This window comes from Methylomonas rapida (assembly GCF_024360925.2).
Classification (GTDB): domain Bacteria; phylum Pseudomonadota; class Gammaproteobacteria; order Methylococcales; family Methylomonadaceae; genus Methylomonas; species Methylomonas rapida.
Genome location: NZ_CP113517.1, coordinates 4,277,249 through 4,334,919 on the forward strand (window position 1 = coordinate 4,277,249; position 57,671 = coordinate 4,334,919).

Below are 57,671 nucleotides of genomic sequence, written 5' to 3' on the forward strand. Positions count from 1 at the left end.
CCAACGCTGCTGCGACAAAATCCGCAGATAAACGCGCACGTAACGAGGCCACGACATCAACATCGTCTTCGACCATGCCGGGAATTTGCGCACCAGGCGCGTACAACCGGAAAAACTCGTTTTGCAGATCGTGGATTAACCGAAAACCGGCAAGCGAAAAGTATTCAACCAATAGGTTTTCGATGCGGCAGGCATCGTCGTAACAGCGCTGTTCCACGCCATCTTCGTCACGCACAATAATGCCCCAGGCAAACAAACGGGCAACGATTTCCTGAAAGCGTTGCAGCTTCAGGTTTTCCGGCTGCAATCGGTCAAGCAGGTTTTGAGTCAGTGTCATGGTTCAGTTGGATTTGATAGTCACTACCGCTGTAGTAAGGGGTTTGCAGTTGGCTGGGCAATTGCGTTGCAGTGAGACTTTCATCGCGGGCAGCACGCACTGCTTCCACCATCTGCATGTTTTGTAATAAATCGGTGACGGTTTCAACCGGCAGACTGGACAAGCGAATAGGCCGTTGACGCAAACGTAATTCACTACGTATAAAATCCACCACATCCTGATTGGACAAGGTAAAAGCAGCCGCTTCAGCGCGTTGTATGGCCGCATTCAATCGCGCATCGCGACTGATTTTAGGCAATGCAGTCACCGTTAAGGCCTTGCGGCGCTGCGAAGCACTGCGTAATTTAAAAGTAGAAGGGTCCAATAAGCGCACTTCGCTGGCAGCAATCGAAGCCCCCAATGCCTTCAAAAACTGCGTTTGTTCATTGCCTTCCAGAGCCGCCACTTGGGCAATCGCCCGACTGAAACCTTGTCGACGTTGTCCGCCTTGCAGCATCAAGGCTTGTTGCACAATACTGGCGGCACGGCGCATGTAGATATTCATGGCCTTGATCAGTTCAGGATGTTTGCCGGTACAGGCGACTTCTACCCGGTCTTCAATTCGATCCAGTAGCCAATCGAAAATACTGTTATCACCGCGTTCGGCATCGGCCCAACTCGCAATATCCTGTAACTGATTTTCAAAGGCCTGGAATTTGCTGCTGTCCAAATTACGCAAGCGGCTTAAGTTATCGAGGATGGCCTGACGATGGCGATCCACGTTGTCGGCAGTTAGTTGCTTTTTGAACTCTTTTTCAAAGCGATCCAGAAACTCGATGAATTCGTCCCAGGGTGTATTGGATGCTTCGCTCATCAAACGACGCACCAACTCCTGAAAATAATCCACACCTTCCGATAAGTCGCTGATGATTTTTTCCGCGTAGTCGTAGGCGTCGATCAAATCATAAGCGTCGATATTTTTACGGGCGGCTTCCAGCGCATTGCGGCAACTGCGGACATTGCGTTGACGACTACGAGCGCGCATACGATCCAGCGACCACAACGCTTCGGCAAAGAGTTTGCCCGCGCGACTGAAGCGATAAGCCGTAACCAATCCAGAACGGTCACCAAAGGTTTCCAACCAGCCATCTTTTAATAAGGTACGAATCAGCACCGTGATTAGCTGCTGATCGTCAGCGCAATCTAACGCAGATAGCTCGTCACCATCCTGAATACAGTCAACCGCCAAATCATTCATCAAGCCTTGCACAGAAGCACTCAGCAAATCCTTTAAAGCATCGCGCGTCAGGTTTTGCGAATAATCCGCACTAGGGCCGTGCAAGCGCTCGTACAGTACACGCAAACAGGCGACCACCAACTCTCGGCGTTTGCCGGTTAGGGGGCGAAAAAAGTGTTGCCGTTCAGACTCAAAGAACACTGGGATTTATAAAAGACTGAGGGAAAGCGCCAATTCTATAGCGGGTCGTAGTGAAGAGAAAAATATTATGCTGAGTTAATGCAGAATTCTTACAATCATTCAAGATCATCTCAGCCGTACATCGTTTTTATACAGAGAGAGCTGCCACTGAATAGAGTTTGAGCTGGCTATTGAAGGCTCAGAAATCCAGAACCGCAAACGTTGGGCAAGCAGATTTTCGTTAATTTAATAACTCGGATAATGGGTTTTGCCGGATCAAGATTCGAGTCTGGATTTAACCAGTTCAACTGAATGGTCAATTTGGTTTTTAACCTTCTCAATCATCTGCAATTCTTCTTGATTCGAAATCATCCCCTTTAATTCCACCACGACATTAGGCAAAGCCGATTCGATCCGCTCAATCATTTCAGCCATCAATTTATCAACAAATTTGGGTTTGACGGCAACATACTCGACAAATCGTTGCCAATGGCGAGCCATTAACCATTTGGGCCTATTCTCCCCACCGATCTTAAAGGCCAATTTTTGGCTTAGGTGGGGATAAACCGCTGTGCAAACCAAATCATAGAACGGCGCCAATTGTGTCCGCTTGCCTTGGGTCATTAACGATAGGTTTTTGGCATGGCCATCCATGTTGCCGACCAGCACATTGAAGATCACCCATTCGATCAGTCGCTTTTTATCGAGCGCCGGTTGGCTACTACGCGCCAATACCGTTTCGAAACAGGTTTTGAGTGAAGGTCCGCCTTCGGCCTCGTATTTTTTGCCGGATGGGATACCTAAAATCTGGCAAAGGTCGTTTTGGTGCAGACGTTGCAAGTGCCCACTAGCATCGATGGTTCGGTCATAGCGGGCGATAATCGCCGCCGTTAATTCCGGTGCATAGCGAACCTTGGCGACCTGGATGCCAATCTGTTCCGCCAAGGTCATCACCAAGGCTTCGTTGATCGCGGTATGAGGAATATCCTGCCGATGCTGTATCGATGGCTTGATGATGTGGCTGGATGGTGCGGCACCCAGTGGAATCGACAGATTGCCTTGATCATCGATAAACACGGTCATTTTGTCTTGGGCACCGGACAACGACATTCTTGCTTGTTCGCCGGAAATATCCAGCGGAATGCCTCTGGAACGCTCGAACCAGGCTTTGATGGCTTCCGGTGCAACAGATAAATAATGCGGCTCGCCCGTGGGTTCCATGCCTTCCGGCAAAATCGAAAAAGCCCCCGCCGTATCGCCGCCAAATCGTTCCAGCAAGCCAAAGATATTACCCTGAGAAATCTGCGCGGCTTGGCTGATGAAATTCAGTACATCGCCTTCCGGTAACAGGTTTTCGAAAAACGCCGTGACGCCATCGCTCGTGATTACTTGCTCGGTGAGTTGTAGGCTGGGAGAAAGGGCGAAAGCATCGGATTTAGCTAACCAATCAGGTGTGTAGCTGAATTCCAATTCGTACTGTTGGCTTTCTTGTAAATAACCGACTAATTGCTCGCCAGCGAACACTGCCAAGCGTTTCATAACTGCCGATCCATGATCACGACATCCAAGCCCAGCAAGTTCAGAATATGCATGACTTTATCGAATTGCACCGTACCTTTGCCATTTTCCAGATCGCTGATGAAGCGTGTGCCGGTCTGAGCTAATCCGGCTAAATCCGATTGCGTTAAGCCTTGGGCTTTACGCTGGCTGGCAACCATCTTTCCTAAGTCCATGGCATTTTGAATATTACCGAGCGGTGGGTTTGGGTTTGTCATGGTATCGTGTTGTCGTTATATTACCGATCAGGAATTTTAGATCATGCTCCATCCTTTTGCCAAGTAAGCATTACCGATCGGTATTTTTCACCCATGAATAGCCTCGAACAAGAGATCACTGAGTTAGAGCAAAAGCTCCATGCTTTAGATGCCGAACGCGAGACGGTGGCTCAAGCATTGGCAACACTTAGGCAAGGCGCAATAACCAACGGGCATCTCATCACACGGTGTAAGGCTTTTGTGCAAGAAGATCAGACAGGATGGAGAAATTTTTTGCGTGAATTACCAATATCAAGCTTTGAATATACTGCCTGCTTTATTGGTTCCTTAGCTGAGTGAGTTTTAAAATACCACTGGGTTCTAATAGATATAATCTTATTGATGAAAAATGATTTCGGTACTGGATATTTTTCGACGATTTCAAAGAGTCTTTCTCTTGCTGAGTGATCAAAATTACTAAGAGTGTCTAAAAAATAAAAATAGCTTATTATGTCATAAGCAGGAGTATTTTTCTCTCTAGCGAGAGCTTCTATAATCTCTTTAAGTTCCGGTTTGCTTATAGAGCTAACAATCTTTTCAATATTTCCCATTACCCAAACAAATATATTGAATAGAACGTTTTTTCTGATTTCCGAAAGCTGAATAGATTGTTGTTTATTTGGATCAAACTTGTCGGACATTTTGTATTGCCTTTGAATAAATCCAACTATATCCTCTAGTTTTTGCCTGTCAGTGAGTAAAATTTTAGCTAATCTCAATCCGGCATCGCAAATTGTTTCTATAATTTCGCGGATTGTAGTTATTTCTAATGATCCTGACTTGTTTTTTAATAACTGACTTAGTATTTCAATATTTTTGTGGCATTGATATATGCTGCCAAGAAAATGATCTTCATCAAGTTCGCTTTCCGTAGAGTCTTCGGAAGCATTCGATTCAATAATATCCCTTATATTTCTCTGCTGTTCCCTTTCAATCTCTATGTTTTCATTGCTTGATAATTGAGCGGGTATCGATTTAAGAAGTTCGTCAAACACGTCTGTTTCTTCTTTATCCAACTTAGCAGGTATTACGTCATCAATTGCACAAATAGTGTAAGTTAAAACCTCATTAAGAATATCATACGTTTGGGAGTGGTGGATTGTAAATATTAGTGTTAAAGAATTATTTCTAAAACGACTTTTTGATACTAGATCAACAATTAATTGATTGCAGGATTTATGATTCGCCGCAAGATATTGACCTAAAAAATAGTAATAACTATAAGCAAGATTAAACTTTATAAATCCATTACAAGTCTTAATCAATCCATTACATCCAACTAGTCTATTGAGAATAGCCTTGTTGACAATATATTTTTCCTTATATTTATTAACAAAGGCATCATATTGATATTGATCTATGGCTATGCCTGCCGAGTTTAAACTATGAATCTCAAAAGCGAGATGCTGTGCAAAGTTAAAACAAAAATTAATTGAATCATCGTCATTATTTATTCCGGACTTTCTTATATGAGCAAGGATCAAAACATAATAACAATGTCCATAGGCAGTAATTTTCAAATCTTTAGGCATAAACGCCTCATAAGACTGCAATATTGTGAGAATAAAAAACGGGTATCTGGGCAATATTTTGTTGTCAATAATAATTGAATTTATATTATTCTCAATTTTGTCTATTTCAGAGTAACCAGTATCCTCATCGAAATGTGTGCGTGTTACTGTAAGCCATTTCTTTATCAGTTTTTCTTGTTTCGCGTGAGTAAACTGTTTGATAGATAAGCTCGTGAAGTCTGTTAGGCGCATATCATCAGAAAAAAAGCTCGTATAATCATCTAACGAGGTAGTTATAATGATCTTGTCGAAAATTTTTCTTGCTTCTCCCAAATGATCCAAGCACTTTCCATGCGGAGAAAGATTGTCAAAAATAATTATTTTTTCATCTTTTTGAGACCAAATATCATAACTGCCGACATATTGACTTTCATAGCAATGTCGAAAAATCTCACTACTTGCCTTTTTGTTTAAAATATTATTTAAATCAATTAAAAGCACAGGGCGCCCTTCTTTTATTAGACTTGTTAGCAAGTGGGTGCATAATTTTGACTTTCCGCTTCGCTCCTCTCCACAAATAATTACCTTTCCACCTTGAAGTATTTGCAGAGGAGTCTCGATTAATATTTCCGATGTCAAATCTACTTGCTTTATTACATTAGGGAAGATAAATATGTCATTGATGTCAATTCTTTCACTGGCTTGAGAATGAAATTCTGTCTTTGAAATCTCGCTTAGGAAATCTGGGCGAAGCGCGAAGCATTTTGAGATTTCTTCGGAAACTTTTTTAATTTCTTCATATATTTCGCTGAGAGCACCGTCTTTAAAAGCTTGCATTGAAATTGGCATGTTGTTGTTCGGCAGAACTTTGAGTTTGTTCATACCATAGAAGTCTTGCCAAGGGCAGGCGTCTAATATAATTGGAATGAGGTACTTTTTATTGGCGTCAAAATATTTTTTTGCATACAGAAATTGGTGTTTGCAGTCATTGTCAGAAATAAAGGCGACACTCAAAAGAACAACAACAATATCTGATTTATCAATTTCGTACTCGACTTCTTTGTCTATTGTTTGGCCTGCTAATACTTCTTTTCTTGACCAGTCTTTTATCTTGTTGTTCTCCTTGAGAATGCTCAAATAACGCAACAAGTCATTACAAAAATCTTGATTGTCAGGGTGATACAAATAAACTAACCGTGGCTGTGCCATATCTACCTAATTCCTTATATTTGTTAGTGTTGCATGTTTAATGCTAATTCTTTCACTTTTGAATATACGTCGTGCCAAGCTTCATCTTGATCTAACCATTTCAAAATTGGCTTTCCATCTGTTGGAAGAGCCAAATATTTAGACATATCATCGAAGTCAAGCCACGGACATTCTCTAACAATCACAGAAACAAGTTTCTTGTTCATTCCTTTTGCCATTAACCATTCATCTTTGCAAGCTTTTGAACTTAAAAAGTCTATACTAACTAAAAATATTACGATATTCGCATTCTGCATTGCGTTCTTAATTTCATCAAATAAATTTGCTCCGGCAAGAATTTTTCTATCACACCAATCATCAATTATGTTTTCACTTTTTAAAATTGACAGAAATTTCTCCATATTTTTTCTATGTGACTCATCTGCATGACTATAGCTATAAAAAATATTTATTGTCATGTAACCTCCAATGTATTAATTAGGATAGGGCCGTAGGCTGGGTTAAGCAACGCGAAACCCGGCAAATGCTTTAAAACAATCATTTGTATATCTCAAATAATCACCTTCGACGCTGGGTTTCATTATCATTCAACCCAGCCTACATTAGCAAACCAACCGTCGGATTTTGGCTCTTCCGTATTTTGCGGAGAAACCACTACATGTAGTGCTATAGTCTTTGCCTGCCACAGTGAGTTTTGCTAAGGTCGACAATTTAACGCTGGAGTATCGTGATGACACAGTCGCTACTTCAAATACCGCTGGATATACCTGATGTTTGTATCGAAAAAGTTGAAACCACCGCCAAAGGCGAGTTCATCATCACGGTCAGTAGTACGTTAACCAGTGCAACCTGCCATCAATGCGGCCAGAGGATCGATAAGTTTTATGGCTATGGCAGAGAAATCACCTTGCGTCATTTGTCGATTTTCGATCGGCCGGTTTGGATCAAGCTAACCCCCAAGCGCTATCGATGCCCTGACTGCCCCAAAGGTCCGACGACCACGCAACAATGTGGCTGGTATAACTGGAAAAGCCCCCATACCAAAGCGTATGAGCAGTGGATATTGCGTGAATTGATCAACAGCAGCGTGACCGACATGGACGTGAAGCACGGCATCAGCGCCGAAGCGGCGGAAGGGATTATCAATCGGCACGTGGCCCAACAAGTTGATTGGTCTGCCATCCAAGGCATTCGCTTGCTGGGACTGGATGAAATCGCTTTGAAAAAAGGGCATCAAGATTTTGTGGTCATCGTGTCGGCTATCGATACCGAGGACCATAAGCGGATTCTGGCGGTGCTGCCCGACCGCAAAAAAGAAACGGTTAAAGCCTTTTTGCAGAATATTCCCGAGGCACAGCAACACGCGTTACAACGCGTCTGCGTGGACATGTATGAAGGGTATCGCAACGCCGTCTATGAGACATTGCCCGGCGTCGAGGTGGTGGTTGATCGCTTCCATGTCGCCAAGCATTATCGAGACGGCGCCGACCAGGTCCGCAAGGCGGAAATGAAAAAACTCAAGAATACCCTGTCTGCCGAGGATTATGCCAAGCTGAAAGGCGCGATGTGGGCTTTTCGGAAGCGCTGGATGGAACTCTCTGCCGATCAGCAAACCGTTTTGCTTTTTCTATTCCAGCAAGCCCCCATTTTGCGAGAAGTCTATATCCAACGGGAGCTTTTGACGGGTATTTTTGAGCGCCGACTCAATAAGGCTGAGGCCGAAAAAGCCTTGGATCGCTGGATGGAGCATATCAAAGTCTTGAAGTTGAAGGGCTTTGATGCGTTTGTCAAAACCTATCAAAACTGGCGAAATGAAATCACCAACTATTTCATTCGCCGGGAAACCAGTGGCTTTGTTGAAGGGCTTAACAACAAAATCAAAAGCATCAAACGACGCTGCTTTGGCATTTACAATACCGTCCGCCTGTTTCAGCATATCTGGCTTGATATCGAAGGGAGACGGTTGTTCGGTTATGCATAACCCTATATGTCGGGGCTACTCCGCGAAATACGGAAGAGCCCGGATTTTGGCCGAACAAAAACGTTCTGACTGCCAGTATGTATTGATTGAAATCCAGCCAAACCGAATTCGCCTGAGCAACCCTACAACCTCAGCTCTCAGCAAATAATCTGGGAAACAGCATGTCGATGGATTGGCTGGTAAATCGGAGCGATATGGGGCCTTTGGGGGTCTGTGAATTGACAATGCCATCCTTGACCAAATCGGCCAACACCATACGGGCGCTACGTTCTTTCAAGCCGGTCACTCGCTCCGCTTCACCGCGTGGCATTTCCCCTTGCAATAAAATCCGCTGCAAAATGAAAAAGGCTTCGGGTCGCAGACCCTGCTTTTCGGTGTAGATTTTCAATCGGTTGGCAAGCTGATCGAACTCGAACAATGAGGTCATGAATTTCGCCTGATCGATACACACCGCCAGGAACCATCTGACAAATTCGGTTAATGCTTTTTGCGACAGATTGCCACGCCCATCCAGATCGCCTTGTCTTGGGCTGTCGGCATAATCCATCATCTGTTTGTATTCTTGCCTGCTGTTTAGTCCACGTGCCAATCCCCTGGAAATAGACCATAACCCGAATGAGCCGATTCCGGCCTTAAGCCCCATGGCGTGACTCATTAATCGGCTGACACGACCATTACCATCGGGAAACGGGTGGATATAGGCTAAACGGTGGTGCGCGGCGGCCATTGCTAAAATACGGCTGCCTTTGCCCATGGTTTCAAACCGATAACGTTGTTCGAAGTGCCGCATGAAATCCGTCACCGTTTCACTGCTGGGTGGCAGGTGGCGACCGACAGCCACATTATGAATGGTTAACGATCTGAATTCGCCTGGCACCATTTTGAAGTCTTGTTGACCTTGCTTGATCACCAGCATCTCATCACTGGCGTCTCGGTAAAACTCGGTATGCAGCCATTGCAAAAAATCGCAAGATGCCGGTTCCGGCAAAGCATTTTGCGTGTGCATCTCGTCGATCAGTTTTTGCACACGAATATGCGCTCTGGCTTCGATCTGTAAATTGCGTCGAGTTTGATCATTATCGAGTTCGTTGGCTAATGCGCGCTCGATATCGCGGGGGATAGTGTTATGGCCTTCAATCAAATTCGAGTAATAGCAATTCATGATTCGCACCATATCGGCCAGGCTGGCTGAGGCATCGGGATGTAAGCGTGCACCTAATTGCTCAGTCAGTGAGGTCAATTCCGCCACCAAATCGACCACATCCAGCGGTGGAGTTTCCAGCAGACAAGGCTCAATACGATAAGGCGTTTCGGTTGATGTTGGCATGCCGATCTTTAACTAATCTAATGAATTGTTTTTCATAGACTAATTATACAGATGGATAAAATTATTGCCGATTTTGTTGCCGATACAATAAAACCAGATAATCAGCTGATTTCATTGAAGTTTAATGACATGTCGAAGGAAGAGAGTGCCGGTTTTGTAGGAGAACTGAGGTTGTTGGACATAAATGGCGCGTGATTGGGCGCACAATCATAGTAATGCGGTTTCACGCGTAAAATCGTCGGCGGTATCTTCCAATAGAGTAGCGCCAGCCTCAAATGCCAATCTTAGAAATGCCAATCGCTCAATGCTCAGCCATGCGGCAGCCGTACCTGAAGACAACTTACCCTCTTTAAAAAGATTGATGGCAGCCTGTTTTTTCAAATAGTCTGCAAAGTCTTTGGTATTCATATGAAGACCGAGCAACATCTCTGGCAGACATTCGATAGTGACAGTCTGTTGCATGGATTTATTCAAAAATCGGCTGGGGAACTGTGTGTCATCTTAATGCCTAACAACCGTAGCAGTAAAATGGGAAAAGCTTTCAAACGGCTATAATGGCAAATAAGCCTATAATGCTCCCATATAATCTTCCCATGAGACTTACCTATGAAAACTGTCAATGTCAGTGGTTTAAAAAATAACCCTAGCGAAGCCTTACGGATGGCACATGATGATATGGTTTTGGTCATGAACAGAAACGAACCCGATGCTGTCATGGTGGGGCTCAAGTCCGCCAAAATAATCGGTATGCCCGGTGTGCGCAAAGCATTGGCGACTGCCTTGTTTAAAGATGGCAATTTGTCCCTTGCCCGATCTGCAAAACTCGCTGACATGCCTTTAGCCAGTTTCATAGCTCATGTTTCGCGTTTAGGTATCCCGGTTGTCGATCAAACGGCTGAAGAAGTACAGCAGGATTTGGATACTCTGGATCAATGGCTTAGCCAAGCTTAACGACTCATGGTACGCAAAGTTGTCATAGACTCCAGTCCCTTAATTGGTTTGGCGCTGGTGGGCGGCTTAGCTTGGCTGCCAAAGTTATTCGGCCAGGTGTTTTGCCTGAAACGGTAAAACAGGAAGTCTTGCCAGGCAAAGACGCACCAGGTGAAAACGCTATTAATCAAGCGATTGATGAAGGCTGGGTGACTGTATAGCCTGATCCCATATCACCCCAATTAGACATCGATTTGGATGCCGGTGAAACGGGCTGTATCAATATTGGCTTATCTAATCCAGATCAGGTTTTATTGATTATGGATGAACGTGCAGGCAGAGCGGTAGCCAAGGAAAAAGGTCTGAGGATTATCGGCACTGCCGCGATTATAGGACTGGCAAAAAAACAGGGATTGATTCCATCGGCACGGGCAGTGTTTGAAGTATTGCACAGCTCAGACTTTCGCATTTCGGCGGCTGTGATCAATCAGGTATTGATGAGCGTGAATGAATTATAACGAGCAAGGTTTCGCCAAACCAGAAATGGCACTTACATTTCCAGGGGTTTTTGACACCGAGTGTTATTAGCTATCGAAACGCCTCTTAATAGCTTGGATCGATACTGTTTTCGATAGCTATAATTAAGCCAATATTGGCTGTTATGCTGAGAAAAGATAGAAAAACCTGTGGTAACTTTTGGGTAACTCCATACGGCACAATGCGGATCAATACGGGTAGCAACAGCAAGATCACGAATAAATTAGTTAAATAAAAACAATCAGTTAGGTTTTTCTTCTAGCACTTTTAATGCGATGGTCGTGCGTTCGAATCGCACACGACCCACCATCAAACGTTTTATAAATCAACCAGTTAGCTTTAGCGGGCAGCTGGTTTTTTTATGTCTGCAATTTGCCAAATTACCCAGTGGGTAAATCATGATGCCAAACGCAACATGGTCACCCCTTCCACAGTAGTCAGCTTCTCTACTGCACTTACCAACTCACCCACTTCCGCCGGCGAATAGTGAACAGTAATATCGCCATCAATGTGATGCATCAGTGCTTTACGCGTTTCCAATGGCACGCCGGCCAGACGCAAACGTCTTGCAAATGTATGCCTTAGGTTGTGCGGACCAGACAACACATCATCACCAACCGGGAGACCTGACCGGATCCATGCTTTTTTCCAAGCCGAATTGTGCATTCGACACACCGGCTTGTTTCTAAATCCAAATACATGGGTATCCAATTTTCCTCGTCTGCCCTCAATGACATTCTTGGCGATGCTATTGAGCACAAGCATGCAGGTGGTTTCATTTTTAGTGAATTCGCCCGGCACCAGGAAAATTGATGACTGGATTTCCGGTATCCGAACTTCCCACTCCCAGCGCAATTCGGTCACGATATGCTCTCTGGCGCCGGTATGAATTGCAAATAAAGCCATTTCCAACAGATGCTCAGGCAATTCGCGAAAAAATCGCTGCTGCTCGTCCATCGAAAGCGGATAGGGCTTTGCCGCATCTTTCCAATCAGGCATTCGGAATAAAGGCGCCGTTGGCAGCCAAGGCTGATTCTCCAAATCACGCCATACCCGAGACGCCAGTGTCAAAATGCGTCTGACAACTGCAAGTTCTCGTGAAATGGTATTGCTTTTAATACCTTGGTTTTTGCGATGTTCAATGTAGGGTTGTATCGACCCTTGATGGACCTGATCGACGCGCAAATGACCAATCCAAGGATCAAGATTCACCAAACATTGTGCATCTCGATCAATACTCGATTTTGTTTCCTCCGATAAATATTTAGTTGCGGCTTCACGGAATAGTTTTCGCTCGGGCGTTGATGCAATAACCTTCGCCTGGGCTATTGCCCGGTGATATTCCGCTTCTGCTTCTGATTGCGAGCTCGCTGTAAAGCGGTGGCGAACTCTTCCGATCCCGTCGATACGTTTGTCGACAGAACCTTTCCCTGTTTTCTTGTCCCAGTACAACCCTGGGAGCTTGTTTCTGGCCATGACGGTTGCTCCTTAATCAGTGCCTTCTTCGATAATGTCAGGCATGATCTAATCATCAAGGCGCTGGAACATCACCAGATGCCGAAATGGGTCATCCTGTACTGTACCCGGTGGCTGGAGGCGCCGATGCAGACTGAAGGACAGCCAGAGCTACTGAAGAAGCGGGATATTGGCACGCCGCAGGGCGGTGTCATCTCGCCGTTATTGGCTAATCTGTTCCTGCATTACGCCTTTGATCGCTGGATGGAACGGCAGTATCGGCACCGACCTTTTGAGCGGTACGCCGATGACATCGTTTGCCACTGTAGCACGATGAATGAAGCAATTCACTTGAGGGAAGCCTTAAGGAGCCGATTTCAATCGGTTGGACTGACCATCAACGAAGCGAAATCAAAGATCGTGTACATTGACACTTTCGATCGTTTTAACGTCGAAACCAGCTTTACCTTCCTGGGATACGATTTCAAGGTCAGAACGCTACGTAACCGTAAGGGCCAGCTATTCAGGAAATGTATGCCGGGCGCATCGAAGAAAGCCATGAAACAAATGACCCAAACCGTCAAGAGCTGGAAAATTCATCGCTCGACGACGGAATGTGCCGAGGATCTGGCGAGGCGATACAATGCGGTTCTACGCGGATGGATCAACTACTATGGCAAATTCTGGTATCGAAACTTCAGCTATCACTTGTGGCGAGTCTTTCAATCCAGACTCTTGAAGTGGGTGCAGGGCAGGCATCGATGTTCGGTGAAGAAAGCCGAGCAAAGACTTGCCAGGCTGAGAAAGGAAAAACCTGATCTCTTTGCCCATTGGTATCTACTACGTGCAGCGAATGTGTGATCAAGAGCCGTATGACAGGAGACTGTCACGTACGGTTCTGTGAGCAACTAAGGGGTGAAACTCCCCTTGGTTGACTCGACTCGCAGGCTCGGAACGCGCCGGCCAGCGGGCGGCCGTCATTCAAACCCTGCTCGGTACCGCCAAACTCAACGGCCTCGATCCGGCCGCTTGGCTAAGCGACACCCTGGAAAAACTCCCCACCTGGCCCAATAGCCGCATCGACGAACTGCTGCCGTTTGCTAACGCCGATTAAGTTCTGCCAGCGAGCTGGGGTCGTGGTACCGCTCGCTGGAGATTACCAAAGCACTGGCCAAAAAAAAGCCCATTCAAAGCTGAATGGGCTTTTGGTTTTGGAGCTTGGCGATGACCTACTTTCACATGGCAAACTGCCACACTATCATCGGCGCAAAGCGGTTTCACTTCCGAGTTCGGGATGGGATCGGGTGGTTCACGCTCGCTATGGTCACCAAGCAAACGGTGTTGGCTGACGTCCTTTGGACTCAACCGTCATGCACAGGGTGGGGCTTTAGCCTTAACCTGTCTTCATGGAAATCTGTATGCGGTGGTTCTCTTAGCTTTCAGCTTTTTGTCAACTGACCCAAACGCATTGGGTGTTATATGGTCAAGCCTCACGGGCAATTAGTACACGTTAGCTACGCCCATTACTGGACTTCCACACCGTGCCTATCAACGTCGTCGTCTCCAACGGCCCTTCAGGGGACTTATAGTCCCAGTGAGATCTCATCTTGGGAGGGGCTTCCCGCTTAGATGCTTTCAGCGGTTATCCTGTCCGAACGTGGCTACCCAGCAATGCCCTTGGCAGGACAACTGGAACACCAGAGGTTCGTCCACTTCGGTCCTCTCGTACTAGAAGCAGCTTCCCTCAAATCTCAAACGCCCACGGCAGATAGGGACCGAACTGTCTCACGACGTTCTGAACCCAGCTCGCGTACCACTTTAAATGGCGAACAGCCATACCCTTGGGACCTGCTTCAGCCCCAGGATGTGATGAGCCGACATCGAGGTGCCAAACACCGCCGTCGATATGAACTCTTGGGCGGTATCAGCCTGTTATCCCCGGCGTACCTTTTATCCGTTGAGCGATGGCCCTTCCATACAGAACCACCGGATCACTAAGACCTACTTTCGTACCTGCTCGACTTGTCCGTCTCGCAGTCAAGCACCCTTATGCCTTTGCACTCATTGCCTGATTTCCGACCAGGCTGAGGGTACCTTCGTGCTCCTCCGTTACTCTTTGGGAGGAGACCGCCCCAGTCAAACTACCCACCAGACACTGTCCCTAACCCGGATCACGGGTCGAGGTTAGAACTCCAAACATACCAGGGTGGTATTTCAAGGTTGGCTCCACCCCGGCTGGCGCCGGGGCTTCACAGCCTCCCACCTATCCTACACAAGTAGGTTCAAAGTCCAGTGTCAAGCTATAGTAAAGGTGCACGGGGTCTTTCCGTCTAGCCGCGGGTACACTGCATCTTCACAGCGATTTCAATTTCACTGAGTCCCAGGTGGAGACAGTGTGGCCATCGTTACGCCATTCGTGCAGGTCGGAACTTACCCGACAAGGAATTTCGCTACCTTAGGACCGTTATAGTTACGGCCGCCGTTTACTGGGGCTTCGATCAAGAGCTTCTCCGAAGATAACCCCATCAATTAACCTTCCAGCACCGGGCAGGCGTCACACCCTATACGTCCACTTTCGTGTTTGCAGAGTGCTATGTTTTTGCTAAACAGTCGCAGCCACCGATTTTTTGCAACCGCCTTACGCTCCATCCGCGAGGGACTTCACTTATCAACGGCATACCTTCTCCCGAAGTTACGGTATCATTTTGCCTAGTTCCTTCACCTGGGTTCTCTCAAGCGCCTTAGAATTTTCATCCCACCCACCTGTGTCGGTTTAGGGTACGGCCGCATGTAACCTGAAGCTTAGAGGTTTTTCTTGGAAGCTGGGCATCTATCACTTCCTCTGCAAGCAGAGTCGTCATCACTTCTCAGCATATAGACTCCCGGATTTGCCTAAGAGTCCTGCCTACCTGCTTAAACTGACACTTCCAACCGTCAGCTGATATAGCCTTCTCCGTCACCCCATCGCAGTTACATCCGGTACAGGAATATTAACCTGTTTTCCATCGACTACGCCTTTCGGCCTCGCCTTAGGTGCCGACTAACCCTGCGTCGATTAACGTTGCGCAGGAAACCTTGGGTTTTCGGCGAGGGAGTTTTTCACTCCCTTTATCGTTACTTATGTCAGCATTCGCACTTCTGATACCTCCAGCCGACTTCTCAATCGACCTTCGCAGGCGTACAGAACGCTCCTCTACCACTCACGCTTACGCGTAAATCCGTAGCTTCGGTACTATGCTTAGCCCCGGTAAATCTTCCGCGCAGACCGACTCGACCAGTGAGCTATTACGCTTTCTTTAAAGGGTGGCTGCTTCTAAGCCAACCTCCTGGCTGTCTGGGCCTTTCCACATCGTTTCCCACTGAGCATAGATTTGGGGACCTTAGCTGACGGTCTGGGCTGTTTCCCTTTTCACGACGGACCTTATCACCCGCCGTGTGTCTCCCGTGCTTGCACTTTCTGGTATTCGGAGTTTGCATCGGGTTGGTAAGTCGGGATGACCCCCTAGCCGAAACAGTGCTCTACCCCCAGAAGCGATACACGAGGCGCTACCTAAATAGCTTTCGAGGAGAACCAGCTATCTCCGAGCTTGATTAGCCTTTCACTCCGATCCACAACTCATCCCCTACCTTTTCAACGGGAGTGGGTTCGGTCCTCCAGTGTGTGTTACCACACCTTCAACCTGGTCATGGATAGATCGCCCGGTTTCGGGTCTACACCTTGCGACTAAACGCCCTATTAAGACTCGGTTTCCCTACGCCTCCCCTATTCGGTTAAGCTTGCCACAAAATGTAAGTCGCTGACCCATTATACAAAAGGTACGCAGTCACCCCACGAAGGGGCTCCCACTGCTTGTACGCATACGGTTTCAGGTTCTATTTCACTCCGCTCTCCGCGGTTCTTTTCGCCTTTCCCTCACGGTACTGGTTCACTATCGGTCAGTAAGGAGTATTTAGCCTTGGAGGATGGTCCCCCCATATTCAGTCAACGTTTCACGTGCGCCGACCTACTCGATTTCACTAAAAACAGGTTTTCGTGTACGGGGCTATCACCCTGTATCGCCGGACTTTCCAGACCGTTCCACTAACCTAAATCTAGCTTAAGGGCTAGTCCCCGTTCGCTCGCCACTACTTAGGGAATCTCGGTTGATTTCTTTTCCTCCGGGTACTTAGATGTTTCAGTTCTCCGGGTTCGCTTCAGTGAGCTATGTATTCACTCAAAGATGACCAGCTTATGCTGGCCGGGTTGCCCCATTCAGAGATCGCCGGATCAAAGGTTGTTTGCCACCTCCCCGACGCTTTTCGCAGGCTACCACGTCTTTCATCGCCTCTTACTGCCTAGGCATCCACCGTATGCGCTTATTCACTTGACCATATAACCCGAATACGTCTGTATTTTGGTTATCAGTCGCTGACATGTTCGCTGATGTATTGCTTGAGAACGCTTTGCGTTTTTGACGTTCGTCTTGGCCTTGCGGCTGACGCGCGTTTCAATTCGCATTACGCTTCAGTTTTGATCGTTTCCGATCAAGACTTTACAGATTTCCATATTGTTAAAGAGCTATTGATACGAATATCAATGCTATAAACCCTGAGTTTCGATCACGGCCTTCCGGCATTGATCATCAAGTCTTATAGCGTTGCTATCGGTATCTTGGCAGGTTCGACGCGACGTTTATCCACTCATGTGGCTATGGTGGAGCCAGGGAGGATCGAACTCCCGACCTCCTGCGTGCAAGGCAGGCGCTCTCCCAGCTGAGCTATGGCCCCGATGTGATTAAGACTTTCGCCTTTTTCGTTAGTTGGTGGGTCTGGGAGGATTTGAACCTCCGACCTCACCCTTATCAGGGGTGCGCTCTAACCAACTGAGCTACAGACCCAGGTGCGTCTTTCAATCGAAATAATTTGTTGTGAGCACGTATCAGGTGTTCTGTCTTTGTAAGGAGGTGATCCAGCCCCAGGTTCCCCTAGGGCTACCTTGTTACGACTTCACCCCAGTCATGAATCACAAAGTGGTAAGCGCCCTCCCGAAGGTTAAACTACCTACTTCTTTTGCAACCCACTCCCATGGTGTGACGGGCGGTGTGTACAAGGCCCGGGAACGTATTCACCGCGGCATTCTGATCCGCGATTACTAGCGATTCCGACTTCATGCAGTCGAGTTGCAGACTGCAATCCGGACTAGGATCGGCTTTTTGGGATTGGCTGGCTCTCGCGAGTTCGCAACCCTCTGTACCGACCATTGTAGCACGTGTGTAGCCCTACCCATAAGGGCCATGATGACTTGACGTCGTCCCCACCTTCCTCCGGTTTATCACCGGCAGTCTCCCTAGAGTTCCCGGCCGAACCGCTGGCAACTAAGGATAAGGGTTGCGCTCGTTACGGGACTTAACCCAACATCTCACGACACGAGCTGACGACAGCCATGCAGCACCTGTCTCTCGGTTCCCGAAGGCACCAAGTCATCTCTGACAAGTTCCGAGGATGTCAAGGGTAGGTAAGGTTCTTCGCGTTGCATCGAATTAAACCACATGCTCCACCGCTTGTGCGGGCCCCCGTCAATTCATTTGAGTTTTAGCCTTGCGGCCGTACTCCCCAGGCGGTCAACTTAATACGTTAGCTCCACCACTAAGTTCTTTAAGAACCCAACGGTTAGTTGACATCGTTTACGGCGTGGACTACCAGGGTATCTAATCCTGTTTGCTACCCACGCTTTCGTACCTCAGCGTCAGTTTGAGTCCAGAGAGCCGCCTTCGCCACTGGTGTTCCTTCAGATCTCTACGCATTTCACCGCTACACCTGAAATTCCACTCTCCTCTACTCAACTCTAGTTCCCCAGTATCAAATGCAGTTCCCAGGTTAAGCCCAGGGCTTTCACATCTGACTTAAAAAACCGCCTACGCACGCTTTACGCCCAGTAATTCCGATTAACGCTTGCACCCTCCGTATTACCGCGGCTGCTGGCACGGAGTTAGCCGGTGCTTCTTGTATGGGTAATGTCAGTCTACCGGGTATTAACCGATAGGTGTTCCTTCCCATTGAAAGTGCTTTACAACCCTCAGGCCTTCTTCACACACGCGGTATTGCTGGATCAGGCTTGCGCCCATTGTCCAATATTCCCCACTGCTGCCTCCCGTAGGAGTCTGGGCCGTGTCTCAGTCCCAGTGTGGCTGATCATCCTCTCAGACCAGCTACGGATCGTCGCCTTGGTAGGCCTTTACCCCACCAACTAGCTAATCCGACATAGGCTCATCTATTAGCGCCAGGCCCGAAGGTCCCCGGCTTTCCTCCGTAGAGCGTATGCGGTATTAGCGTGAGTTTCCCCACGTTATCCCCCACTAATAGGCAGATTCCTATGCATTACTCACCCGTCCGCCACTCATCCAGGTGCAAGCACCCTTCAGCGTTCGACTTGCATGTGTTAAGCATACCGCCAGCGTTCAATCTGAGCCATGATCAAACTCTTCAGTTTAATTTTGCTTTGTGACTATATGATTAGCCACCAATCTTGACTCGATTACAGAACGTCATTTAAGCTTTAAATTGACGCGGTCTGTACCGATAATTTCCAACAGAAACTTCTCCGATACATGCCCACACAAATTATTTCGATTCTTCTTGTTAAAGAGCTAAGGGCATTCATTCCGCCCTGTTGAGCCGATGCATTCTACAGCACCTCAACTCATTGTCAAATTTATTTTTTCGAGGCCTTCAAAAAACAACACCCCGAAACCATAAATCAGGGCAACCAAAAACTTTACCCCTCTCGAAGCATTTGCTTTCAAACAACCCCGAAGAGCCGACCATTCTACAGCCCTCAATATGAATGTCAAGAAATTATTTCGACTTTGCCACGAACTTTTTCAAAAGCCAACAAATCCATCAACATACAAATAATCCCAGCTATTGTTTATGCCAGCCAGCGACACAAGACCATTCAAGAAAAAAGCGGAAAGACGCGATCCAAATATTGCTTGAAGCGTTATGCAAACACCCTAACCAAGCAAGCTACCCATCTTTCAAAGCACGCTTGGCGCGAGGATGAGCCTTGTCATAAACACTGGCCAAATGCTGAAAATCCAGATGCGTATATATTTGAGTCGTGCTGACATCGGCATGCCCAAGCAATTCTTGCACCGCACGGATGTCTTGACTGGACTCCAATAAATGACTGGCAAAAGAATGCCTCAACATATGAGGATGAATGTGTTCAGCCAGGCCGTTTTTACTGCACCACTTTTCCAGACGCAGTTGTACGCTACGTTGCCCTAAACGTGCGCCGCGCATCGTTATGAATAACGCCGAAGATGCGCAATCCGGTCGATATCGTAACCATTGCTGAATGACTTGGATCGCCTTGGCCCCCACCGGCACTTGTCGCTGCTTTCCACCTTTGCCGTGCCGAATTCTCAAAGTACCTTCCGAAACGCTCAGATCGGTGATATCCAACATGACCAGCTCACTCAACCTTAGGCCCGATGAATAAAACAGTTCGAAGATCGCCAAGTCGCGTATTTCTAAAACGGAATCGGGCGGGGCGTCCAAAATTCCTGCGACCTGATCGACATCCAATGTTTTAGGTAGCTTTTTCGCGGATTTGGGTGCCTGAACTCCTTGTGCTGGATTTTGTTCGACCCATTGTTTTTTCAATAGGAAGCGAAAAAAGCTGCGAATTGCGGCCAATTCGCGTTGAATTGATTTAGCCTCGATATTCGCTTTGTGTCGAGTAGCCACATACAGCCTGATATCCGTGGCCTGCACCAGCTCCCAGGCCTTGATTTGTCGTTCGGTACAAAATCGCTGCAAACGCTGCAAGTCACGTTGATAGTTCGTGATCGTGTGTGGTGAAGCCCGCTTTTCGCCTCGCAGGTAATCCAAAAATAGATCGACGCATCGCTGGGCTTCGCTCGACATAGTCATTCCAGGTGCCGCAATAAAGAAATAAAGCGAGTGCCAATGATTTCGCTCATCTGGGTCAGGAACAAGCTCCCCATACTATAGTGAAAACGCCCCTCATCGCGACTACCGATTGCCAGCAAGCCGTCCAATTGAGTAAACACCATCGGCAGAATGGCGCAAGACTTCACTTCGTTCGCCGCCTCGCCAAATAAAAATTGCGCTTGCGCCAGAGTCGGTCGCCCACATTTCGGCTGATTTTCTTGCAATATATTGGAAAAATGCTGCAACCCAGGGGCATTCGGCTCTACAAACAAATTGCTGATGGGCGATTCTGAAATTGGCATGATGATTTTGACCGCAACGAAATCCGTCAAAAAACATTCGGCCAATACCTCGCTCAAATTAGCGATTGCATCTTCCAATGAATTGGCCTCCAGCATCGCCAGCGTCAACTCATGCATGCGGTTGAAGGCGGCATCGTTCTCGCGTGCGATATCGATCAGCGCATTGAGCTGGTTTTCTTGCTCTTGATGCTTGGTCCTGAAAAGCTCCAACTGCTTTGAAATCAATGAGATAGCGTTGCCGCTAGGATGCGGAATATGCATGCGCTCCAATAAATCCAAATGATCCTGAAAAAAATCAGGATGAAGCTGTAAATAGGCCGCAACTTGATCGTCGTCTAATTGGGTTTGTTGCTGATCGCTCATAACCTTATTCGCCCTTCGTAAACCGAAACCGCAGGCCCACTCATCAGTACGGGATGGCCACGGCCCGCCCATTGAATCTTCAATTCGCCGCCCGGCAAGCCGACGATTACATCATTGTCCAATAAATCCTGCTCGATACCCACCACGGCGGCCGCACAGGCGCCGCTGCCGCACGCCAGGGTTTCCGCTGCACCGCGTTCGTAGACACGCAACTTGATTCGCTGCCGGCTCAGCACTTGCATGAAGCCGACATTGACCCGTTGCGGAAAAAGACGATGACATTCCAATTGCGCACCAACCGACTCCACTGGAGCTTGCGTCACATCGTCCACACGGATCACCGCGTGCGGATTACCCATGGAAACGGCGCCGAACTCCAGGTGCTGGCCCGCCACTTCTGCTTCATATAGCAACGATTCATGCGGCATCAACAACGGAATGTGCTCGGGCGCGTGTTTTGGAATCCCCATGTTCACGGTGACCAAACCTTCCGCATCCAGGCGCAATACCAATTGGCCGGCATCGGTATCGACGGTGAATTCGTCCTTGTTGCTTAAGCCTTTGTCCCGAACGAAGCGCGCAAAGCAACGCGCACCGTTACCGCATTGCGCCACTTCGCCGCCATCGGCATTGAAAATCCGGTATTTGAAATCGGCGTTATCGCTGACCGGCTTTTCGACCAATAACAATTGATCGCAGCCCACGCCGAAATGGCGATCGGCCAAAAAGCGGATTTGCGCGGAAGTTAAGGTTATGGACTGATTGATCGCATCGATAACGACGAAATCGTTACCCAAGCCGTGCATTTTAGTGAACTCGATTAACATGGGATTCAAGGCAGCAGTTGTTCGCCAGCCCACAATTGTTCTAGGCTTTCGCGAGCCCGAATCAAATGCACACTATCGCCATCGACCATGACTTCGGCGGGACGCGGCCTGGAGTTGTAATTGGAGCTCATCGTAAAGCCATAAGCCCCGGCCGAGCGCACGGCCAGCAAATCGCCCGGCAGGATTTTCAACTCGCGCCCCTTACCCAGGAAATCGCCTGTTTCGCAAACCGGCCCCACGATATCCCAAGTCAATGATTCCGCACAGCTATTGGTGTCGACGGCAATGATGTCCTGCCAGGCCCCATATAACGAAGGCCGCACCAAATCGTTCATCGCCGCGTCAACGATGGCAAAGTTTTTTTCGCTGGTAGGTTTCAAATATTCGACTCTGGTCAGCAAGATACCGGCATTGCCAACGATGGCGCGACCAGGTTCGAGCATGATTTCAAAGTCCCGCTGCCCCAGACGCTGCAAGATTGCCGAAACATAATCGGACGGCAATGGCGGTTCCTCGTCGCGATAACGGATGCCCAGGCCGCCACCCAGATCCAGATGCCGTAGTCTGATGCCTTCCGCTTGCAGTTGATCGACCAAGGCCAATACCCTGTCCAAGGCATCCAAAAACGGCCGGGTTTCGGTCAACTGCGAGCCGATATGGCAATCGATGCCGATCACTTCGATATAAGGCAATTGCGCCGCCCGGCGATATTCGTGAATCGCCTGTTCAATCGCGATACCGAATTTATTTTCCTTCAAGCCGGTAGAAATATAAGGATGGGTTTTGGCGTCTACGTCAGGGTTCACTCTGAACGACACCGGCGCAACGACGCCCAGTTCTTGCGCCAAACGATTGATGCGATCCAGTTCGCCAGCCACTTCGACATTGAAGCAGCGAATGCCGGCTTGCAACGCGGCGCGAATTTCGTCTTCGCGCTTGCCGACGCCAGAAAAGACGATTTTCTCTGGCTTGCCGCCAGCCGCCAGTACACGCTGCATCTCGCCGAGCGAAACGATATCAAAACCCGAACCCAGTCTGGCGAACAAATTCAAAATAGCTAGATTGGAGTTGGCCTTGACGGCATAGCAAATCAGATGAGGGTAAGCATTGAACGCATCGTCGAATGCACGCCAATGCCGCTCCAATGTCGCGCGCGAATAAACATAGCAAGGCGTGCCAAATTCAGCGGCAATTTCACTGAGCGCAATATCTTCGGCAAACAAACGGTTTTGCCGGTAATTAAAAAAATCCATGGTTATTGTTCGTCTTCGATGGGTACTTCTTTGGGTACGTAAATGGGAGGCGGGCTGTCGGGTAAATACAACGGCCCGGTTTGGCCACAGGCTTGCGCCAGCTCCGCCAGCAAAGCCAAAAAAAGAATCTTGTTAATGCTCATGACAAATGGAAATCATCCGGAAACGCGGAGCACCGCAATAAGGGATGAAAATATAGCACAGACGTCTGTGCAAAGGCATAAGCCCGAACCATTTCGCGGCGGGGCCGGGTGGTCATGTATTGTGCTTGGGAGACTCGCAATTTCCGGGGTATTGCCAGGATGTGGTCAAAACCTCGGATGCTCGCGCTAAATATTCGATTTCGACCTCGGCAGTCCCGCGCGCGCAACTGCTTGGCTGCGACTTGCACAGCAAAGTCAGGATGTTTTATGCCCCCGAAAACTGATTCGGTCCGAAGCAGCTACCCATTGCAGTGCATCCTCCTGGTTCGACAACAAGCCAAGAGGTTAGGCTGCGTTCACGATAACCGGCGGCGAAGGCCAGCACCATTCAGGAACAGGAACAGCTAAAGCTATTGCGCGCCGGCGTTGCGACTGGAGCGGCAAAGCTTTAGCTTTTTTCACCGAGGACTTGATCTCCCTTTTACAAAAGGGGAAGTCATTTGTAGCAAGACACTTAGTTGACCTTGATCAATTCGACATCGAAAATCAGCGTGGAATTGGGGCCGATGTCACGACCGGCACCGCGTTCGCCGTAGGCCAAGTTGGACGGGATGAAAAAGCGGTATTTGGCGCCTTCCTTCATCAGTTGCAAACCTTCAGTCCAGCCGGCGATCACGCGATTCAACGGAAAAGTGGCCGGCTCACCTCGGCTATAGGAACTATCGAACTCCTTGCCATCGATGGTCGTCCCTTTGTAATGCACGGTAACGTTGTCGGTGGCCTTGGGTGATCCGCCCGTGCCTTCGCTGAACACCAAATATTGCAATCCGCTGGCAGTCGTGACGACACCGGCATTTTTGGCGTTGTCAGACAGGAATTTTTCGCCGGCGGCTTTGTTTTCAGCGGGGGTGGTGGCATTGGCCATGGAGAACATAACAAATCCTATAAAAAAAGCGGTTATAAGCGCGATGACGCGGGTTCGAATAATTTTCACGAGAAACTCCTAAAGCAATGAAAGCCGTTTTAGTGTATCAGTTTTCGCTTTCCAACTCCTGCCGGCATGTCGCCAATTGGGTGTCATACATCCAGGCGCGTTGATCGACTTTTTGCGCGGTATTCAACAACCAGCGTTTGTTCTGGTAATTTTGCCGCATATAGCCGCCGTGCCCTTCGTGATAGGCCAGGTATAGGTTCTTCGCATCGTTGAAGGGAATGCCCAGCTTCCGATTGCTAGTCGCGCAATACCAGGCCACAAAATCGCAACTGTCGGCGAAATCCTCACGATCGGCCCAGCTATTTCCGGTCTGCCGCTGATAATCGTCCCAGGTGCCATCTTGTGCTTGCGGATAACCGTAGGCGCTGCTGGAGCGGAACCATGGAATGAAACCCAGTATCGTCGGCCTGGGAGGCTCGGCATCCGCCACGAAACTGGATTCCTGCTGAATGATCGACATTTGTACCGCGATCGGCACACCCCAACGCCTGGATGCAGCTAGTGTCGCCTGATACCAATCGTCTTTCTCCCTAAAAATTTCGCAGATATTGCTGCTGTTGCGCGGCGGGAGGTTGGCACACGCGGATAAACCGACTAAGCTTACGGCCATTAACGACTTAAGTTTCATTTCATTTGAACTCCTGGTTCAAATCAATTTAAAGAGATCATTCCGATGCAGGCAATGCTAGACATGGAGAAACGAGCATATCGCAAGAATCTGAGCTGCGATGGCTTGATTTATCTGGGTTTCGAGGAACATCAGATTCGCTTGATCAACCTATCGCTAACCGGCTTGTTGGCGGAACTCAAACCGAATGCCAATCTCAACGGCGTCAAAGACATTTTTCAAAGCCTGCAAGTTTCACCGATAGTCGATATTTATCTGCCCGATATTCGCGTGGCCGGCGAAGCGGAAGTCGTCCGTGCCGAATCCGCTGAACATGGCATCCAGATCGCGCTCGAATTTCGTAATCTGTCCTACGACGTCGATAATTTGCTGTATAACCGCCGGGCCTACCGCAAAAATATGACGGCCCCCGGCCAGATCATCATCAATGATGTCGTACATGCCTTTAATACCGAAAACGTCTCGGTGGATGGCATCATGGCCCATATCCAGGGCCGCGTGAGCGTTGAACTCGGTGCCGTGGTTCACTTCAGTTTCAAGCATCTGGAATTACAAGGCGAAGCCGAGGTGATGTGGCTAGAAGAAGGCCCGCACTCGACGCTATTGGGCCTCAAGTACATCCACCTTGAGCGCGACGACATCCCCGGCGTGCCACGCTTCGTCAGGGATGAAAAAACCTCAGACTGACAGACGCTGCCGGTTGCGCGCCGCCCAGTAACCTTGCGCCAACGCGTGGGCCTGCTCCTGCGTTTCGGCTTTACCCAACAGCTTCAAGGCCACCGCTGCCGTGCCAATCACGGTAGCTTCGGCGAATTCGTCTTCCATCTCGCCACGCCAAACCGCCAGCAATTGTTCAGGATTCAGTTCTTCGGCCTTCATGTGCCGACGAGCAAACAAGGCTGGCCACAATTCGTCGAGCAATTCGCCGTCTCGCACGCTTTGTACCAGACATTCCACGTCGGGATTGCGTTCGGTCTCGCCGCCCTCACCCTTCAATACCGCCATATTGCGCTCGCCGAGCAACAATGCCGCTTTCTGATGCACTTGCCGGTAACTCGGATGAAAAATCCCTTGAATGCTGTGACTGGCCTTGAAAGGATTCAATAATCTGACCAGGGTATGCACCGGCGAGCGCAAACCCATCACGGGCCGCAGGTTGATCATGTCGTACAAGGGCTGACAGATATGCGCCAGCGACAGATAGCTAAAGTTGCTTGCCTGCAACTGTTGCTCGGCCTCGGCCAGCGAATTGGCGGGCGCCACGCCTAAAACCTGCAGGACCTTTTCGGTATAAACCCGCCCTTGGGTATGTCCGCCGGCGCCGTGCATGAACACCTTGACACCGTTTTCCGCCAGCAGGAAAGTGGCCAGCAAAAACCAGGGCAGGTGGCGGCGCTTGCCGGCGTAGGACGACCAATCCAGATCGACTTGAACCTGGGGTTCAAATTGCATGCTTTCCCGGGCAGCCAGGACGAAACCCGCCAATTCTTCGCTGGTTTCTTCCTTGATTCGCATCAGCATCAAAAATGCGCCCAATTGAATCGGCAACACCTGATCGGCCAGTATCATCTTCATCGCCCGGTAGGCTTCGTCCTGAGTCAAGGGCCGCGCGCCCTTCTTGCCCTTGCCCAGGATCTTGATGAATTCGGCAAAGGGGTGTTCTTGTTCGGTTAGCGTCATATCAAGGACAGTGGAAAATAATGATCAATCAACAAGGCGGCAAAAATCAGCATCAAATAAATAATCGAATAGCCGAAGGTGCGCATCGCGGTTTTATTGTCTTTTTTACGCATCATTTGCACGGCGTAATACAAGAAGCCCAGGCCCGACAGCACCGCGGTGAGCAGATAAATCAATCCGCTCATGCCGGTCAGGTAGGGCAGCAAGGTCGTGATCAAGAGCAAGATGGTGTACAGCAGGATTTGCAGCCGGGTAAATTCCACGCCATGGGTAACCGGCAGCATCGGAATTTCGACCTTGGCATATTCGTCGCGGCGGGCGATGGCCAGCGCCCAAAAATGCGGCGGCGTCCAGACGAAGATGATCAAAACCAGCAACAAGGCATGCGGATGAATCTCTCCGGTCATCGTGGTCCAGCCCAGCAGCGGCGGTGCCGCGCCGGCAATGCCACCGATGACGATGTTTTGCGGGGTCATTCTCTTCAAGTAAACCGTATAGATCACCGCATAACCGATCAGCGACAGAAAGGTCAGAAATGCGGTCAAGACGTTGACTTTCACGACCAGCATGGCCATCGCTATCGCGCCGATCAGGCTGGCAAATATCAAAACCTGGCGCGAACTCAGCTCGCCTTTCGGCAGCGGCCTGTGTTGGGTACGCGCCATTTCCGCATCGGCTTTTTGATCGATGAAATGATTGATCGCCGCCGCTGAAGATGCGGCCAGCGCAATCCCTAGTGTGCCGTAACAAAAATTGGCGAATGGCGGCCAGCCCGGCACGGCCAACAACATGCCGACAATAGCGGTAAACACGATCAAGGCCACGACCCTGGGCTTGCAGAGCTCATAATAATTTCGCCAGGATAGTGCGGTGCTTTTGTCTGTCATTCGCTTCCGAATAGTTTAGATGCCATGAAAGCTATAGAATAACAGTGAACCTTTGATTATTGAAATCGTCACAGGCGTTCGTTTATCTACCAACGAGGGAATTATGAAACTGGAATTGATGAAACCGGGGTTTGCGGCGGCGATGCTGCTATGCCCCGTTTGGTCGGCCCATGCCGAAGTCGGCAAAGTGCATGAACACGTATTGGGCAACGGCCTGAAGATCCTGGTTAAAGAGGACCGGCGCGCACCGGTGGTAGTCTCGCAAGTCTGGTACAAAGTCGGCGGCAGTTACGAGCCGGGCGGCATCACCGGCATTTCCCACATGCTGGAACACATGATGTTCAAAGGCACCCAACAATATCCCGCCGGCGAATTTTCCCGCATCATCGCCGAAAACGGCGGCCAGGAAAACGCCTTTACCGGCAACGATTACACGGCCTATTTCCAAACTCTGGAAAAATCCCGCCTGGAAATCAGCTTTAAGCTGGAAGCCGACAGGATGCGCAATCTGGATTTGAAGGCCGAGGAACTGGAAAAGGAACTGCAGGTCGTCACCGAAGAGCGACGTATGCGCACCGAAGACAAGCCGCGCGCCAAAATGCAGGAACAGTTCAACGCCGTGGCCTTCATCAACAGCCCGTATAAAAACCCCGTGATCGGCTGGCCGTCCGACATCGCCAATTACAAGGTCGAAGATTTACAAACCTGGTATCAAAAATGGTACGCACCCAACAACGCGACCCTGGTCGTCGTCGGTGATGTCGATGCGCCCGAGGTCGTCAAATTGGCCGAACAGTATTTCGCCGGCTTGAAACCCAGCGAAATCAAACCGATCAAGCCGCAGGAAGAAATCGAACAAAAAGGCGCACGCAAACTCACCGTCAAGGCGCCGGCCAAATTGCCCTATCTGATGCTGGGTTACAAGGTGCCGGTATTGAACACCGCCAAGCCGGAATGGGAAGCCTATGCGCTGGAAGTGCTGGCCGGCATTCTGGATGGCGGCAACGGCGCCCGTTTATCCTCGCGCCTGGTACGCGGCAAGGAAATCGCGGTATCCGCAGGCGCCGGTTATGACATGACCTCCCGCCTGCCGGACATGTTTTTGTTGGAAGCAACTCCCGCCGAAGGTAAAAGCGTATTCGATCTGGAATATGCGTTGAAGGAAGAAGTGAATCAATTACAAAGCGAATTGATCAGCAAGGAAGAGTTGCAACGCATCAAAGCACAAGTGCTGGCCAACGACATTTATCAAAAGGATTCGAATTTTTATCAGGCCATGCAATTGGGCTTGCTTGAAACCGTGGGCCTGGGCTGGCAAAAAGCCGATGAATATGTCGGCAAGATCAATCAGGTCACGGCCGAACAAGTCCGCGAAGTCGCCCGCAAATACCTGATCGACGATAGGCTAACCGTGGCCTATCTGGACCCGCAACCGATCACCGAAGCCCCTAAACCCGCCAAACTGACTGGAGGTCATCATGCATTTTAATTTGATAGGCTTGACTTTGTTATTGCTAAGTCAAATCGGCTGGGCCGGTGTCAAAATTGAACATTGGCAAACCGAACAAGGCAGTCGGGTTTATTTCGTACAAACCCCGAGCCTGCCGATGGTCGACGTTCGCGTCGCCTTCGATGCCGGCAGCGCGCGCGATGGCGCGCAATTCGGGCTCGCCGCCCTGACCTCGGCCATGCTCGATACCGGCGCCGGCGCCTGGAATGCGGATGAACTGGCCAACCGCTTCGAGTCGGTCGGCGCGGCGTTTTCCACCGGCGTTTCCGAAGACATGGCCTGGCTGGCCTTGCGCAGTCTGACGCAGAAAGACTTGTTTGAAAAAGCCTTCGAGACTTTCCAAACGGTTTTGACGCAGCCTCGTTTCAATGAAGATGATTTTCAACGCGAGAAAAGCCGTACCCTGGCGGCCTTGAAACATCGTGAAGAATCGCCAGGCGCCCTCGCCAACATCGCTTTCCAAAAAGCACTGTATCGCGATCACCCTTACGCGCATCCGGAAGAAGGCATGGTGGAAACCGTGGCCGGTTTTGAAGCCGACGACCTGAAGGCGTTTTACCAGCAGTTCTATGTGGCGGCCAATGCCATCGTGGTCATCGTCGGTGACTTGAACCGGCAACAAGCCGAACAAACCGCGCAAAAGCTATTGGCCAACTTACCTGTTGGCGAAAAGCCCAGCGAAATTCCTCCGGTAACGCTGCCAACCCAAGCAGGTACACACACCATCGATTTTCCATCGACGCAAACCCACGTATTGGCGGGCATGCCCGGCACACACCGTAAGGATCCTGATTATTTTACGCTGTACGTCGGCAACCATATCTTGGGCGGCGCCAGCCTGGTATCGAGATTGTTCGACGAAGTGAGGGAAAAGCGCGGCTTGGCTTACAGCGCGGCCAGCCAGTTCATGCCGTTGTACCGGGAAGGACCTTTCGTGATCAGCCTGCAGACGCGTAATGACCAAACCAGGCAAGCCATCGACGTGATGACCGCCACGCTGAACGACTTTATCCAAAAAGGCCCGACAGAGGCCGAATTGATCGCGGCGAAGAAAAACATCACCGGCGGCTTTGCCTTGCGTACCGACAACAACAGCAAGCTGAGCGAGTACGTGACGATGATAGGCTTTTACCAGCAACCCCTGGATTATCTGGACACCTTCCCCGCCAAGGTCGAGGCCGTGACGGTGGAGGGCATCAAGGAGGCCTTCCAGCGGCGGATAAAACCCGAATGGCTGCAAACCATCACCGTCGGCGGCGCGGGTTCCCGACCCGCTGCCGCACTCCCACCTTCCTTGGCGGTCGGCGGCAAGGATTCCCGGCCCGCTGCCGCACTCACACCTTCCTTGGCGGTCGGCGGCAAAGATTCCCGGCCCGCTGCCGCACTCACACCTTCCTTGGCGGTCGGCGGCAAGGATTCCCGGCCCGCTGCCGCACTCACACCTTCCTTGGCGGTCGGCGGCAAGGATTCCCGGCCCGCTGCCGCACTCACACCTTCCTTGGCGGTCGGCGGCAAGGATTCCCGGCCTGCTGCCGCACTCACACCTTCCTTGGTGGTCGGCGGCAAAGATTCCAAACTCGCTGCCGCACTCCCACCTTCCACAGCGGAGGGTGAAAAATAAGCATGAGCAGCCAGCTGCGTATCATTGGCGGCGAATGGCGTAGCCGGCGCATCACATTTGACGATGCGCCAGGCCTGCGCCCAACCCCGTCACGGGTCAGAGAAACCCTGTTCAACTGGCTGCAAGCAGACATTCCAGGCAGCCGCTGCCTGGACTTGTTTGCCGGCAGTGGCGCCCTCGGTTTTGAAGCCGCCTCCCGCGGTGCCAAATCGGTGTTGCAGGTCGAAAACAACGCCAAAAGCTGCCAAACGCTAAAACACAATATTGCCGCGCTAAAAACCGACAAAATAGAGGTAGTACCGGCGGATGTACGACAGTTTCTAGCCTATTGCACAGAAACTTTCGATTTGATCTTTCTCGACCCGCCGTTTGGGCAAGATTGGATTAGACCGGTCTGCCAACAAATTGCCCAAGCGAATCTTCTCGCCCCTTACGGCAAAATTTATATTGAATGCGAGCGTAACCTGGCGCTTACCGAATTGCCGTCCAACTGGCGACCATTGAAGCAAAAAGTCGCCGGCGAGGTTGCTTACAATCTGTATCAACGCCAATAATCACACAGACAGCCCGCCGATTATTTCCGCATCAAGGATGGATTGTCCGCTTTTTGCGACTGCTTTTATCGGGCGTATGTTTTAAAATCCGCCCTCCCAGAATATAGACAAATCCATGCACATTACCGCAATTTACCCAGGGACATTCGACCCGATCACCAATGGCCACCTTGATTTGATTCATCGGGCATCGAAGCTGCATGACAGCATCATCGTCGCCGTGGCGGAAAGCCGGGGGAAACAACCACTATTTTCAATGGACGAACGCGTAGCCATGATCGAGGCGGTCATTGAGGATTTTGCCAATGTGCGCGTCATCGGCTTCAACAACCTGTTGGTCGAATGCGCCAAACAGCATCAGGCCAGCGTAATCATTCGAGGCCTCAGAGCGGTATCGGATTTTGAATACGAATTTCAGCTGGCCGGCATGAACCGCAGGTTGGCGCCGGACATCGAAACCGTTTTTCTGACACCGGCCGAGCAATATGAATTCATTTCTTCCAGCATGATTCGAGAAATCGCCAAATTGAATGGCGACGTTTCGAGTTTCGTGCCGGACACGGTCAAACACCAGTTAATCAATAAATTCAAATCGGAGTAAGCTATGGCCCTTATCATTGGCGATGAATGCATCAATTGCGATGTCTGCGAACCAGAGTGCCCCAATGGCGCCATTTCGCAAGGCGAAGACATCTACGTAATCAATCCGTCCCTCTGCACCGAATGCGTCGGTCATCACGACAAGCCGCAGTGCATGGAAGTATGCCCTGTCGACTGCATCGACAAGGATCCCGATCATGTCGAAGATCAAGAAGGCTTGTACAAAAAATATTTACGTTTGACCGCTTGATCGCATTGAATCATTGCGGCTTGTCGAGTCTCGAGATACTTGCTATCGGCAAGCCGCGATGCGTTACAATCTATGATCGTGACGCCGTTCATGAAAATCAGCGGCAAACTTCTTTTCTTTTCCAAAACGCGAGTTCACCATGCCAGAAAATATTTCCAACAACGCCCTGATCCTTGCCCTGCTGTCATTGAATGGCGAGATTGCGATCCAAAAAGATTATCTGGATTCAGGCGAAATCGAAGAAGATGAAATCGAAAACGAACAGGAGGTTTTGGAAGATCTGGAACAAGCCTTCATGGAATTCGTAGACCTTTACAAAGCCCGCGCCAAAGCCGATTCCTCACTGCCCAGCCTGGAGGAATTACTGGCCGGCGAAGAATAAACCACCTGCCCCGTTCCTGTTTTGGAGAGACGCGGCTCGCCCGCGTCCCCTCCACCTCGATTGAATTCGCCGCGCACCCTCTCTTAACATTCCCGCATGAAATACAAAGATCTCCGAGACTTCATTCAACAACTGGAAAAACACGGCGAACTGAAACGCATCAAGGCCGAAGTCGATCCCGTTCTGGAAATGACGGTGATCTGCGATCGGGTGCTGAAGCAGGGCGGGCCGGCGTTGTTGTTCGAAAATCCCAAAGGCTCCAATATAGCCGTACTCGGCAATCTGTTCGGCACCCCCAAACGGGTGGCGATGGGGATGGGCGCCAAGGATGTCTCGGAACTGCGCGGCATCGGCGAATTGCTGGCTTATCTAAAAGAGCCCGAGCCGCCCAAAGGCATGAAGGACGCGATGGAGAAGCTGCCGGTGTTCAAACAGGTGCTGAACATGGCGCCCAAGGTGATCGGCAATCCGCCTTGTCAGGAAGTGATACGCATCGGCGATGAAATCGATCTGGCCGACTATCCGATACAAACCTGCTGGCCGGAAGACGCCGCGCCGCTAATCACCTGGCCCTTGGTCATCACCAAGGGACCGAACAAGGAACGGCAAAACCTGGGCATCTATCGCCAGCAAGTCATCGGCAAGAACAAAGTCATCATGCGCTGGCTGGCCCATCGCGGCGGCGCGCTGGATTTCAAGGAATGGCAGCAAAAATACCCCGACCGGCCCTTTCCAGTTGCGGTCGCGCTGGGCGCCGATCCTGCCACGATATTGGCGGCGGTCACCCCGGTACCGGATTCACTGTCCGAATATGCCTTCGCCGGCCTGTTGCGCGGCAGCAAGACCGAAGTCGCCAAATGCCTGAGCAACGATTTGCAGGTGCCAGCCAGCGCCGAAATCGTGCTGGAAGGCTTCATTTACCCAAACGAAACCGCGCCCGAAGGTCCTTACGGCGACCATACCGGCTATTACAACGAGGTGGACGAGTTTCCGGTATTCACCATCGAACGCCTCACCCAGCGCCAGGTGCCGATTTACCACAGCACCTATACCGGCCGGCCGCCCGATGAGCCCGCCATCCTGGGCGTGGCCTTGAACGAAGTCTTCGTACCGATTTTGCAAAAACAGTTTCCGGAAATCATCGATTTCTATTTGCCACCGGAAGGCTGTTCGTACCGCATGGCGGTGATCAGCATGAAAAAGCAATACGCCGGCCATGCCAAACGGGTCATGCTCGGTACCTGGTCGTTTTTGCGCCAGTTCATGTACACCAAATTCGTCATCGTGGTCGACGACGATGTCGATGTGCGCAACTGGCATGACGTGATCTGGGCGATTACCACTCGGATGGACCCGGCGCGTGATTTGACGATTCTGGAGAACACCCCGATCGACTACCTGGATTTCGCCTCGCCGGTATCCGGTTTGGGTTCGAAAGTAGGCTTCGACGCCACCAACAAATGGCCCGGAGAAACCAATCGCGAATGGGGGCGCCCCATCGTGATGCGCGAAGACGTGATCAAGAAAGTCGATGCGATGTGGGATTCCTTATTCAACTAATGCCACAACCAACCTTTCGCTATTGAGTTTAGGAGCTTTGTTTGAACAGCGATTGCATGAACCCTAAGTTCAGTCGGCAACAAATCTTTGCCTGGGCGGATCAATTGACGCAGCAGCCTGATTATCAGGCCTTGACGCATTATTTTCTGGACTTGTTGCACCAATTACCCGGCATCGGCCAGGCGACGGCCTTTGAAGTCTATGGCGGCAGAAACCGCAAAACCTGCGAAACCTGCTCGGTTTGCGAACAGATGGTGCGGCGTTTTCCCATCGATCTGGCCGAAGATGGGCTGGAAAACCATGAAGACTTGCTGACGGAATTCAATAGCGGTCAGGACCTGGTGGAGAGCGACCCCGATTCGAACGGACGCATCAGCCGCGTGGTCGCGGTGATACGCAAGGTAGCCGGACCCAATCGCGCGCTGTTAATCAAAGGCAGCCTCGATAAAGACACGCTGGAATTGATCGGCGACCTGATCAAGCTTTACCAGAACCTGGTCGGCCTGCACGACAGCAAGGAACGCGACACCCTGACCAAACTGCCCAACCGGCAGTCCTTCGACAAACGCTTGATGCAGATTTGCGAATACTATCAGCGACAACCGGTCGTCGATCCAAAAATCAGCAAGAGCTCATGGTTCGCCTTGCTGGACATCGACCATTTCAAACAGATCAATGACAACTTCGGCCATCTATACGGCGATGAAGTGCTGCTGATTTTCAGCCAATTGATGGAAAAGCATTTTCGTTACAACGATTTTCTGTTTCGTTTCGGCGGGGAGGAATTCGTGGTGATCCTGAATTTGTCCGATCAGGACAATGCCGAAGCGGTATTCGAGCGTTTTCGCAAACTGATTGCAGACTACGCCTTTCCTACGGTGGGCCGTGTCACGGTCAGCATAGGCGTGACCCATATCGATACCGCGATCATGCCGTCCATTTTACTGGACCGTGCTGACAAGGCGCTCTATCACGCCAAGGCCAACGGCCGCAATCAAGTCGTGGTTTATGAGAAAACCACCCAACTGATGCTGGAAAACCCGAGCAGCGAACCTGATTTATTCTAGGGAAACACTGAATAAATCAGCGTTTCCCTAGAAAACGAAAGCAGTTTGCTCAACCCTCATGCGTTGATTTCTTCCACGCGAGTAATCACCTCGCTAGAAGCCAGCTCCAAACCGCGCTTGAAGTAATCACAGGCTTTGTCTTTATCGCCTTTGGCAAACATGACTTCCGCCAATAATTGATACGCGCCGACGGAAGCGTCGATATGCAAGCTTTTCAATAAATATTGTTCGGCTTTTTCCATTTGGCCGAGTTTATGCGCCAGCTTGCCCAACACTTTCAGCAAGGTTGGATCGTTAGGATAGACGACCAGCCATTGTTCCGCCGCCTGCAATTGCTTGCCGATGTCATCGGTTTCGATGTTGGAATAGAGCTCAAGCAAGGTGGCATCCCAATGCTTGCTCAATTGCTTGATGATGGCGTCTTCCATGCCTTTACCGGCGCCAACGCCAATCATCGCGGCAAAGTAGATGTTGGCAATGCCGGGCAAACTTTTGATGTGCTCGGGTACATCGCTCCAGCAAGCCCGAATGGCGGCCTCATCATTCTGTGCCGCCGCCTTCTTCAACAAACTGCTGTAGGTCTTGGTTTGCAGCAGTTTGACTTCGGTTTCCATGATCACCTTGTTTTGCTGCAGCGATGGCAGCAACTTGCTCAACCCTTCCCAGTCGCCGATGTGTTGATAGGCTTGGTGCATCATCTTCAGAATCCGCGCATGTCCCGGATTGATGGAATGCAGCTTGCTCAAGGTTTCCAAGGCTTGCTCGAATTGCTGTTCGGACATGTGCAACTCGGCTTGAGTCAGGCCCACGGTCAAATTGTCGTCTGATGACTGTTCGGCGGCTTTCTGCAGGTACTCGTCACGCTTGTCCAACGCGCCTCGAGACTGTGCGGCACGGGCCGCCGTCAGATAGTGCAACAAGGGCGCGCCACTATTGGCGGCGTGCTTGATCAGCACTTTTTCCGCATTTTCCCAGTTGCCATCGGCCGCATCGAATAAACCGGCGATCAAAGCTTCCTGCGAGCGATTGAATTTGATATTGCGCCGCCGTTTGGCATAGTGGCCCGGCATACGCAACAACACGCCAAGCAAACGGAAAAAACTGTAAAGCACGAAGAAACCAATCACCAGCGTCACGGTGAAGACGGTCAGGGAGGTTTCCAACGACCAATGCCCGAACCCGATCAGTACATAGCCGGGATCATTGTGCTTGGCCAGCCAGCTGTGCAGCGCGAATGCCAGCGCCACGGCGCTGAGCAGGGAAGCAACGAAATACAGGAAATTTCTCATGGCGGCGCTCGCTTATGGCTGCTCGTTACCCGGCTGCTGAGGTGCGGCCGGAGCGGGCGATGCCGCCGGTGGCTCATTCAGAACGGCTTTATCGGTTTCCAGTCGCAGTTTGCTGATGTCTTTCATCATTTTCAAAGAACCGCTGACGTCCGGGTACTGGCTTTTGAGCTGGACACCGACCAGTTTCTCCAATTCAACCACGAACTGCTGGGTTTGTTGATTTTCAGCGAAATTTCTCTTCAGCCACTCTTTGGCATCGGCAATACTGCTGTTGAACAAGGTATCGTTTTGCTGCACCAGCGCGATTTCTATCATCTCCAGCCTGACTTTGAGCTGCTGCTTGATGAAATGCGCTTCCTCGGGCGTCAACACGGCGTTGACCGGCTGCTCGGTGTGGCGTAAGACCACATAGCCTTCCAGTTGCTTGGCGACTTTATCCAGGATTTCATGACCATGCGCCGACAAGTCTTGGGGTTCAGACTCTTTTTCCGGCTGTTTGCCGGCGTGCGGCAGGAATACCGATAAACTTTCGACGGCATCCTGCAAATGTTGAATCTGGGAATAAATACCAACGATATCGGGCACATCGACCCCATTCAGCAACGCGATTTCCTTGGCGATTTGTTCGCGTACTTTGAACACCGAGGCGTCGCCGCTCTCGCGCAAGCGTTGATCGGCCGCTTCCAAGGCTTCGCGCGTGGTGGCGACATCGCCAACCAGATGCAAACGCTGATTGGCAACACTCAAGAGATATTCCGCATCGGCCAGCAACCAGTCGCCGCGGGTTTTACCCAGCTGACGCTGCAACACCACGATGGAGCCTTCCAGTTCCTTGCGAGCAGTCGCCAAATGCTCTTCGTGCAATTTGGAAAAATCGGCCAAAGTCTGCGTGAAATGATTGTCCTTGCCGGTCATCTCGGCATTCAGATTGGCGATTTGCGATTGCAGCGTAGAATACTGTTGTTGCAAGTTGTTGATCTGCTTGTCGATCTCGATCAGTTTCTGGTTATCCTGGCTATGTTCCGTATCCTGCGCGGTTCTCAACTGCTGCATGAAGTAAAAGCCGGCGACGGCCAAACCGATCACTGAGAGAATGGCGATGATGCCTATCCACAAACCCGCGCGAGATTTTTTAACCACCACGACAGGGGCTGGATTTTCTTGTTGTTCTTCAATTACTTCGGCCACTGTTTTCCCCGCTAAATAACGTCGTCAATGTCTCTAAAATGGCAGCGTCGGTCGGCTGCCGGCTGACTGTAATTTTTTCAAACCCAACTTGCTGCGCCAATTGCTCGATCCTGTCGCTGACAACCACGAGCGGCAGTTTAAATAATATGTTCGCGGACGCCTGATCCAACAGCGCCAGCAAGTTCTGCAGCGCTTCGCCGCTGGTGACGGAGGATGCCGCCAGCTGGCCAGCGCGCAAACGCTGCACCAGCTCACTGGGATCGACGTCAGGCTGACACCGGCGATAGACTTCCAAATAATCCACCGTGGCGCCACGGCCGCGCAAAGTCTGCGCTATTTTTTCCCGGCCACCGACACCGCGCACGATCATGATCCGTTGCGCCACCACATCCTGCAGAGCGGCTTCAGCCAATAAACCTTCGCTACTGAAATCCTGCTTTGGCACGCATGCAACACTTAGTCCCGCAAGCCGCAACGTATTTGCCGTAGCCTGGCCCACGGCGGCCAGCCGTATCGCTTGTAACCGAGGCATTTTGCCATCGAACGCCTTCAGCGCAAAATCCACGGCATTGGTACTGGTAAAAATCAGCCAGTCACAGGCCAGCGCTTTTTCGATCGCAAGAGGCGGCACACACTCGGCTTGTATGTCCAACGTCGGAAAACGCACAGCCTGGCCGCCGTGCCGTTCTATCAACTGACAAAGGTTGTCGGCTTGCGCCGCCGGGCGAGTCACCAATACCTGAACGCCGTTCAGACTGCCGTTCACGAATAGAGTTCTCGCAGGATTTTATCGGCACCCTGCCTCAACAGGTCGTCGGCGATGCCTTGTCCCAGTTGCTCGGCCTGATCCAGCCCACTCTCGGCTTCCGCGCGATACAACAACTTGCCGTCCGGACTACCGACCAGACCGCGCATAAATAAACGCTCGCCCCGAATCTCGGCGAAACCGGCGATCGGCACTTGGCAGCCGCCGTTCAAGCGCGCATTCATGGCGCGTTCCGCGTTGACACGAATGCTGGTATCTTCGTCATGCAAAACCCGCAAATAGTCATGTATTTCGGCATCGTCGATCCGGCATTCGATGCCGATGGCGCCTTGCCCCATCGCCGGCAGCGATTCATCCGGCGTCAATGGCGCCGTGATGCGCTCGGCCAAGCCCAGTCTTTTCAAGCCGGCGGAAGCCAGAATGATCGCATCGTACTCACCGGCATCCAGCTTGGCGAGCCGGGTGTTGACATTACCGCGCAAACTCAAAATCTCCGCCTGCGGGAATTTTTCCTTGATTTGGCATTGCCGGCGCAAACTGGATGTGCCGATGCGAGCATCGGCCGGCAAATCGGCCAGGCTGCGATAGCTGTTGGAGACAAAGGCGTCGGTTGGATCTTCCCTATCCAATATCACCGCCAGATGCAAACCGTCCGGAAATTCCACCGGTACGTCCTTCATCGAATGCACGGCAATATCGGCCGTACCTTCCAGCATGCCTTGTTCAAGTTCCTTGACGAACAATCCCTTGCCGCCCACCTTTGCCAGCGGCGCATCGAGCATCTTGTCGCCACGGGTGACCATTTTCACCAGTTCCGTCTTCAAGCCTGGAAACGCCTGTTGCAGACGCGCCGCGACATGTTCGGCCTGCCACAGCGCCAACGGGCTTTGCCGGGTTGCGATACGAATAATTTTTTCAGTCAAAGTAGCACCTGCCGATTGTGAGCGAAACGCGTCGAAAATAGCAGTTTCGTCAGCCTATCTGAAAATTAAATAAAACTATTGTAATCCGATTCGACAAGGAAATTCTTGTAACTATTCCGCGCATTGCCCGGAAACGGCGTAGGTGATTGATTTATCGGAGCACCCGGAATCATTGCTTGCTTGAGTCATGGCGGTTTCTTAGAATGCGATACTACTGTTTTAGGAGTCCAGTGATGAGCGAAACGCGGGAATTCATCCCATTGCATATCGCGGTGTTGACCGTATCCGATACGCGTAGCGAAGAAAACGATACCTCCGGCTTGGCCTTGATCACCGGTTTGACCGAGGCTGGACATAGGCTGCACGATAGAAAAATCGTGCCGGACGACATTTATCAAATCCGCGCCATCGTCAGTCAGTGGATTGCCGACCCCGCGATTCAAGCCATCGTCAGCACCGGCGGCACCGGCGTCACCGGACGCGACGGCACACCTGAAGCGGTGTTGCCCTTGCTCGACAAAGTGCTGGACGGTTTTGGCGAAGTGTTCCGGATGATCTCCTATCAGGACATCAAAAGCTCGACGATACAATCACGGGCCATCGCAGGTGTCGCCAACGGCACCTATGTATTTTGTCTGCCGGGCTCGTCGAATGCTTGCCGCACGGCTTGGCAGAGCCTGATCAAGGACCAGCTGGATTACCGTACCCGCCCGTGCAATCTGGTGCAATTAATGCCCCGTTTATTGGAGAAATGATGCAATCCCGCTTTTTGTTTCTGGCCGCCTTGGCCGGCTTTATCGGCGTCGGCATGGGCGCTTTCGGCGCCCACGGCTTGAAGCATCTGCTGTCGGAGCATTTCCTGGACATCTATAAAACCGCGGTCAGTTATCAAATGTGGCACGCGCTGTTATTGGCCATTGTCGCGCTGCTACCGGTACACCGCTTGCTGAACTGGGCGGGGTGGTTATTGGTGGCGGGGATGGCATTGTTTTCCGGCAGCCTGTATATCCTGAGCATATTCCAGCTGAATTGGCTGGGCATCGTCACGCCGTTTGGCGGCCTTGCGTTCCTCGGTGCCTGGGGTTTGCTGGCCTTTGTCGCCTTTCAACACAAACAAAATTGAGCCATGGATAAAACCCCCAGCCGCCCACCCGCTTCCACCAATGTTGCCAGCCGTAATCAGCGCAATCTGGATAGCCACGAAGAAAAATTGCCGCCGGTCGCCGAAGATGGCTTGATCAAGGCATTGCATTGGATAATCCATATGGCCGTGCGGGCATTGGCCGTTTTGATGACTCTGGTGATTTTGTGGGCAGTAGTTGATGTGGTTTACGTGTTGTATCAAAAACTGCTGGAGCCGCCATTTTTATTGCTGACGGTCTCCGACATTCTGGCGATCTTCGGCTCATTTTTGTCGGTCCTGATCGCGATCGAGATTTTCATCAACATCACGGTCTATATCAAGCACGATGCCTTGCCGATCAAAATGGTGATCGCCACCGCGCTGATGGCGATTGCCAGAAAGGTGATCATGCTGGATTTCAAGGACCTGGCCTGGCCTTACGTGCTGGCGATGGCCGCCGTGATCCTGGCCCTGGGCCTGACCTATTGGCTCATTTCCTATAGACCCAAACCCCTTACCCACGACGAGCGATAACGATGCGCGAAGCGACTCCGAAGACCGTTTATTTAAAAGACTACACCCCGCCCGAATATCTGATCGACGAGATCGAGCTGACCTTCGAACTCGATGCTGAACGCACGCTGGTGCGCTCTCATTTAAGCCTGCGCCGTAATCCGCAATGTCATAGCGAGTGCGTGACCCTGGAACTGCAAGGCGAGGAACTGGAGCTGCTCAGCGTTGCCGTGAATGGCGAGAAACTAGCGGATACCGACTTCGTCATCACGCCGGAAGCCATGATCATCCGCCGCGTGCCGCAAGACAAGGCTTTTGTCGTCAGCATCGAAAACCGCATCAATCCAGCAGCCAATACCGCGCTGGAAGGGCTGTATCTGTCCAGCAGCATGCTGTGCACCCAATGCGAAGCGCAAGGCTTCAGGAAGATCACCTGGTTTCTGGACCGGCCGGACGTGATGACCCGTTTCAAAACCACACTGATCGCAGACAAAAACCGCTATCCGGTGCTGCTGTCCAACGGCAACCGCACCGGTCAAGGCGATTTGGCCGACGGCCGGCACTGGGTCGGCTGGCAAGATCCCTTCGCCAAGCCGTGCTATTTGTTCGCGCTGGTCGCAGGTCAATTGGAATGCGTGGCCGACGAATTCATCACGATGTCGGGCCGCCGCATCGAGCTGGAAATTTTCGTCGAACAACACAACGTCGACAAATGCGCGCACGCCATGCAATCCCTGAAGAACGCGATGCGGTGGGACGAAGAAACCTACGGCCTGGAATACGACCTGGACTTGTACATGATCGTCGCCGTCGACCATTTCAATATGGGGGCGATGGAAAACAAGGGTCTGAACATCTTCAACACCAAGTTCGTGCTGGCCCGCCCCGACACCGCCACCGACAGCGACTACGAGCATATCGAAGGCGTGATCGGCCATGAATATTTTCACAATTGGTCAGGCAACCGCGTGACCTGCCGAGACTGGTTTCAATTGAGCCTGAAGGAAGGTTTTACGGTATTCCGCGATCAGCAATTCAGCGGCGATAGAACCTCGCCGGCCGTCAAACGCATCGAGGACGTCAACGCCCTGCGCACCCGCCAGTTTGCCGAAGACGCCGGCCCCCTGGCGCATCCGGTACGCCCCGAGGCCTACATCGAAATCAACAACTTTTATACGCTGACCGTCTATGAAAAAGGCGCAGAAGTGGTGCGCATGCTGCATACCTTGTTGGGATCCGAAGGCTTCCGCAAGGGCTGCGACCTGTATTTCAAACGCCATGATGGTCAGGCCGTGACCTGCGAGGATTTCATCAAGGCACTGGAAGACGCCAACGGCGTGGAATTCGGCCAATTTCGCCGCTGGTATGCGCAAGCCGGTACGCCGCTATTGACCGTCACACAGCATTACGCTGCCGATGCGAAGCAATTGCATTTGACCATTCAACAAAGCTGTCCACCGACGCCGAATCAGCCAGTGAAACAAGCACTACACATTCCGGTCAAATTGGGCCTGTTGAACCAGGACGGTTCGACCGCGACGGTTCGCATGCGCGATAACAGCGCCACGGAAGTCACGCTGAATCTGACCGAAACGGAACAAACCTTTGTATTCGAGGATTTGCCGACACAACCCGTGGTATCGTTATTGCGAGGCTTTTCCGCCCCGGTCAACCTGAACATGGAACGCAGCCTGGAGGAACTGGCTTTCTTGCTGCGCCATGACAGCGATACCTTCAATCGCTGGGAAGCAGGCCAACAACTGGCATGCCAAATCATCTTCGGCCTGATGACCGATCTCCAGAATGGTCGTGCCTTGCAACTCGACGAGGTGATGATCGATGCCTATCGCAGCGTGCTGAGCGGCAGCTTTGACGACCTGTCTTATCAAGCCTTGCTGCTGGCGCTGCCGGAAGAAAGTTATCTGGCTGGACAGATGGCCGTCATCGATGTCGATGCTATCCACCAAGCCCGCGAATTCGTCAAAACCACGCTGGCAACCCGTTTGCGAACCGAATTCCAGGCCCTCTATGCCCAACACCATCGCGACGAATCGGGCTGTTTCGATGCCGGCGCGGTCGGCAGACGACGCATGAAAAACACCTGCCTGAGTTATTTGAGCAAACTGGAAATCGAAGACAGCTATCGCTTGGCGACGCAACAATTCCAAACCGCCCGCAACATGACCGACCAAATGGCCGCGTTAGCCGCTATCGTGAATAGTTACCATCCGAACAAGGCCGACAGCCTGGAGAGCTTTTACCGGCAGTGGGAACAGGAAGCCCTGGTCATCGACAAATGGTTTGCCCTGCAAGCCAGCAGCAGCCTGCCGAACACCTTTGCTACCGTACAAGCCTTGATGCGGCATCCGGCCTTCGACATGAAGACGCCCAATCGGGTGCGCGCGTTGATAGGCGCCTTCAGTCAGGCCAATCCAGTGCATTTTCATGCCAAAAACGGCGAAGGCTATCAATTCCTGGCCGATCAGGTATTGGTATTGAACGAACTCAACCCGCAGATCGCCTCGCGCATGGTCACGGGCCTGGCGCAATGGCGCCGTTACGACCCGGAACGCCAGGCTTTGATGAAGCAGCAACTGCAGCGCATCGTCGCCAGCGAGCATCTATCCAAGGACGTTTACGAAATTGCCAGCAAGAGTTTGGCGTAGTTGTCACAATCACGTAAACTAGCGCCGAAATAGCTCCATTAACCAACAGCATGAACTCACGCACCGCACAGGTTGAACGCAACACGCTCGAAACCCAGATTAAAATAGCTGTCAATCTCGACGGCAACGGCAGCGCCGCTTTTGCTACCGGCTTGCCGTTTCTTGAGCACATGCTGGATCAAATCGCCCGGCATGGCTTGATTGACATGGACATTGCCTGCCAGGGCGACTTGCACATCGACGCTCATCACAGCGTCGAAGACATTGGCATTACGTTGGGACAGGCTTTTGCCAAAGCGCTGGGCGACAAGAAAGGCATTTACCGTTATGGCCACGCCTATTGTCCGCTGGATGAATCGCTGTCCCGCGTAGTCGTCGATTTTTCCGGCCGTCCCGGCTTGTTTTATGCGGTCGAATTCAAGCGCGCCCTGATAGGCAGCTTCGACGTCGATTTGTTCAAGGAATTTTTCCAGGGCTTCGTCAACCACGCCGGCGTGACGCTGCACATCGATAACCTGAAAGGCGGCAACGCCCACCATATTGCCGAAACGGTGTTCAAAGCCTTCGGCCGCGCAATACGGATGGCGATCAGCCCCGATCCGCGCATGGCCGGCATCATGCCTTCAACCAAAGGTAGTCTATAATCTGCCGAAGCTGTTTTTTCTTAACCCTTTAACCTTATGTCAACAGTTGCCGTCATCGATTACGGAATGGGGAATCTACATTCCATCGCCAAAGCCCTGCAACATGCCGATCCCGGCACCAACGTCCAAATCAGTGCTGACGCCCATGTCATTCATGCCGCCGATCGCGTGGTATTCCCGGGCGTCGGCGCGATACGCGATTGCATGCAGGCATTACATCAACTGGATTTGGTCGCACCCATAGCACAAGCGGCGCGCAGCAAGCCGTTTTTAGGCATTTGCCTGGGCATGCAGGCGATGTTGAGCGATAGCGAAGAAAACGACGGCATCTCTTGCCTGAATTTGATTTCCGGTCATGTGCGCCGCTTTGCCCAGGACTTGCGCGACGAACACGGCGAAATCCTGAAGGTTCCGCACATGGGCTGGAATCGGGTCAGACAAAAGCCACACCCTTTATGGCAAGGCATTCCGCAAGACAGCCGGTTTTACTTCGTCCATAGTTACTATGCAGTGCCAGATCGGGCTGAGGACAGCATCGCCACCAGCGATTACCCCGCCCCCTTTACCTGCGCCATGGCTAGGGATAACGTGTTTGCCGTGCAATTTCACCCCGAGAAGAGTCAGGTCGTGGGCTTACAACTGTTACAGAATTTTTTGCGCTGGGATGGCGCCGTTTAAATCACATGTCGCGCCGGACATCGGCTTTTTTATTTTTCTTAGATACAGTAATTAAACATTGAGATTGAGCTATGTTGCTGATACCTGCAATTGATTTGAAAGAAGGGAAATGTGTCCGTTTGCGCCAAGGTCGTATGGAAGATGACACGGTATTTTCAGAAGATCCCGTGGCTGTGGCCGGGCGCTGGGTTGAAGCAGGAGCCAAGCGACTGCATTTGGTCGATCTGGACGGCGCTTTCGCCGGCAGACCCAAAAATGCCGATGTGATTCATGCGATCGTCGAAGCTTACCCTGACGTGCCCGTACAAATCGGTGGCGGCATTCGCGATGAAGACACGATTCAGGCTTACCTGGAAGCCGGCGTCGAATATGTCATCATCGGCACCAAGGCTGTCAGCGAGCCGCATTTCGTCCGCGACGCCGCGATCGAATTTCCCGGCCATATCATCGTCGGCCTGGACGCCAAAGATGGCCGAGTCGCCATCGACGGCTGGTCCAAACTATCACGTCACGACGTGGTTGATCTGGCGAAAAAATTCGAATCGCAAGGTGTTTCCGCGATCATTTACACCGACATTTCCCGCGACGGCATGATGCAGGGCGTCAATGTCGAGGCGACCGCCAATCTGGCGCGAGCAGTCAATATTCCCATCATCGCCTCCGGCGGCATCACCAATATCGAAGACATCCGCGCCCTGGGCGAAGTCGCGCATGAGGGCATCATGGGCGCCATCACCGGCCGCGCGATCTATGAAGGTACACTGGATTTCGCCGAAGCGGAAAAACTTGCGGAATCATTTGGATAATTCATGAGCCTGGCTAAACGCATCATCCCCTGTCTGGACGTCGACAACGGCCGCGTGGTCAAGGGCGTCAAGTTCGTCGATATTCGTGACGCTGGTGACCCCGTCGAAATCGCCCGGCGCTATGACCGGGAAGGCGCCGACGAAATCACCTTTCTGGACATCACCGCCACTCATGATGATAGAGATACCATCGTGCATGTGGTCGAACAGGTCGCCAGCGAGGTCTTCATTCCGCTGACGGTTGGCGGCGGCATCAGAACGCTGGACGACATCCGCCGCATGCTGAATGCCGGCGCGGACAAAGTCGGCATCAATAGCGCCGCGGTGTTTCGCCCCGAGTTCGTCAAGGAAGCCGCGGACAAGTTCGGGTCACAATGCATCGTCGTCGCGATCGACGCCAAGAAAGTCAGCCAAGCCGGCGAACCGGACCGCTGGGAAATCTTCACCCACGGCGGCCGCAAACCCACCGGCATCGACGCCGTTGAATGGGCCCGTAAAATGGCCGATTACGGCGCCGGTGAACTCCTGTTGACCAGCATGGACAGGGACGGCACCAAATCCGGTTTCGACCTGGTGTTGACCCGCGCAATCAGCGAAGCGGTCAGCATACCGGTCATCGCCTCCGGCGGCGTAGGCAATCTCGATCACCTGGCCGACGGCATCATAGCAGGCAAGGCCGATGCGGTATTGGCCGCCAGCATCTTCCACTTTGCCGAATACACCATCGAACAAGCCAAGCGCCACATGCAAGCCAGAGGCATAGAGGTTCGCCTGTGACCGCGGCCTGGCTGGACGAAATCCAGTGGACCGAAGACGGCCTGGTGCCCGTGATCGCGCAGCAACACGACACGGGCCGCGTCGTGATGTTTGCCTGGATGAACCGCGAATCGTTGAGGTTTAGCGTCGAGGAAGGTTATGCGGTATACTGGTCGCGTTCTCGCCAGCGTTTATGGCGTAAAGGCGAGGAATCCGGGCACAGGCAAAAGATCATCGATATACAATTGGATTGCGACGCCGACGTCATATTGATTAAAATTGCCCAAGAAGGCGGCATTGCTTGCCATACCGGCCGGGAAAGCTGCTTTTACCGCAGTTTAATCGACGGACAGTGGCAAACCACCGAACCCGTCTTGAAAGATCCCAAATCCATCTACAAATAACTCACAAAGCCGGCATAGCTCAGCAGGTAGAGCAGCGCACTCGTAACGCGAAGGTCGTAGGTTCGATTCCTATTGCCGGCACCATTTTTCATTAAAAAATCAATTGGTTATGATCTCATGATCAGCCACTTGATTTTTGCTGATTTACCCACTGGGTAAATCACGATGCTAATCGCAACATAGTTACCCCTTCAACCTTAGTCAGCATCTCGACTGCTGCAATCAGTTCACCAACTTCCGCTGGCGAATAATGCACTGTGATGTCGCCATCGATGTGATGCATCAAGGCTTTCCTGGTTTCCAATGGCACACCCGCAAGTCGTAACCTCCTTGCAAAGGTATGCCTGAGGTTATGAGGTCCTGATAAAACCTCTTTGCCTACTGGCAGTCCTGCTCTTACCCAAGCTTTTTTCCAGGCAGAGTTATACATTCGAACAACCGGTTTACCCCTGTAACCAAAAACATGCGTGGCAATTTTTCCACGCCGACTTTCAATTACATTTCTCGCCGTAGTGTTTAGTACCAATAAGCACGGTGTACCGTTTTTAGTAAAGTCTCCTGGTACTAGGAAGACCGAAGATCCGATTTCAGGAATCTTGATTTCCCATTCCCATCGCAATTCACCCACCACTTTATCTCTGGCACCGGTATTCACTGCAAACATCGCCATTTCCGCTAGATGCGCCGGCAACTCTTTAAAGAATCGCCGTTGCTCATCAATATTTAGCGGATAGGGATGAGCTGTATCGCCCCAATTTGGTGATCGCAGTAATGGCGCCGTCGGTATCCAAGGTTTATTATCAAGATCCCGCCATACCCGAGAAGCGAGAGTTAATATCCTTCTTACAACAGACAACTCTCTGTTAACAGTACCGCTTTTAATTCCGAGGTGTTGACGATGTTCGATATAGGGCTGTAATGTACCTTGATGCACTTGATCAATTCTTAGATGACCAATCCACGGATCCAAGTTTTCTAAACACTTGGCATCTCGACTTAAACTTGGTTTCACCTCCTCGTTTAAAAATTTTGTTGCTGCTTCTCGAAATGTTTTGAATCTAGGTGCCGCCGACTCGACTTTGGCTGCCGCTATGGCCCGGTGGTATTCGACTTCTGCTTCTTGCCACGTGCTCGCTGTAAAGCGGTGGCGAACTCTTCCGAGTCCGTCGATTCGTTTGTCAATCGAGCCTTTCCCTGTTTCTTTGTCCCAGTACAAGCCTGGGAGACTGTTTCTTTTTGCCATGATGGTTTCTCCCTAACCCTCACGTTGCGGATAATATACTCATCTAAAACGCGATTAAGTTCAAGTAAGTCAAACCCAACACCTTGCTTTCCCAATGAAATCTCTGTAAGAAGGGATCTAATCTCCCGATCAAACAATGTTCGCCCCATACCACAGTAATAGGCGGCATCTTCAGGTCTTAGAATTCGTGGGGGATAGCCATACATTGGTCGGATCAGTGTTTCGTAAAAGAGTAATCATTCCCTCATTTTCAAAGCCACTTGTAACTGGCATTAGCTTTTTTGCAACTGGTATTGACAATAAGAAAAAAATATTGGCTCTTCCGTATTTCGCGGAGTAGCCCCGACATATAGGGTTATGCATAACCGAACAACCGTCTCCCTTCGATATCAAGCCAGATATGCTGAAACAGGCGGACGGTATTGTAAATGCCAAAGCAGCGTCGTTTGATGCTTTTGATTTTGTTGTTAAGCCCTTCAACAAAGCCACTGGTTTCCCGGCGAATGAAATAGTTGGTGATTTCATTTCGCCAGTTTTGATAGGTTTTGACAAACGCATCAAAGCCCTTCAACTTCAAGACTTTGATATGCTCCATCCAGCGATCCAAGGCTTTTTCGGCCTCAGCCTTATTGAGTCGGCGCTCAAAAATACCCGTCAAAAGCTCCCGTTGGATATAGACTTCTCGCAAAATGGGGGCTTGCTGGAATAGAAAAAGCAAAACGGTTTGCTGATCGGCAGAGAGTTCCATCCAGCGCTTCCGAAAAGCCCACATCGCGCCTTTCAGCTTGGCATAATCCTCGGCAGACAGGGTATTCTTGAGTTTTTTCATTTCCGCCTTGCGGACCTGGTCGGCGCCGTCTCGATAATGCTTGGCGACATGGAAGCGATCAACCACCACCTCGACGCCGGGCAATGTCTCATAGACGGCGTTGCGATACCCTTCATACATGTCCACGCAGACGCGTTGTAACGCGTGTTGCTGTGCCTCGGGAATATTCTGCAAAAAGGCTTTAACCGTTTCTTTTTTGCGGTCGGGCAGCACCGCCAGAATCCGCTTATGGTCCTCGGTATCGATAGCCGACACGATGACCACAAAATCTTGATGCCCTTTTTTCAAAGCGATTTCATCCAGTCCCAGCAAGCGAATGCCTTGGATGGCAGACCAATCAACTTGTTGGGCCACGTGCCGATTGATAATCCCTTCCGCCGCTTCGGCGCTGATGCCGTGCTTCACGTCCATGTCGGTCACGCTGCTGTTGATCAATTCACGCAATATCCACTGCTCATACGCTTTGGTATGGGGGCTTTTCCAGTTATACCAGCCACATTGTTGCGTGGTCGTCGGACCTTTGGGGCAGTCAGGGCATCGATAGCGCTTGGGGGTTAGCTTGATCCAAACCGGCCGATCGAAAATCGACAAATGACGCAAGGTGATTTCTCTGCCATAGCCATAAAACTTATCGATCCTCTGGCCGCATTGATGGCAGGTTGCACTGGTTAACGTACTACTGACCGTGATGATGAACTCGCCTTTGGCGGTGGTTTCAACTTTTTCGATACAAACATCAGGTATATCCAGCGGTATTTGAAGTAGCGACTGTGTCATCACGATACTCCAGCGTTAAATTGTCGACCTTAGCAAAACTCACTGTGGCAGGCAAAGACTATAGCACTACATGTAGTGGTTTCTCCGCAAAATACGGAAGAGCCAAAATATTGTGAGTTGCAGATGTCTGATACCTGAATCCGTGACTCCACATATTGCCAGACCTTTTATTCGTCATACTCTTCCAAAATTCGCTGAATTTAAAAGTGTGGTCCGGGCAATCGAGTTTAACGGCTAGAAATGCAGCGTATTATCTGGAATATTTTCCCTACATGATTCAATTTGATGGACTTTAGGCGCAGGATTCCCAGGCCACTGTGAATTTGCGGCGTTGTGCTATCGATGGCAGAGCGATCAGTCGCTAGCCGGCGGCGAGTTTGGCGTAGGTGGATTCAAAAGCGATGAAACCGGGACAGCTCTGTGAAAAGCGCAGCTTCAGCCGGTGCCCGCTACGGATGAGTCGCGCGGCCAGATACATCAGTTCCTGGATCACGGTTTTGATACGCCGCCGCTTGGCAGGATGCCTGACCGGGCTTTGTTCGCCCAGCAAGCCGATCAGGCCTATCCAGCGCAGGATGTTGTAGCTATAGGCGCTGAGGCTCATGATCAGGTCGTTGGTGGCAAACTTGCCGGATGGCAGGCGCTCGATATCCAGATCGGTCTTGAATTCGCTGTGGAATTGTTCAGCGGTGGCATGGTCGCGATAGAGGGCAATAACCATGGCATCGTCGTAATCGGCCACCGGCAGACTGGTCCACCAGCCTTCGATTTCGATATCCGGTAGCACGAGGGCTTGGCCTTGAGCCGTGATGGTGCGCTCGGTGATTTGCATGACCCGGCGACAGGTATAGGTTTTACCGTTGCGAGTGTGTTGCTCCATGACACTGAACAAGGCCACGCGTTTGCCTTCGCGCGGTGTGGTCCACTGGCCGTGTTGTTCGGCGTAGGCCAGCCAGGCGTCGGCATCTTGTTTACGCGGGTTCCATTTGATGATGAAATCGACCTGATCGGCTTCGTGTAAGTCGATGCGATTGTCGAGCGCGTCGTGACCGCCATCCAGCCGGACCAACAAAGGCAAAGTCGTCAAACGTTTCGCGGCGGCGAGTCCGCGCTCCAGCGCATAGCGGAATTCGTATTGGCAATGCTGCTTGCCTTCGCGCAGTTCATTACCAATACACCAGCCCTCTTTACCCAGATAGAGGGCAATCGGGGCGTAGCCGTCAAAACCTTTGTAGGTTCGGGAGACGCCTTCTTTGCAGGTTTTTTCGTTGTTCATGGGGTAAACATCGATATCCAACGCGACATGGCCTGTGGCTAACGGCGTTACCGGCACCTGGGCGTGAGCCAGAAAATCGAGGTTGCTTTGATAAATGATCGGTAATAAGGCGTCGGCGTGTTCATCCAGTCGCTGTCTGAGGCGGGCGCTGGAGGGTACTTGATGAATGGCGAGCGCGGCTTTGAAATAGTCGTCGTCGCGATGGTTTTCGATGGCTTCGAAGTCGCTTTTGCCCAGGCTAAGGGTGCCTATATAGCTTTTGATAATATCGGCGTGAGCAATACCGTGCCGTAGCGGAATACCTTTTTCCAGCGCCTGATTGAGCTGGCCATATTGATTCAAACATAAACCGACCAAGGCTAATCCAGAATGGCTGGTATAAAATTCAGTTTCAGATTGCTCCAGGATAAACCGCTTCATGAATCACTCGCCGGGTGAATGGAAGAATAGCGGTATTATCCCAGAATAAGCGTTTTAAATCATTGCGTTGCGGCCGTGGATGGCCTTTTAAGTCACGGATTCAGGTGATAATGAAAATGAGGTTAAACCTGAATCCGTGACTCCACATATTGCCAGACCTTTTATTCGTCATACTCTTCCAAAATTCGCTGAATTTAAAAGTGTGGTCCGGGCAATCGAGTTTAACGGCTAGAAATGCAGCGTATTATCTGGAATATTTTCCCTGCATGATTCAATTTGATGGACTTTAGGCGCAGGATTCCCAAGCCACTGTGAATTTGCGGCGTTGTGCTATCGATGGCAGAGCGATCAGTCGCTAGCCGGCGGCGAGTTTGGCGTAGGTGGATTCAAAAGCGATGAAACCGGGACAGCTCTGTGAAAAGCGCAGCTTCAGCCGGTGCCCGCTACGGATGAGTCGCGCGGCCAGATACATCAGTTCCTGGATCACGGTTTTGATACGCCGCCGCTTGGCAGGATGCCTGACCGGGCTTTGTTCGCCCAGCAAGCCGATCAGGCCTATCCAGCGCAGGATGTTGTAGCTATAGGCGCTGAGGCTCATGATCAGGTCGTTGGTGGCAAACTTGCCGGATGGCAGGCGCTCGATATCCAGATCGGTCTTGAATTCGCTGTGGAATTGTTCAGCGGTGGCATGGTCGCGATAGAGGGCAATAACCATGGCATCGTCGTAATCGGCCACCGGCAGACTGGTCCACCAGCCTTCGATTTCGATATCCGGTAGCACGAGGGCTTGGCCTTGAGCCGTGATGGTGCGCTCGGTGATTTGCATGACCCTGCGACAGGTATAGGTTTTACCGTTGCGAGTGTGTTGCTCCATGACACTGAACAAGGCCACGCGTTTGCCTTCGCGCGGTGTGGTCCACTGGCCGTGTTGTTCGGCGTAGGCCAGCCAGGCGTCGGCATCTTGTTTACGCGGGTTCCATTTGATGATGAAATCGACCTGATCGGCTTCGTGTAAGTCGATGCGATTGTCGAGCGCGTCGTGACCGCCATCCAGCCGGACCAACAAAGGCAAAGTCGTCAAACGTTTCGCGGCGGCGAGTCCGCGCTCCAGCGCATAGCGGAATTCGTATTGGCAATGCTGCTTGCCTTCGCGCAGTTCATTACCAATACACCAGCCCTCTTTACCCAGATAGAGGGCAATCGGGGCGTAGCCGTCAAAACCTTTGTAGGTTCGGGAGACGCCTTCTTTGCAGGTTTTTTCGTTGTTCATGGGGTAAACATCGATATCCAACGCGACATGGCCTGTGGCTAACGGCGTTACCGGCACCTGGGCGTGAGCCAGAAAATCGAGGTTGCTTTGATAAATGATCGGTAATAAGGCGTCGGCGTGTTCATCCAGTCGCTGTCTGAGGCGGGCGCTGGAGGGTACTTGATGAATGGCGAGCGCGGCTTTGAAATAGTCGTCGTCGCGATGGTTTTCGATGGCTTCGAAGTCGCTTTTGCCCAGGCTAAGGGTGCCTATATAGCTTTTGATAATATCGGCGTGAGCAATACCGTGCCGTAGCGGAATACCTTTTTCCAGCGCCTGATTGAGCTGGCCATATTGATTCAAACATAAACCGACCAAGGCTAATCCAGAATGGCTGGTATAAAATTCAGTTTCAGATTGCTCCAGGATAAACCGCTTCATGAATCACTCGCCGGGTGAATGGAAGAATAGCGGTATTATCCCAGAATAAGCGTTTTAAATCATTGCGTTGCGGCCGTGGATGGCCTTTTAAGTCACGGATTCAGGGTTAAAGGCTGCTTTGAACGAATGTTTACTTTTGAATTCTACATTCGATATTTAGAGATGAATCACCGCGACGATTTACGTAGAGTCCGGAGACTAAATAAGATTATTACAAATAGGTTAATAAAATTATATAAGGAAAAAAACAAATCTGAATCTGAGATGATAATATCTAGTGATGCTGATGAGTTTGAGATTAGGATTTTGTCCGCTTGGTCATTAAAATATATTCAACTCCGTGACAATAATATTACAGACTTTCTTAAAATATTTTATTTTGTAGATAAACTCAAATCAGTTGAAATTCAAAAATTTCTTTTCCAGAAGGTTCAATCATTTAAAAAGTATGTAAAACAGAGCCAATCGCAACTTCCTTATTGCTTTTACGATTTAACCCGCCCTAATGATATATATTACGTTTTTAATTGGTGGTGTACGCATATAGATCTCCAGCCTGGCCAAGAAAACAAGAAAGTAACAGACATTAGAATGAAGAGAGAAAAACCATTAAAAAATGACGATGGCTCCAATTTCTCCAATATTGTTAGGACTTCGCCAGATTTTTTTTCACCAAATGTAATTTTAAATAAAGAAGATCGATATTCAGTCTATAGTACCAATACGCATTCAATTAAAATTAATGACAAGGAATTATCAAATGCAACGGTATTGAGCATCCGTTTTGATAACGATATTCAAGCCATCCCCGAGGCATTTAAACATTTTGAAGCCTATCTTCGTATCGATAACGCGACGTGGCATACCGAAAAACGTAAGTCTGAATCCAACCCCAGTTTGGATCATATAAAGCACAAGCCTTATTCTGACATCATGCTGTTAGAACAATCTGATCAATATGCTAAGGTAATTGAAAGATATGACTACATATCAGCCTATCTTCTTGGGCTGATGTGCTTCGACGAAGTAAAAAAGATCAAAATGAAAAATAAAGAAACCAAGAAAGATGAAAAAACGATAGAGCAGGAAGCAGCCAATACCATCTCCGAGCACATTTATAAAAATACAAAATTAACCTTCGAAAACTATAAAATTATTGATGGTTACAAAAAAGTCTCAAATTTAATCAATGTAATTCATGAAATCATAAAGCTCAAACAAAATAGACAGCGATATGGCAAGAAATATAGCAACAAAGATGAATTTACAAAAAATGTGCTCGGGAAATAAAACAGAAATGGGGCCATTAGCAATGGAATTTTAATCTATCCCGTTCTTAAAAAATCTCAGTCACATATACATTACCTGAGAACTGCCTTGGGATAACACCCTGATGCATTCAGATGCTCGGCAGTCCTCGATTACTTTCTTAATGTCCTTATACCTCGTCTGATCGATTTGCGGTCAGGCGAGGTTTCATTGTTTCCTTAGCACCAGTTGTTTGCCCTGCATCGCCTTGCGGTCTGATGCGGTGAGCGGCTGCGCGCATTTTATTTCAGGAGTTCGTTTTATGACTGTGCAATGTCCCATTTGTAGTTCCCGGCAAGTGGTTAGTCTGGATCGTGGCAAAAAAATCGGTGGCGTGATCGGTACGGTGGGCGGTGCCGCGAGCGGCGTGGCTGGAGCCATGACCGGCGCAGCTACCGGCGCGGAAGTCGGCTTAACCGTCGGTCTGATAGCCGGGCCAGTTGGCAGCACCATGGGCAGTGTTGCCGGCGCTATTTTCGGTGCCCTGATTGGCGCGGCCACAGGTGGGGTCACTGGTGCAAAGCTGGGCGAAGTCATCGATCAGCGTGTGCTGGATAACTACGTCTGCCAAGACTGCGGCTTGTCTTTTAGTCACCATGCCAGACTAGATCAGCCTATTTAGTTTTTCGGTGTGCTTCGTTTCAACAGCCGCGCAAAGCTATCAGCTTTCAGCTATCTCGCTGGCTGTTTTCCTGTTTAACTTATCTTTAGGAGTACTTCATGGCTCATCTTGTCGAACAAATGGCCTACGTTGGCCAAACGCCCTGGCATGGCCTGGGCAATCCACTCGCCCCCAAACAACCCTTGGAAGTTTGGGCCAAGCAAGCCGGGATGGATTGGCAAATCCAGGAATCCGAGGTTCGGTTCATGGCCGATCAGGTCGGTCATCTGGGGACAATCCACACCTTTGCGGATCAAAAGGTGTTGTACCGTTCAGATACCAAGCAGGCTTTGTCGGTGGTATCCCAACGCTATCAAGTCGTGCAACCCCGCGAGGTGTTGGAGTTCTATCGCGATCTGACCGAAATTGCCGGTTATGAGCTGGAAACCGCTGGCGTGTTAAAAGGCGGCAAGAAGTTCTGGGCCTTGGCGAAAACTGGACAATCGACCGCGCTGAAGGGCAACGATCTGGTCAATGGTTATCTGCTTTTAGCTACGTCCTGCGACGGGACGTTAGCGACTACGGCAACGCCCACCACGATCCGGGTGGTCTGCAATAACACGCTGACCATTGCGATGAACGGCGCGACACAAGCCATCAAGGTGCCGCATAGTACCCGTTTTGATGCGCAGGCCGTCAAACAGCAGCTAGGTTTGGCGGTTTCTCAATGGGATGCCTTCATGTACCGGATGCGCACGCTGTCGGAACGTAAGGTAAAAACGCATGAAGCGATGAACTACTTTCTGCGGGTACTGTGCGACGTGCAGCCAGCCAATGCAGAACCGGTAGCTCTCAGCAATGAACGGGCGTTGAAGAAAGTGCAAAGCCTTTACGACGGCCAAGGTCATGGCGCTGAACTGGAATCTGCCAAAGGCACGGCTTGGGGACTGCTGAACGCGGTCACCGAATATGTCGATCACGAGAAGCGAGCCCGCAGTACCGAGAGTCGGATGGATTCGGCCTGGTTCGGACAAGGCGCGATCATCAAACAACGGGCCTTGGACTCAGCGCTGCAACTCGCCGCTTAAACCGGTAATGCCGAGTTTCTCTACAACACCCCTTTACTAGCACAACGACACAACACCATAAAACGCCTGGTCAGCCCACAAGCTGACCGGGCGTTTTTGTGTCTGTGGTTTCGTTAATCCAATTTCACGTTATGAATCTCAGGAGGTCATGATGGCCAAAACTGCCTTACAACATTCAACCTCAACCAAACCGCGTCCTGCCTTACGCTTGGTCGGCACCAAAGACTTACCGCGCGAAGACTGGCTAGAAGTCCGAAAACGCGGCATTGGCAGTTCAGATGCTGCGGCTGCGGTCGGTCTGAATCCCTATAAATCCCAGTTGGAACTCTGGCTGGAGAAAACCGGCCGTGATGGCAACTTGCCAAAGGCTGATCCTCATGACGAGGAAAGCCCAGCTTACTGGGGTAACATTTTAGAACCGATAGTCGCAGCGCATTACACCAGACGCACAGGGCATAGGGTGCGGCGCATCAATGCGGTGCTGCAACATCCCCATCCTGGTCTGTCCTGGATGCTGGCCAATATCGATCGTGAAGTCATCGGCGCTGACGATGTGCAGATTCTGGAATGTAAAACCGCCGGCATCAATGGTGCCAGACTCTGGAAGGAAGGCGTGCCGGAGTACGTGCAACTTCAAGTGCAACATCAGTTAGCGGTCACCGGTAAGGCATCTGCCGATGTGGCTGTCCTGTTGGGTGGTCAACATCTGGAGATTCACAGGATTCAACGTGATGGCCAGGCCATCAGCCTGAAAGCATGTCGATTTCGACATGCTTTCACAATTACTCGTTATTGGCATTAACTGTTACTTCAAAATCATCGCAAAGCTTTTCCACCAAATCCTCGGTTTCCTTGAAGAAATAATCGCCCACCGTCTTCTTGCGTAAGGCCCGGAATCGGCGGTACAACTTGGCAAAATCGCTGTAAATTTCCGCTTCCGATACCTGAGATTTGATCTTGACGATCAGGCGTTTGCCTTCGTCTTCCTGGCGGACAAAATCGAAAAACTCCTGAATTTTGCCTTCAAAGTCCTTGATCAGGCTGCCGACAACCGCTTCCTGATCGTTGCGGGCCTCAATGATTTTCAAAATATCAAATTGATAGCTGCCACCGCCCGGCTCGGTTCCCTCTGCTACTTTAGGCGGCTGCTTTTTCTTGGCTTCGGTTGTCTGGGCTTCCACTTCAATGATGCCGATTTGGTTGTCGAAATACACCTCAATCGGGTCTTTGACATCGTCCGAGCGGTGCATCAGGTTGTAGAGGGTGTTGAATTTGCGCCAGAAGTGCAAGAAAGACGGTATGCTGAATTTAAGCTCCAGTTCGATCACATACTCGATCCGGTTCAGGATGGTGAAATACTGCGCCGTTTTAGCCTTGGTATCCGCCGTCCGCTTGGGATTGGCGTCGATAAACTTCTCGATACTGTTTTCAAGGTCCAGATAGTTTTCCGGATCGTCCCGCTTGTCGGCATCCTTGTAAATCGCCATGAAGACATCGAAAAACTTTTGGTACACCTCCGACTTTTTCAGTTCGGTGTACAGAATTTCCAACACCCGCTTGTCACTGAATGGATCAAAGTCGCTGACCACGACATCGGAGAAATGCTCGAATGCGTCCTTGATATTCT

At 50.8% G+C, this 57,671-nt stretch carries 54 protein-coding genes, 3 tRNA genes, 3 rRNA genes and 2 pseudogenes (2 of these 62 running past the window's edge); 30 read left to right on the forward strand and 32 right to left on the reverse strand.

Annotation, left to right across the window (positions count from 1 at the left end; translation table 11 throughout):
• The 6 genes from NM686_RS20195 to NM686_RS20220 all read right to left on the reverse strand — a co-directional run.
• Positions 1-337: the start of a DUF4194 domain-containing protein gene (locus tag NM686_RS20195; RefSeq protein ID WP_255189613.1), read on the reverse strand. 347 nt of this gene lie to the left of the window's left edge; the window shows 337 of its 684 coding nt (coding positions 1-337); its start codon is at positions 335-337; its stop codon lies off the left edge, out of view.
• The gene (locus NM686_RS20200) at positions 312-1,691 is read right to left on the reverse strand and encodes a Wadjet anti-phage system protein JetA family protein (protein WP_269021985.1); all 1,380 of its coding nucleotides are present in this window, start codon (positions 1,689-1,691) and stop codon (positions 312-314) included. The genes NM686_RS20195 and NM686_RS20200 overlap by 26 nt, the downstream gene beginning before the upstream one ends.
• A 318-nt stretch (positions 1,692-2,009) precedes the next feature.
• The gene (locus NM686_RS20205) at positions 2,010-3,272 is read right to left on the reverse strand and encodes a type II toxin-antitoxin system HipA family toxin (protein ID WP_255189615.1); all 1,263 of its coding nucleotides are present in this window, start codon (positions 3,270-3,272) and stop codon (positions 2,010-2,012) included.
• Complete coding sequence (locus NM686_RS20210; protein WP_255189616.1) at positions 3,269-3,508, reverse strand: helix-turn-helix transcriptional regulator; 240 nt, start codon at positions 3,506-3,508, stop codon at positions 3,269-3,271. Before NM686_RS20210 ends, NM686_RS20205 begins: the two co-directional genes overlap by 4 nt.
• Positions 3,509-3,759: 251 nt before the next feature.
• Positions 3,760-6,267 carry a TIR domain-containing protein gene (locus NM686_RS20215; RefSeq protein WP_255189617.1) on the reverse strand — a complete coding sequence of 836 codons (2,508 nt, stop codon included), beginning with the start codon at positions 6,265-6,267 and terminating at the stop codon, positions 3,760-3,762.
• A 23-nt stretch (positions 6,268-6,290) separates the two neighbouring features.
• On the reverse strand, positions 6,291-6,725 hold the full coding sequence (locus NM686_RS20220) for a toll/interleukin-1 receptor domain-containing protein (protein WP_255189618.1): 435 nt from the start codon (positions 6,723-6,725) through the stop codon (positions 6,291-6,293).
• A gap of 272 nt (positions 6,726-6,997) precedes the next feature.
• On the opposite strand from NM686_RS20220, the gene NM686_RS20225 reads away from it, so the two are divergent.
• A complete protein-coding gene (locus tag NM686_RS20225; RefSeq protein ID WP_255187011.1) occupies positions 6,998-8,248 on the forward strand; it encodes an ISL3 family transposase in 1,251 nt (416 codons plus the stop codon).
• A gap of 130 nt (positions 8,249-8,378) precedes the next feature.
• On the opposite strand, the gene NM686_RS20230 is transcribed toward NM686_RS20225, so the two are convergent.
• Entirely contained in the window at positions 8,379-9,575 is a 1,197-nt protein-coding gene (locus NM686_RS20230; RefSeq protein WP_255189619.1) for a Fic family protein, read from the reverse strand.
• Positions 9,576-9,626: 51 nt separating this feature from the next.
• Between NM686_RS20230 and NM686_RS20235 the strand changes: the two genes are divergently transcribed.
• Positions 9,627-9,770, forward strand: a complete 144-nt coding sequence (locus NM686_RS20235) for a hypothetical protein (protein WP_255189620.1) — start codon at positions 9,627-9,629, stop codon at positions 9,768-9,770.
• A gap of 12 nt (positions 9,771-9,782) precedes the next feature.
• On the opposite strand, the gene NM686_RS20240 is transcribed toward NM686_RS20235, so the two are convergent.
• Positions 9,783-10,037: a UPF0175 family protein gene (locus tag NM686_RS20240; protein ID WP_255189621.1), complete on the reverse strand. Its 255-nt coding sequence runs from the start codon at positions 10,035-10,037 to the stop codon at positions 9,783-9,785.
• Between the two features lie 144 nt (positions 10,038-10,181).
• On the opposite strand from NM686_RS20240, the gene NM686_RS20245 reads away from it, so the two are divergent.
• The 3 genes from NM686_RS20245 (at position 10,182) to NM686_RS20255 (ending at position 11,023) form a co-directional block, all read left to right on the forward strand.
• On the forward strand, positions 10,182-10,526 hold the full coding sequence (locus tag NM686_RS20245) for a UPF0175 family protein (RefSeq protein ID WP_255189622.1): 345 nt from the start codon (positions 10,182-10,184) through the stop codon (positions 10,524-10,526).
• 71 nt (positions 10,527-10,597) lie between these two features.
• Positions 10,598-10,726, forward strand: coding sequence for a hypothetical protein (locus NM686_RS20250; RefSeq protein ID WP_255189623.1), 129 nt, complete (start codon positions 10,598-10,600; stop codon positions 10,724-10,726).
• Between the two features lie 33 nt (positions 10,727-10,759).
• The gene (locus tag NM686_RS20255; protein WP_255189624.1) at positions 10,760-11,023 is read left to right on the forward strand and encodes a DUF3368 domain-containing protein; all 264 of its coding nucleotides are present in this window, start codon (positions 10,760-10,762) and stop codon (positions 11,021-11,023) included.
• A 415-nt stretch (positions 11,024-11,438) separates the two neighbouring features.
• Here the strand turns inward: NM686_RS20255 and NM686_RS20260 are convergent, their stop codons facing one another.
• A complete protein-coding gene (locus NM686_RS20260; RefSeq protein ID WP_255189625.1) occupies positions 11,439-12,518 on the reverse strand; it encodes a tyrosine-type recombinase/integrase in 1,080 nt (359 codons plus the stop codon).
• On the opposite strand from NM686_RS20260, the gene NM686_RS20265 reads away from it, so the two are divergent.
• Together NM686_RS20265 and NM686_RS20270 are read left to right on the forward strand one after the other, a co-directional pair.
• Positions 12,423-13,358 carry a reverse transcriptase domain-containing protein gene (locus NM686_RS20265; protein ID WP_255189626.1) on the forward strand — a complete coding sequence of 312 codons (936 nt, stop codon included), beginning with the start codon at positions 12,423-12,425 and terminating at the stop codon, positions 13,356-13,358. The two genes, NM686_RS20260 and NM686_RS20265, sit on opposite strands and share 96 nt — an antisense overlap.
• A 67-nt stretch (positions 13,359-13,425) precedes the next feature.
• Positions 13,426-13,611 (forward strand): annotated as a pseudogene (locus tag NM686_RS20270) (transposase domain-containing protein); the annotation flags it as partial.
• Positions 13,612-13,713: 102 nt separating this feature from the next.
• On the opposite strand, the gene rrf reads toward NM686_RS20270, so the two are convergent.
• From rrf to NM686_RS20330, 12 genes are all read right to left on the reverse strand, one after another.
• Positions 13,714-13,829 (reverse strand): 5S ribosomal RNA (gene rrf, locus NM686_RS20275).
• A gap of 147 nt (positions 13,830-13,976) precedes the next feature.
• A 23S ribosomal RNA gene (locus tag NM686_RS20280) occupies positions 13,977-16,867 on the reverse strand.
• Between the two features lie 321 nt (positions 16,868-17,188).
• Positions 17,189-17,264, reverse strand: a tRNA-Ala gene (locus NM686_RS20285).
• Between the two features lie 33 nt (positions 17,265-17,297).
• A tRNA-Ile gene (locus tag NM686_RS20290) sits at positions 17,298-17,374 on the reverse strand.
• A gap of 59 nt (positions 17,375-17,433) precedes the next feature.
• Positions 17,434-18,966, reverse strand: a 16S ribosomal RNA gene (locus NM686_RS20295).
• The 16S, 23S and 5S rRNA genes sit together here with 2 tRNA genes alongside, the layout of an rRNA operon.
• Positions 18,967-19,502: 536 nt before the next feature.
• Entirely contained in the window at positions 19,503-20,408 is a 906-nt protein-coding gene (gene xerC / locus NM686_RS20300) for a tyrosine recombinase XerC (RefSeq protein WP_269021991.1), read from the reverse strand.
• Between the two features lie 2 nt (positions 20,409-20,410).
• The gene (locus tag NM686_RS20305) at positions 20,411-21,100 is read right to left on the reverse strand and encodes a DUF484 family protein (protein ID WP_255189628.1); all 690 of its coding nucleotides are present in this window, start codon (positions 21,098-21,100) and stop codon (positions 20,411-20,413) included.
• On the reverse strand, positions 21,097-21,927 hold the full coding sequence (gene dapF / locus NM686_RS20310; RefSeq protein ID WP_329959194.1) for a diaminopimelate epimerase: 831 nt from the start codon (positions 21,925-21,927) through the stop codon (positions 21,097-21,099). Before dapF ends, NM686_RS20305 begins: the two co-directional genes overlap by 4 nt.
• A gap of 5 nt (positions 21,928-21,932) precedes the next feature.
• Positions 21,933-23,180: a diaminopimelate decarboxylase gene (gene lysA, locus NM686_RS20315; protein WP_255189629.1), complete on the reverse strand. Its 1,248-nt coding sequence runs from the start codon at positions 23,178-23,180 to the stop codon at positions 21,933-21,935.
• A 2-nt stretch (positions 23,181-23,182) separates the two neighbouring features.
• On the reverse strand, positions 23,183-23,323 hold the full coding sequence (locus NM686_RS20320) for a lipoprotein (protein WP_255189630.1): 141 nt from the start codon (positions 23,321-23,323) through the stop codon (positions 23,183-23,185).
• A 514-nt stretch (positions 23,324-23,837) separates the two neighbouring features.
• Positions 23,838-24,257, reverse strand: coding sequence for an FKBP-type peptidyl-prolyl cis-trans isomerase (locus NM686_RS20325; protein ID WP_407942390.1), 420 nt, complete (start codon positions 24,255-24,257; stop codon positions 23,838-23,840).
• Positions 24,258-24,354: 97 nt separating this feature from the next.
• A complete protein-coding gene (locus NM686_RS20330; protein ID WP_255189632.1) occupies positions 24,355-24,927 on the reverse strand; it encodes a transglycosylase SLT domain-containing protein in 573 nt (190 codons plus the stop codon).
• Between the two features lie 63 nt (positions 24,928-24,990).
• Here NM686_RS20330 and NM686_RS20335 point away from each other — a divergent pair, with 63 nt between their 5' ends.
• Positions 24,991-25,632: a PilZ domain-containing protein gene (locus NM686_RS20335; protein WP_255189633.1), complete on the forward strand. Its 642-nt coding sequence runs from the start codon at positions 24,991-24,993 to the stop codon at positions 25,630-25,632.
• On the opposite strand, the gene NM686_RS20340 is transcribed toward NM686_RS20335, so the two are convergent.
• Together NM686_RS20340 and cyoE are read right to left on the reverse strand one after the other, a co-directional pair.
• Complete coding sequence (locus NM686_RS20340; RefSeq protein ID WP_255189634.1) at positions 25,624-26,625, reverse strand: glycosyl transferase family protein; 1,002 nt, start codon at positions 26,623-26,625, stop codon at positions 25,624-25,626. The genes NM686_RS20335 and NM686_RS20340 overlap by 9 nt on opposite strands.
• The gene (gene cyoE / locus NM686_RS20345) at positions 26,622-27,512 is read right to left on the reverse strand and encodes a heme o synthase (protein ID WP_255189635.1); all 891 of its coding nucleotides are present in this window, start codon (positions 27,510-27,512) and stop codon (positions 26,622-26,624) included. The genes NM686_RS20340 and cyoE overlap by 4 nt, the downstream gene beginning before the upstream one ends.
• Before the next feature lie 103 nt (positions 27,513-27,615).
• Between cyoE and NM686_RS20350 the strand changes: the two genes are divergently transcribed.
• The 8 genes and pseudogenes from NM686_RS20350 to NM686_RS20385 all read left to right on the forward strand — a co-directional run bounded on the left by NM686_RS20350 (position 27,616) and on the right by NM686_RS20385 (position 35,056).
• A complete protein-coding gene (locus tag NM686_RS20350; protein ID WP_255189636.1) occupies positions 27,616-29,001 on the forward strand; it encodes a M16 family metallopeptidase in 1,386 nt (461 codons plus the stop codon).
• Positions 28,991-30,280 (forward strand): annotated as a pseudogene (locus NM686_RS20355) (M16 family metallopeptidase); the annotation flags it as partial. The gene NM686_RS20350 and the pseudogene NM686_RS20355, both read left to right, overlap by 11 nt.
• A 365-nt stretch (positions 30,281-30,645) precedes the next feature.
• On the forward strand, positions 30,646-31,197 hold the full coding sequence (gene rsmD / locus NM686_RS20360; RefSeq protein ID WP_255189638.1) for a 16S rRNA (guanine(966)-N(2))-methyltransferase RsmD: 552 nt from the start codon (positions 30,646-30,648) through the stop codon (positions 31,195-31,197).
• Between the two features lie 115 nt (positions 31,198-31,312).
• Positions 31,313-31,798 carry a pantetheine-phosphate adenylyltransferase gene (gene coaD / locus NM686_RS20365; protein ID WP_255189639.1) on the forward strand — a complete coding sequence of 162 codons (486 nt, stop codon included), beginning with the start codon at positions 31,313-31,315 and terminating at the stop codon, positions 31,796-31,798.
• A gap of 3 nt (positions 31,799-31,801) precedes the next feature.
• A complete protein-coding gene (locus tag NM686_RS20370; RefSeq protein ID WP_255189640.1) occupies positions 31,802-32,047 on the forward strand; it encodes a YfhL family 4Fe-4S dicluster ferredoxin in 246 nt (81 codons plus the stop codon).
• A gap of 139 nt (positions 32,048-32,186) precedes the next feature.
• Positions 32,187-32,429: a hypothetical protein gene (locus NM686_RS20375; protein WP_255189641.1), complete on the forward strand. Its 243-nt coding sequence runs from the start codon at positions 32,187-32,189 to the stop codon at positions 32,427-32,429.
• A 96-nt stretch (positions 32,430-32,525) separates the two neighbouring features.
• Positions 32,526-33,989 (forward strand): 4-hydroxy-3-polyprenylbenzoate decarboxylase, encoded by a 1,464-nt coding sequence (gene ubiD, locus NM686_RS20380; RefSeq protein ID WP_255189642.1) that lies wholly within the window; start codon positions 32,526-32,528, stop codon positions 33,987-33,989.
• Between the two features lie 56 nt (positions 33,990-34,045).
• A complete protein-coding gene (locus tag NM686_RS20385) occupies positions 34,046-35,056 on the forward strand; it encodes a GGDEF domain-containing protein (protein WP_269021997.1) in 1,011 nt (336 codons plus the stop codon).
• A gap of 56 nt (positions 35,057-35,112) precedes the next feature.
• Here NM686_RS20385 and NM686_RS20390 read toward each other — a convergent pair whose 3' ends face one another.
• The 4 genes from NM686_RS20390 to hemC are packed head-to-tail and all read right to left on the reverse strand — an operon-like array spanning position 35,113 to position 39,222.
• Positions 35,113-36,345 (reverse strand): heme biosynthesis HemY N-terminal domain-containing protein, encoded by a 1,233-nt coding sequence (locus tag NM686_RS20390; protein WP_255189644.1) that lies wholly within the window; start codon positions 36,343-36,345, stop codon positions 35,113-35,115.
• A 12-nt stretch (positions 36,346-36,357) separates the two neighbouring features.
• On the reverse strand, positions 36,358-37,533 hold the full coding sequence (locus tag NM686_RS20395) for a uroporphyrinogen-III C-methyltransferase (RefSeq protein WP_255189645.1): 1,176 nt from the start codon (positions 37,531-37,533) through the stop codon (positions 36,358-36,360).
• On the reverse strand, positions 37,517-38,299 hold the full coding sequence (locus NM686_RS20400; protein ID WP_255189646.1) for a uroporphyrinogen-III synthase: 783 nt from the start codon (positions 38,297-38,299) through the stop codon (positions 37,517-37,519). Before NM686_RS20400 ends, NM686_RS20395 begins: the two co-directional genes overlap by 17 nt.
• Complete coding sequence (hemC, locus tag NM686_RS20405; RefSeq protein ID WP_255189647.1) at positions 38,296-39,222, reverse strand: hydroxymethylbilane synthase; 927 nt, start codon at positions 39,220-39,222, stop codon at positions 38,296-38,298. The genes NM686_RS20400 and hemC overlap by 4 nt, the downstream gene beginning before the upstream one ends.
• Positions 39,223-39,455: 233 nt before the next feature.
• Here hemC and moaB point away from each other — a divergent pair, with 233 nt between their 5' ends.
• The 10 genes from moaB to NM686_RS20455 all read left to right on the forward strand — a co-directional run bounded on the left by moaB (position 39,456) and on the right by NM686_RS20455 (position 46,896).
• On the forward strand, positions 39,456-39,977 hold the full coding sequence (gene moaB, locus NM686_RS20410) for a molybdenum cofactor biosynthesis protein B (protein WP_255189648.1): 522 nt from the start codon (positions 39,456-39,458) through the stop codon (positions 39,975-39,977).
• The gene (locus NM686_RS20415) at positions 39,977-40,345 is read left to right on the forward strand and encodes a DUF423 domain-containing protein (protein WP_255189649.1); all 369 of its coding nucleotides are present in this window, start codon (positions 39,977-39,979) and stop codon (positions 40,343-40,345) included. The genes moaB and NM686_RS20415 overlap by 1 nt, the downstream gene beginning before the upstream one ends.
• Positions 40,346-40,348: 3 nt before the next feature.
• Positions 40,349-40,879 (forward strand): phosphate-starvation-inducible PsiE family protein, encoded by a 531-nt coding sequence (locus tag NM686_RS20420; protein ID WP_255189650.1) that lies wholly within the window; start codon positions 40,349-40,351, stop codon positions 40,877-40,879.
• Positions 40,880-40,881: 2 nt separating this feature from the next.
• Complete coding sequence (pepN, locus tag NM686_RS20425) at positions 40,882-43,524, forward strand: aminopeptidase N (protein ID WP_255189651.1); 2,643 nt, start codon at positions 40,882-40,884, stop codon at positions 43,522-43,524.
• Between the two features lie 50 nt (positions 43,525-43,574).
• Positions 43,575-44,168: an imidazoleglycerol-phosphate dehydratase HisB gene (hisB, locus tag NM686_RS20430; RefSeq protein ID WP_255189652.1), complete on the forward strand. Its 594-nt coding sequence runs from the start codon at positions 43,575-43,577 to the stop codon at positions 44,166-44,168.
• 36 nt (positions 44,169-44,204) lie between these two features.
• Positions 44,205-44,846 (forward strand): imidazole glycerol phosphate synthase subunit HisH, encoded by a 642-nt coding sequence (hisH, locus tag NM686_RS20435; protein WP_255189653.1) that lies wholly within the window; start codon positions 44,205-44,207, stop codon positions 44,844-44,846.
• A 71-nt stretch (positions 44,847-44,917) separates the two neighbouring features.
• A complete protein-coding gene (gene hisA / locus NM686_RS20440; RefSeq protein ID WP_255189654.1) occupies positions 44,918-45,652 on the forward strand; it encodes a 1-(5-phosphoribosyl)-5-[(5-phosphoribosylamino)methylideneamino]imidazole-4-carboxamide isomerase in 735 nt (244 codons plus the stop codon).
• A 3-nt stretch (positions 45,653-45,655) separates the two neighbouring features.
• Positions 45,656-46,429 (forward strand): imidazole glycerol phosphate synthase subunit HisF, encoded by a 774-nt coding sequence (gene hisF, locus NM686_RS20445; protein ID WP_255189655.1) that lies wholly within the window; start codon positions 45,656-45,658, stop codon positions 46,427-46,429.
• Positions 46,426-46,812: a phosphoribosyl-AMP cyclohydrolase gene (gene hisI / locus NM686_RS20450; protein ID WP_255189656.1), complete on the forward strand. Its 387-nt coding sequence runs from the start codon at positions 46,426-46,428 to the stop codon at positions 46,810-46,812. The genes hisF and hisI overlap by 4 nt, the downstream gene beginning before the upstream one ends.
• An 8-nt stretch (positions 46,813-46,820) precedes the next feature.
• A tRNA-Thr gene (locus NM686_RS20455) sits at positions 46,821-46,896 on the forward strand.
• Positions 46,897-46,972: 76 nt separating this feature from the next.
• Here the strand turns inward: NM686_RS20455 and NM686_RS20460 are convergent.
• From NM686_RS20460 to NM686_RS20475, 4 genes are all read right to left on the reverse strand, one after another.
• On the reverse strand, positions 46,973-48,055 hold the full coding sequence (locus tag NM686_RS20460; RefSeq protein WP_255189657.1) for a tyrosine-type recombinase/integrase: 1,083 nt from the start codon (positions 48,053-48,055) through the stop codon (positions 46,973-46,975).
• Between the two features lie 355 nt (positions 48,056-48,410).
• A complete protein-coding gene (locus NM686_RS20465) occupies positions 48,411-49,661 on the reverse strand; it encodes an ISL3 family transposase (protein ID WP_255187011.1) in 1,251 nt (416 codons plus the stop codon).
• A 361-nt stretch (positions 49,662-50,022) separates the two neighbouring features.
• Positions 50,023-51,357 carry an IS1380 family transposase gene (locus NM686_RS20470; RefSeq protein ID WP_255188233.1) on the reverse strand — a complete coding sequence of 445 codons (1,335 nt, stop codon included), beginning with the start codon at positions 51,355-51,357 and terminating at the stop codon, positions 50,023-50,025.
• Positions 51,358-51,712: 355 nt separating this feature from the next.
• Positions 51,713-53,047, reverse strand: coding sequence for an IS1380 family transposase (locus NM686_RS20475; RefSeq protein ID WP_255188233.1), 1,335 nt, complete (start codon positions 53,045-53,047; stop codon positions 51,713-51,715).
• A 162-nt stretch (positions 53,048-53,209) separates the two neighbouring features.
• Here NM686_RS20475 and NM686_RS20480 point away from each other — a divergent pair, with 162 nt between their 5' ends.
• The 4 genes from NM686_RS20480 (at position 53,210) to NM686_RS20495 (ending at position 56,846) form a co-directional block, all read left to right on the forward strand.
• Complete coding sequence (locus tag NM686_RS20480; protein ID WP_255189660.1) at positions 53,210-54,337, forward strand: hypothetical protein; 1,128 nt, start codon at positions 53,210-53,212, stop codon at positions 54,335-54,337.
• 280 nt (positions 54,338-54,617) lie between these two features.
• Entirely contained in the window at positions 54,618-54,977 is a 360-nt protein-coding gene (locus tag NM686_RS20485) for a DUF3482 domain-containing protein (RefSeq protein ID WP_255189661.1), read from the forward strand.
• Positions 54,978-55,075: 98 nt separating this feature from the next.
• A complete protein-coding gene (locus tag NM686_RS20490) occupies positions 55,076-56,044 on the forward strand; it encodes a DUF932 domain-containing protein (protein ID WP_255189662.1) in 969 nt (322 codons plus the stop codon).
• A gap of 148 nt (positions 56,045-56,192) precedes the next feature.
• Entirely contained in the window at positions 56,193-56,846 is a 654-nt protein-coding gene (locus NM686_RS20495; protein WP_269022003.1) for a YqaJ viral recombinase family nuclease, read from the forward strand.
• Here the strand turns inward: NM686_RS20495 and NM686_RS20500 are convergent.
• Positions 56,827-57,671: the 3' end of a DEAD/DEAH box helicase family protein gene (locus tag NM686_RS20500; RefSeq protein ID WP_255189664.1), read on the reverse strand. 2,380 nt of this gene lie beyond the right edge of the window; only the last 845 of its 3,225 coding nucleotides appear in the window; the start codon falls outside the window, past its right edge; it ends in the stop codon at positions 56,827-56,829. The genes NM686_RS20495 and NM686_RS20500 overlap by 20 nt on opposite strands.

Coding starts and splice junctions, on each gene's coding strand:
- NM686_RS20470 (WP_255188233.1), bottom strand. CDS start 51,357: ATGAAGCGGTTTATCCTGGAGCAATCTGAAACTGAATTTTATACCAGC.
- NM686_RS20205 (WP_255189615.1), bottom strand. CDS start 3,272: ATGAAACGCTTGGCAGTGTTCGCTGGCGAGCAATTAGTCGGTTATTTA.
- NM686_RS20340 (WP_255189634.1), bottom strand. CDS start 26,625: ATGACGCTAACCGAACAAGAACACCCCTTTGCCGAATTCATCAAGATC.
- NM686_RS20480 (WP_255189660.1), top strand. CDS start 53,210: ATGAATCACCGCGACGATTTACGTAGAGTCCGGAGACTAAATAAGATT.
- NM686_RS20230 (WP_255189619.1), bottom strand. CDS start 9,575: ATGCCAACATCAACCGAAACGCCTTATCGTATTGAGCCTTGTCTGCTG.
- NM686_RS20330 (WP_255189632.1), bottom strand. CDS start 24,927: ATGGCCGTAAGCTTAGTCGGTTTATCCGCGTGTGCCAACCTCCCGCCG.
- NM686_RS20215 (WP_255189617.1), bottom strand. CDS start 6,267: ATGGCACAGCCACGGTTAGTTTATTTGTATCACCCTGACAATCAAGAT.
- NM686_RS20325 (WP_407942390.1), bottom strand. CDS start 24,257: ATGTTCTCCATGGCCAATGCCACCACCCCCGCTGAAAACAAAGCCGCC.
- NM686_RS20350 (WP_255189636.1), top strand. CDS start 27,616: ATGAAACTGGAATTGATGAAACCGGGGTTTGCGGCGGCGATGCTGCTA.
- rsmD (WP_255189638.1), top strand. CDS start 30,646: ATGAGCAGCCAGCTGCGTATCATTGGCGGCGAATGGCGTAGCCGGCGC.
- xerC (WP_269021991.1), bottom strand. CDS start 20,408: ATGTCGAGCGAAGCCCAGCGATGCGTCGATCTATTTTTGGATTACCTG.
- NM686_RS20370 (WP_255189640.1), top strand. CDS start 31,802: ATGGCCCTTATCATTGGCGATGAATGCATCAATTGCGATGTCTGCGAA.
- coaD (WP_255189639.1), top strand. CDS start 31,313: ATGCACATTACCGCAATTTACCCAGGGACATTCGACCCGATCACCAAT.
- NM686_RS20305 (WP_255189628.1), bottom strand. CDS start 21,100: ATGAGCGATCAGCAACAAACCCAATTAGACGACGATCAAGTTGCGGCC.
- ubiD (WP_255189642.1), top strand. CDS start 32,526: ATGAAATACAAAGATCTCCGAGACTTCATTCAACAACTGGAAAAACAC.
- NM686_RS20335 (WP_255189633.1), top strand. CDS start 24,991: ATGCAGGCAATGCTAGACATGGAGAAACGAGCATATCGCAAGAATCTG.
- NM686_RS20235 (WP_255189620.1), top strand. CDS start 9,627: ATGGATAAAATTATTGCCGATTTTGTTGCCGATACAATAAAACCAGAT.
- NM686_RS20375 (WP_255189641.1), top strand. CDS start 32,187: ATGCCAGAAAATATTTCCAACAACGCCCTGATCCTTGCCCTGCTGTCA.
- NM686_RS20475 (WP_255188233.1), bottom strand. CDS start 53,047: ATGAAGCGGTTTATCCTGGAGCAATCTGAAACTGAATTTTATACCAGC.
- cyoE (WP_255189635.1), bottom strand. CDS start 27,512: ATGACAGACAAAAGCACCGCACTATCCTGGCGAAATTATTATGAGCTC.
- dapF (WP_329959194.1), bottom strand. CDS start 21,927: ATGTTAATCGAGTTCACTAAAATGCACGGCTTGGGTAACGATTTCGTC.
- hisH (WP_255189653.1), top strand. CDS start 44,205: ATGTCAACAGTTGCCGTCATCGATTACGGAATGGGGAATCTACATTCC.
- hisA (WP_255189654.1), top strand. CDS start 44,918: ATGTTGCTGATACCTGCAATTGATTTGAAAGAAGGGAAATGTGTCCGT.
- NM686_RS20460 (WP_255189657.1), bottom strand. CDS start 48,055: ATGGCAAAAAGAAACAGTCTCCCAGGCTTGTACTGGGACAAAGAAACA.
- NM686_RS20240 (WP_255189621.1), bottom strand. CDS start 10,037: ATGCAACAGACTGTCACTATCGAATGTCTGCCAGAGATGTTGCTCGGT.
- NM686_RS20485 (WP_255189661.1), top strand. CDS start 54,618: ATGACTGTGCAATGTCCCATTTGTAGTTCCCGGCAAGTGGTTAGTCTG.
- NM686_RS20385 (WP_269021997.1), top strand. CDS start 34,046: ATGAACCCTAAGTTCAGTCGGCAACAAATCTTTGCCTGGGCGGATCAA.
- NM686_RS20245 (WP_255189622.1), top strand. CDS start 10,182: ATGAAAACTGTCAATGTCAGTGGTTTAAAAAATAACCCTAGCGAAGCC.
- lysA (WP_255189629.1), bottom strand. CDS start 23,180: ATGGATTTTTTTAATTACCGGCAAAACCGTTTGTTTGCCGAAGATATT.
- NM686_RS20495 (WP_269022003.1), top strand. CDS start 56,193: ATGATGGCCAAAACTGCCTTACAACATTCAACCTCAACCAAACCGCGT.
- hisB (WP_255189652.1), top strand. CDS start 43,575: ATGAACTCACGCACCGCACAGGTTGAACGCAACACGCTCGAAACCCAG.
- pepN (WP_255189651.1), top strand. CDS start 40,882: ATGCGCGAAGCGACTCCGAAGACCGTTTATTTAAAAGACTACACCCCG.
- NM686_RS20415 (WP_255189649.1), top strand. CDS start 39,977: ATGCAATCCCGCTTTTTGTTTCTGGCCGCCTTGGCCGGCTTTATCGGC.
- NM686_RS20390 (WP_255189644.1), bottom strand. CDS start 36,345: ATGAGAAATTTCCTGTATTTCGTTGCTTCCCTGCTCAGCGCCGTGGCG.
- NM686_RS20490 (WP_255189662.1), top strand. CDS start 55,076: ATGGCTCATCTTGTCGAACAAATGGCCTACGTTGGCCAAACGCCCTGG.
- moaB (WP_255189648.1), top strand. CDS start 39,456: ATGAGCGAAACGCGGGAATTCATCCCATTGCATATCGCGGTGTTGACC.
- NM686_RS20260 (WP_255189625.1), bottom strand. CDS start 12,518: ATGGCCAGAAACAAGCTCCCAGGGTTGTACTGGGACAAGAAAACAGGG.
- NM686_RS20225 (WP_255187011.1), top strand. CDS start 6,998: ATGACACAGTCGCTACTTCAAATACCGCTGGATATACCTGATGTTTGT.
- hisF (WP_255189655.1), top strand. CDS start 45,656: ATGAGCCTGGCTAAACGCATCATCCCCTGTCTGGACGTCGACAACGGC.
- NM686_RS20320 (WP_255189630.1), bottom strand. CDS start 23,323: ATGAGCATTAACAAGATTCTTTTTTTGGCTTTGCTGGCGGAGCTGGCG.
- NM686_RS20465 (WP_255187011.1), bottom strand. CDS start 49,661: ATGACACAGTCGCTACTTCAAATACCGCTGGATATACCTGATGTTTGT.
- NM686_RS20210 (WP_255189616.1), bottom strand. CDS start 3,508: ATGACAAACCCAAACCCACCGCTCGGTAATATTCAAAATGCCATGGAC.
- NM686_RS20220 (WP_255189618.1), bottom strand. CDS start 6,725: ATGACAATAAATATTTTTTATAGCTATAGTCATGCAGATGAGTCACAT.
- NM686_RS20420 (WP_255189650.1), top strand. CDS start 40,349: ATGGATAAAACCCCCAGCCGCCCACCCGCTTCCACCAATGTTGCCAGC.